General features: G+C 71.7%; 48 protein-coding genes and 1 tRNA gene (2 of these 49 cut by a window edge). 28 read left to right on the top strand and 21 right to left on the bottom strand.

The window, feature by feature from the left end:
- The 5 genes from JOC24_RS12200 to JOC24_RS12220 form a co-directional block, all read right to left on the bottom strand.
- Positions 1-776: the 5' portion of an AfsR/SARP family transcriptional regulator gene (locus JOC24_RS12200; protein ID WP_205020241.1), read on the bottom strand. 1,132 nt of this gene lie to the left of the window's left edge; the window shows 776 of its 1,908 coding nt (coding positions 1-776); it begins with the start codon at positions 774-776; its stop codon lies off the left edge, out of view.
- Between the two features lie 278 nt (positions 777-1,054).
- Positions 1,055-3,970: a helix-turn-helix transcriptional regulator gene (locus JOC24_RS12205; RefSeq protein ID WP_205020242.1), complete on the bottom strand. Its 2,916-nt coding sequence runs from the start codon at positions 3,968-3,970 to the stop codon at positions 1,055-1,057.
- 79 nt (positions 3,971-4,049) lie between these two features.
- Entirely contained in the window at positions 4,050-4,244 is a 195-nt protein-coding gene (locus tag JOC24_RS12210) for a hypothetical protein (RefSeq protein WP_205020243.1), read from the bottom strand.
- An 11-nt stretch (positions 4,245-4,255) separates the two neighbouring features.
- Positions 4,256-7,339, bottom strand: coding sequence for a type 2 lanthipeptide synthetase LanM family protein (locus tag JOC24_RS12215; protein WP_374104494.1), 3,084 nt, complete (start codon positions 7,337-7,339; stop codon positions 4,256-4,258).
- A gap of 124 nt (positions 7,340-7,463) precedes the next feature.
- Entirely contained in the window at positions 7,464-8,528 is a 1,065-nt protein-coding gene (locus JOC24_RS12220) for a LacI family DNA-binding transcriptional regulator (RefSeq protein WP_205020244.1), read from the bottom strand.
- Positions 8,529-8,638: 110 nt separating this feature from the next.
- On the opposite strand from JOC24_RS12220, the gene JOC24_RS12225 reads away from it, so the two are divergent.
- From JOC24_RS12225 to JOC24_RS12240, 4 genes are all read left to right on the top strand, one after another.
- Positions 8,639-9,790, top strand: a complete 1,152-nt coding sequence (locus tag JOC24_RS12225) for a Gfo/Idh/MocA family protein (protein ID WP_205020245.1) — start codon at positions 8,639-8,641, stop codon at positions 9,788-9,790.
- Complete coding sequence (locus JOC24_RS12230) at positions 9,787-10,929, top strand: dihydrodipicolinate synthase family protein (protein WP_205020246.1); 1,143 nt, start codon at positions 9,787-9,789, stop codon at positions 10,927-10,929. Before JOC24_RS12225 ends, JOC24_RS12230 begins: the two co-directional genes overlap by 4 nt.
- Positions 10,926-11,759, top strand: a complete 834-nt coding sequence (locus JOC24_RS12235; RefSeq protein ID WP_205020247.1) for a sugar phosphate isomerase/epimerase family protein — start codon at positions 10,926-10,928, stop codon at positions 11,757-11,759. Before JOC24_RS12230 ends, JOC24_RS12235 begins: the two co-directional genes overlap by 4 nt.
- A gap of 304 nt (positions 11,760-12,063) precedes the next feature.
- On the top strand, positions 12,064-12,630 hold the full coding sequence (locus JOC24_RS12240; protein WP_205020248.1) for a hypothetical protein: 567 nt from the start codon (positions 12,064-12,066) through the stop codon (positions 12,628-12,630).
- Positions 12,631-12,690: 60 nt separating this feature from the next.
- Here JOC24_RS12240 and JOC24_RS12245 read toward each other — a convergent pair whose 3' ends face one another.
- Complete coding sequence (locus JOC24_RS12245; protein WP_205020249.1) at positions 12,691-13,074, bottom strand: winged helix-turn-helix transcriptional regulator; 384 nt, start codon at positions 13,072-13,074, stop codon at positions 12,691-12,693.
- Positions 13,075-13,201: 127 nt separating this feature from the next.
- Here JOC24_RS12245 and JOC24_RS12250 point away from each other — a divergent pair, with 127 nt between their 5' ends.
- Positions 13,202-13,609, top strand: a complete 408-nt coding sequence (locus tag JOC24_RS12250) for a RidA family protein (protein WP_205020250.1) — start codon at positions 13,202-13,204, stop codon at positions 13,607-13,609.
- A 73-nt stretch (positions 13,610-13,682) separates the two neighbouring features.
- Complete coding sequence (locus JOC24_RS12255) at positions 13,683-14,024, top strand: hypothetical protein (protein WP_239580315.1); 342 nt, start codon at positions 13,683-13,685, stop codon at positions 14,022-14,024.
- A 308-nt stretch (positions 14,025-14,332) separates the two neighbouring features.
- Here the strand turns inward: JOC24_RS12255 and JOC24_RS12260 are convergent, their stop codons facing one another.
- Positions 14,333-14,968 carry an SMI1/KNR4 family protein gene (locus tag JOC24_RS12260; RefSeq protein ID WP_205020251.1) on the bottom strand — a complete coding sequence of 212 codons (636 nt, stop codon included), beginning with the start codon at positions 14,966-14,968 and terminating at the stop codon, positions 14,333-14,335.
- A gap of 71 nt (positions 14,969-15,039) precedes the next feature.
- Here JOC24_RS12260 and JOC24_RS12265 point away from each other — a divergent pair, with 71 nt between their 5' ends.
- Complete coding sequence (locus JOC24_RS12265; RefSeq protein ID WP_205020252.1) at positions 15,040-15,288, top strand: hypothetical protein; 249 nt, start codon at positions 15,040-15,042, stop codon at positions 15,286-15,288.
- Between the two features lie 315 nt (positions 15,289-15,603).
- Here JOC24_RS12265 and JOC24_RS12270 read toward each other — a convergent pair whose 3' ends face one another.
- Positions 15,604-15,861 (bottom strand): Txe/YoeB family addiction module toxin, encoded by a 258-nt coding sequence (locus JOC24_RS12270; RefSeq protein ID WP_205020253.1) that lies wholly within the window; start codon positions 15,859-15,861, stop codon positions 15,604-15,606.
- Positions 15,858-16,127, bottom strand: coding sequence for a type II toxin-antitoxin system Phd/YefM family antitoxin (locus tag JOC24_RS12275; RefSeq protein WP_205020254.1), 270 nt, complete (start codon positions 16,125-16,127; stop codon positions 15,858-15,860). Before JOC24_RS12275 ends, JOC24_RS12270 begins: the two co-directional genes overlap by 4 nt.
- A gap of 102 nt (positions 16,128-16,229) precedes the next feature.
- On the opposite strand from JOC24_RS12275, the gene JOC24_RS12280 reads away from it, so the two are divergent.
- Positions 16,230-18,461, top strand: a complete 2,232-nt coding sequence (locus tag JOC24_RS12280; RefSeq protein WP_205020255.1) for an SF1B family DNA helicase RecD2 — start codon at positions 16,230-16,232, stop codon at positions 18,459-18,461.
- A 197-nt stretch (positions 18,462-18,658) separates the two neighbouring features.
- Positions 18,659-19,957: a citrate synthase gene (locus JOC24_RS12285; protein ID WP_073746777.1), complete on the top strand. Its 1,299-nt coding sequence runs from the start codon at positions 18,659-18,661 to the stop codon at positions 19,955-19,957.
- Between the two features lie 530 nt (positions 19,958-20,487).
- On the opposite strand, the gene JOC24_RS12290 is transcribed toward JOC24_RS12285, so the two are convergent.
- Positions 20,488-22,935 (bottom strand): heavy metal translocating P-type ATPase, encoded by a 2,448-nt coding sequence (locus JOC24_RS12290; protein ID WP_205020256.1) that lies wholly within the window; start codon positions 22,933-22,935, stop codon positions 20,488-20,490.
- 106 nt (positions 22,936-23,041) lie between these two features.
- The gene (locus tag JOC24_RS12295; protein ID WP_205020257.1) at positions 23,042-23,347 is read right to left on the bottom strand and encodes a heavy-metal-associated domain-containing protein; all 306 of its coding nucleotides are present in this window, start codon (positions 23,345-23,347) and stop codon (positions 23,042-23,044) included.
- A 316-nt stretch (positions 23,348-23,663) separates the two neighbouring features.
- Here JOC24_RS12295 and JOC24_RS12300 point away from each other — a divergent pair, with 316 nt between their 5' ends.
- Entirely contained in the window at positions 23,664-24,716 is a 1,053-nt protein-coding gene (locus JOC24_RS12300; protein ID WP_205020258.1) for a zinc-dependent alcohol dehydrogenase family protein, read from the top strand.
- 166 nt (positions 24,717-24,882) lie between these two features.
- On the opposite strand, the gene JOC24_RS12305 is transcribed toward JOC24_RS12300, so the two are convergent.
- Positions 24,883-25,809: a sugar phosphate isomerase/epimerase family protein gene (locus JOC24_RS12305; RefSeq protein ID WP_205020259.1), complete on the bottom strand. Its 927-nt coding sequence runs from the start codon at positions 25,807-25,809 to the stop codon at positions 24,883-24,885.
- 204 nt (positions 25,810-26,013) lie between these two features.
- Here JOC24_RS12305 and iolC point away from each other — a divergent pair, with 204 nt between their 5' ends.
- The 5 genes from iolC to JOC24_RS12330 are packed head-to-tail and all read left to right on the top strand — an operon-like array spanning position 26,014 to position 32,250.
- Positions 26,014-27,024 carry a 5-dehydro-2-deoxygluconokinase gene (iolC, locus tag JOC24_RS12310; RefSeq protein WP_205020260.1) on the top strand — a complete coding sequence of 337 codons (1,011 nt, stop codon included), beginning with the start codon at positions 26,014-26,016 and terminating at the stop codon, positions 27,022-27,024.
- A complete protein-coding gene (locus JOC24_RS12315) occupies positions 27,021-27,911 on the top strand; it encodes a Cgl0159 family (beta/alpha)8-fold protein (protein WP_205020261.1) in 891 nt (296 codons plus the stop codon). Before iolC ends, JOC24_RS12315 begins: the two co-directional genes overlap by 4 nt.
- A gap of 30 nt (positions 27,912-27,941) precedes the next feature.
- A complete protein-coding gene (gene iolB / locus JOC24_RS12320; RefSeq protein WP_205020262.1) occupies positions 27,942-28,826 on the top strand; it encodes a 5-deoxy-glucuronate isomerase in 885 nt (294 codons plus the stop codon).
- The gene (gene iolD / locus JOC24_RS12325) at positions 28,823-30,736 is read left to right on the top strand and encodes a 3D-(3,5/4)-trihydroxycyclohexane-1,2-dione acylhydrolase (decyclizing) (protein ID WP_205020263.1); all 1,914 of its coding nucleotides are present in this window, start codon (positions 28,823-28,825) and stop codon (positions 30,734-30,736) included. Before iolB ends, iolD begins: the two co-directional genes overlap by 4 nt.
- A 14-nt stretch (positions 30,737-30,750) precedes the next feature.
- Positions 30,751-32,250 carry a CoA-acylating methylmalonate-semialdehyde dehydrogenase gene (locus JOC24_RS12330; protein WP_205020264.1) on the top strand — a complete coding sequence of 500 codons (1,500 nt, stop codon included), beginning with the start codon at positions 30,751-30,753 and terminating at the stop codon, positions 32,248-32,250.
- A gap of 72 nt (positions 32,251-32,322) precedes the next feature.
- On the opposite strand, the gene JOC24_RS12335 is transcribed toward JOC24_RS12330, so the two are convergent.
- Entirely contained in the window at positions 32,323-33,342 is a 1,020-nt protein-coding gene (locus tag JOC24_RS12335) for a C40 family peptidase (RefSeq protein WP_307792676.1), read from the bottom strand.
- A gap of 342 nt (positions 33,343-33,684) precedes the next feature.
- Between JOC24_RS12335 and JOC24_RS12340 the strand changes: the two genes are divergently transcribed.
- Both JOC24_RS12340 and JOC24_RS12345 read left to right on the top strand, forming a co-directional pair.
- Positions 33,685-34,725, top strand: a complete 1,041-nt coding sequence (locus JOC24_RS12340) for an aminoglycoside phosphotransferase family protein (protein WP_205020265.1) — start codon at positions 33,685-33,687, stop codon at positions 34,723-34,725.
- Positions 34,726-34,800: 75 nt separating this feature from the next.
- On the top strand, positions 34,801-35,391 hold the full coding sequence (locus JOC24_RS12345) for a DUF4291 domain-containing protein (RefSeq protein WP_205020266.1): 591 nt from the start codon (positions 34,801-34,803) through the stop codon (positions 35,389-35,391).
- A gap of 36 nt (positions 35,392-35,427) precedes the next feature.
- On the opposite strand, the gene JOC24_RS33985 is transcribed toward JOC24_RS12345, so the two are convergent.
- Positions 35,428-35,556 (bottom strand): hypothetical protein, encoded by a 129-nt coding sequence (locus JOC24_RS33985; RefSeq protein ID WP_307792677.1) that lies wholly within the window; start codon positions 35,554-35,556, stop codon positions 35,428-35,430.
- 256 nt (positions 35,557-35,812) lie between these two features.
- Between JOC24_RS33985 and JOC24_RS12355 the strand changes: the two genes are divergently transcribed.
- The 3 genes from JOC24_RS12355 (at position 35,813) to JOC24_RS12365 (ending at position 41,181) form a co-directional block, all read left to right on the top strand.
- Positions 35,813-38,587: an alpha/beta fold hydrolase gene (locus tag JOC24_RS12355; RefSeq protein ID WP_239580317.1), complete on the top strand. Its 2,775-nt coding sequence runs from the start codon at positions 35,813-35,815 to the stop codon at positions 38,585-38,587.
- A complete protein-coding gene (locus JOC24_RS12360; protein WP_205020267.1) occupies positions 38,584-39,474 on the top strand; it encodes an ABC transporter permease in 891 nt (296 codons plus the stop codon). Before JOC24_RS12355 ends, JOC24_RS12360 begins: the two co-directional genes overlap by 4 nt.
- A gap of 126 nt (positions 39,475-39,600) precedes the next feature.
- Positions 39,601-41,181: a vWA domain-containing protein gene (locus tag JOC24_RS12365; protein WP_205020268.1), complete on the top strand. Its 1,581-nt coding sequence runs from the start codon at positions 39,601-39,603 to the stop codon at positions 41,179-41,181.
- Positions 41,182-41,362: 181 nt separating this feature from the next.
- Here the strand turns inward: JOC24_RS12365 and JOC24_RS12370 are convergent, their stop codons facing one another.
- The 6 genes from JOC24_RS12370 to JOC24_RS12395 form a co-directional block, all read right to left on the bottom strand.
- Entirely contained in the window at positions 41,363-41,677 is a 315-nt protein-coding gene (locus JOC24_RS12370) for an L-rhamnose mutarotase (RefSeq protein WP_205020269.1), read from the bottom strand.
- A gap of 17 nt (positions 41,678-41,694) precedes the next feature.
- The gene (gene rhaS, locus JOC24_RS12375; RefSeq protein WP_205020270.1) at positions 41,695-42,780 is read right to left on the bottom strand and encodes a rhamnose ABC transporter substrate-binding protein; all 1,086 of its coding nucleotides are present in this window, start codon (positions 42,778-42,780) and stop codon (positions 41,695-41,697) included.
- A 40-nt stretch (positions 42,781-42,820) separates the two neighbouring features.
- Positions 42,821-43,876: an ABC transporter permease gene (locus JOC24_RS12380; RefSeq protein WP_205020271.1), complete on the bottom strand. Its 1,056-nt coding sequence runs from the start codon at positions 43,874-43,876 to the stop codon at positions 42,821-42,823.
- Entirely contained in the window at positions 43,860-44,912 is a 1,053-nt protein-coding gene (locus JOC24_RS12385; protein ID WP_205020272.1) for an ABC transporter permease, read from the bottom strand. The genes JOC24_RS12380 and JOC24_RS12385 overlap by 17 nt, the downstream gene beginning before the upstream one ends.
- Entirely contained in the window at positions 44,909-46,432 is a 1,524-nt protein-coding gene (locus JOC24_RS12390) for a sugar ABC transporter ATP-binding protein (RefSeq protein ID WP_205020273.1), read from the bottom strand. The genes JOC24_RS12385 and JOC24_RS12390 overlap by 4 nt, the downstream gene beginning before the upstream one ends.
- Positions 46,433-46,802: 370 nt before the next feature.
- Positions 46,803-48,077: a phosphoribosyltransferase family protein gene (locus JOC24_RS12395; RefSeq protein ID WP_205020274.1), complete on the bottom strand. Its 1,275-nt coding sequence runs from the start codon at positions 48,075-48,077 to the stop codon at positions 46,803-46,805.
- Between the two features lie 118 nt (positions 48,078-48,195).
- Between JOC24_RS12395 and JOC24_RS12400 the strand changes: the two genes are divergently transcribed.
- Positions 48,196-48,996, top strand: coding sequence for a TIGR01458 family HAD-type hydrolase (locus JOC24_RS12400; protein ID WP_205020275.1), 801 nt, complete (start codon positions 48,196-48,198; stop codon positions 48,994-48,996).
- 130 nt (positions 48,997-49,126) lie between these two features.
- Here JOC24_RS12400 and JOC24_RS12405 read toward each other — a convergent pair.
- A tRNA-Arg gene (locus JOC24_RS12405) sits at positions 49,127-49,199 on the bottom strand.
- Between the two features lie 318 nt (positions 49,200-49,517).
- On the opposite strand from JOC24_RS12405, the gene JOC24_RS12410 reads away from it, so the two are divergent.
- From JOC24_RS12410 to JOC24_RS12440, 7 genes are all read left to right on the top strand, one after another.
- Complete coding sequence (locus tag JOC24_RS12410; RefSeq protein WP_205020276.1) at positions 49,518-51,161, top strand: ATP-binding protein; 1,644 nt, start codon at positions 49,518-49,520, stop codon at positions 51,159-51,161.
- Positions 51,158-53,131: a GTPase gene (locus JOC24_RS12415; RefSeq protein WP_205020277.1), complete on the top strand. Its 1,974-nt coding sequence runs from the start codon at positions 51,158-51,160 to the stop codon at positions 53,129-53,131. Before JOC24_RS12410 ends, JOC24_RS12415 begins: the two co-directional genes overlap by 4 nt.
- A 162-nt stretch (positions 53,132-53,293) precedes the next feature.
- The gene (locus JOC24_RS12420) at positions 53,294-53,719 is read left to right on the top strand and encodes a single-stranded DNA-binding protein (protein WP_205020278.1); all 426 of its coding nucleotides are present in this window, start codon (positions 53,294-53,296) and stop codon (positions 53,717-53,719) included.
- 293 nt (positions 53,720-54,012) lie between these two features.
- A complete protein-coding gene (locus JOC24_RS12425; protein ID WP_239580318.1) occupies positions 54,013-55,380 on the top strand; it encodes a Cys-Gln thioester bond-forming surface protein in 1,368 nt (455 codons plus the stop codon).
- Between the two features lie 178 nt (positions 55,381-55,558).
- Positions 55,559-57,223: an energy-dependent translational throttle protein EttA gene (gene ettA / locus JOC24_RS12430; protein ID WP_205020280.1), complete on the top strand. Its 1,665-nt coding sequence runs from the start codon at positions 55,559-55,561 to the stop codon at positions 57,221-57,223.
- Between the two features lie 5 nt (positions 57,224-57,228).
- Positions 57,229-57,651, top strand: coding sequence for an acyl-CoA thioesterase (locus JOC24_RS12435; protein ID WP_205020281.1), 423 nt, complete (start codon positions 57,229-57,231; stop codon positions 57,649-57,651).
- Positions 57,648-57,671, top strand: partial view of a hypothetical protein gene (locus JOC24_RS12440; protein WP_205020282.1) — the 5' portion only. The gene runs 672 nt beyond the window's last position; 24 of the gene's 696 nt are visible here — the first part of the coding sequence; its start codon is at positions 57,648-57,650; its stop codon lies off the right edge, out of view. Before JOC24_RS12435 ends, JOC24_RS12440 begins: the two co-directional genes overlap by 4 nt.

The following is a 57,671-nucleotide window of genomic DNA, read 5'->3' on the forward strand; positions in this document are numbered from 1 at the left end:
AGCATCGCCCGGTAGAGAGCCGCCATCGCCGGGCTGGGCTCCAGACCGAGCTCCCTGGCCAGCAGCTGCCGGTAGTCGTCGTACACCGCGAGTGCCTCCGCCTGCCGCCCCGTCTGGTGCAGGGAGTTCATCCACGCGGCCCGGAGCCGCTCCCGGAACGGGTGCCGCTCCACCAGGTCCGGCAGGCCGTCCAGGGCCACGCCCGCCCGGCCCGTCTCGATCTCGGCCTCGGCCCAGTCCTCGTAGACCGCGAGGCAGCGGGCCTCCAGGCGTTCGGCCTCCTCGGCCACCCCCGCCGAGTCCCGCAGGTCGTGCAGGGGCGGGCGCTCTCCCCACAGGTCCAGTGCCTCCCGCAGCAGCCGGGCGGCGGTACGCAGGTCCCCGCGCTCCCCGGCCGTCCGGCCCGCACGGGCCAGTGTCCGGAAGCGCAGGGTGTCGAGCTCGCCCTCCTCCACCCGCAGCCGGTAGCCGCCGCAGTCGTGCACCACCCGGCCCCGGCCGTCGCCGTCCACGGACCCGAACAGCGCACGGGCGGCGCTGACATAGACCTGCAGGTTCTTGCGCGCGGTCCGAGGCGGCCCCTCCGGCCACACCACGTCGGTCAGCACATCGACCGGCACGGGAGTGTTGGGCCGGGACAGCAGAGTGGCCAGCACCAGCCGCTGCTTGCGCGGTCCGAGCGGCAGCGGCCTGCCGTCGATCACCGCCGAGAGCGGCCCGAGCAGTGAGAAGTACACCGTGGCCGGGGTGCCGGGTCCGGTGGCGGTTCGGGTCATCAGCGGGCCTCCTGGTCGGGGGAGGGGTGACAAGCTGCCGTGCTCCGGCCGATCCTGCCGCGACGCCCGAGGGGGCACATCGGTACGCGACCCGCATCTTCCGCGGCCCGTGCCCGACCTCCGCCGCCGAAGTCCCCCATGCCGGGGCCACGTTCCCCCACCCGCAGGGCCGGCACCCCGTATCCGGGCGGCCGGCCACCCGTACCGGGGCGCCCTGCGCCCGCGCCCCGTGGGGAGGCCCCGCCCCGTCGTACCTCCGTGAGGGGCGGCCCACGTGCTCAGGGCTGGTCGACGACGCACTCCGCGGCGAACTCGCACAGGGCCGTGCGGTTCGCCCGGCCCGTCTTGCTGAGCAGACTGGCCAGGTGCTTCTCCACCGTGCGGGGCGAGATGGACAGCCGCTGGGCTATCTGCTGGTTTCCCGGCCGTTCCGCCAGCAGCACGAACACCTCGTACTCGCGCGGGGTCACCCCGTTCGTCCGCAGGGGCGAGGGAATCCGGTCCCGTCCGCCGCGGTGCTGCGTGACGCTCACCCCGGCCTGTCGCAGAGCGGCCCGGCACGCCGCAGCCGCGGGCTGCACCCCGGCGCCGTGGAAGAACTCCTCCGCGGTGCGCAGCCACACGACCGGCTCGCCCCAGCGGTCGGCGAACGCCGCGTCGGCGACCAGCCGCAGACCCAGATGCCGGGCCACCGGAAAGGCCGAGGACCGGGCCTGGAAGGCGGTCATCCGCCGGGCGGCCCCCGCGGAGTCCCCCTCCCGGCCGAGCAGCACCGCCTCAGCCAACGCCAGGAACTGCCCGTTCCAGGCCAGGGCGGCCCCGGGCGTACCCGCCGCCACCTCGTACTCGCCGCGCGTCGCCTCACCCTCCAGCACCCGCAGCAGCGGGCGCAGTCCGTAGCGGCCGCTCAGGTAGTAGTAGCTCGGGTGGTCGCGTTCCCAGACCAGCGCGGCGTCCAGGTCGGCCAGGGCCCGTACACGGTCCTCCTCCAGGAGCGCGCCGATGGCACCGCAGAATCCCAGCCGCAGGGGCACCAGCGCGGACTCGTCGCCCCCGGCCCTGCGGAACGCCGCGAGGGACCGTTCCGTCTCCCGGCGACGGCCGCGGTGCGCCGCCGTCGCGGCCCTGGCCAGCAGGAGGTACCGGTGGGCACCGTGATTGCCGGTCCTGGCACTGGCCTCCACCGACCGTCCGGTGATCTCCTCCGCCTCGTCCCACCGGGCGCACATCACCGCGTTCATCGCGAGGAGCCCGTCGACCGTCTGGGCCAGCAGAAGTGAACCGAGCGCCGCGGCCGCCCCCCGCGCGGAGTGCAGACGGGCCGCGTCACCGGTCCGCATGAAGCCGTTCACCCCCAGGCGCACCAGCGCCTCGACCCGCCACAGCGGCAGGGAGTGCTCGGTCGACAGCGCGAGCATCCGCTCCAGACACGCGTCGGCGGCGTCGAAACCCCGCTCCCGCGACAGCAGCGCCAGTAACTGCCAGGCCTGGCAGGCCACGACCGGGAGTCCCTGCGCCTCGGCTGTCTCCGCGGCCGAGCGGGCGGCCCGCTCGGCCGTCGCCGTCTCCCGCCGCTCCCCACCGGGAAGCAGCGAGAGGTGGCCCTCGACGACCCCGAGCGACGCGCGTCGCGCCGGGGACGGTGACGGGCCGAACAGCTTCTTCGCCAGGTCGATCTGACGTGCCGTGTCGGCGGCCCGCTCCGCCATGACCGCCACCCAGGCGATCTTGATGTGGGTGTCCCCGCGCCGCTCGGCCGCCTCGGAGAGGGCGGGCACGGGGGGCAGGGAGTCGGCGAGCACGAGGGCGCCGTCCAGGTCGCCGCCTTCGGCCCGTGCCACCGCCAGGGACTCGGTGACGGCGGCCAGGTCGCTCTCGTCGGCAAGGGAGCGGGAGCGTTCCAGCAGCACCACGGCCGAACCGTGCGAGCCCGAGGCGAGCATCCGCCGCCCCGCTTCCGCGAACTGGAGGGCCGCGCCCGCGCGATTGCCCGCCGCGAGCTCCAGAGAGGCCACCAGTTGGCGCCGGTCCTCGTCGAGCGGCTCCCCGGAGCGTTCGACGGCCGCGGCGGCACGCCGGGCGAGTGCCGCCCGCTCCGCCGGCGCGAGGGAGGAGACGAGCGCCTCCGCGGTGAGTGTGTGCCGGAAGGCGTAGCGGTCGGGCGCCGCCCCGTGGGGGGCGATCACCCCGGTCTCGACCGCGGATCTCAGATGGGTGAACAGGGCCCGGTCCTCCAGGCCCGTGACGGTCTGCAGCACCGCCACGGAGAACTGGCTGCCCAGGGTGGCCGCCGTCAGCAGAAGGTCCCGCACCGGCTCGTCCATCCGGTCGAGCCGGAGGGACCAGCTCCGGAGGATGCGCGAAGGCAGGGCCCGGTCCGGCTGCTCCGCGGCCTCCCAGCCGTCCTCGGTACGCCGCAGCCTGCCCGTCTCCAGCAGATCGTCCAGGAGCACCTCGACCAGGTACGGGTTGCCCGCGGCGCGTTCGACCAGCCGCTGCTGGACAGCCGTGGGTATCCGCTCGGGCGGGGTCTCCAGGCAGGCACCGGTCAGGGCCCGCACCTGGGCGTCGTCGAGTCCCCGCAGCTCCACCACGGTCGCCGTGTGACGCTGCTCGGCGGAGCGCACGAGGTCCAGTGCCGTGCCCGGCTCGGGGCGCAGGGTGCCCAGCAGCAGGACCGGGAGGTCCGCCAGGTTGTCGATGACGTACTCGACGACCGCGACGGTCTCCGTGTCGCAGTCGTGCAGGTCCTCGAGCAGCATCACGCAGCCGGTGTCCCGGCCCAGGACCGACAGCAGGCGCAGCAGGGCCTCGGCCAGTTCGACCACGGTCTCCGTGTACCCGGAGGACGCCGCGCTCCGCCACTCCGGCACCAGCCTGGCCAACGCCGGGTGGTACGGCACCAGTTCCGGGTCGGTCGGGGTGCCGGCCGCCCGGAAGTGGGACGAGAGCGCCTCCATCAGGGGGCGGAACGGAACGACCAGCCCGGTGGAGCCCGCCCGCCCGCGCAGCACCGGCATGCCGAGCCCGTAGGCCCGTACGGCGCATTCGCCGACCAGCCTGGACTTGCCGATCCCCGCCTCGCCGGCCAGGAACACGGCGCGCCCCGAACGCCGCCGTGCGGCGTCCAGGGCGCTGCTCAGCAGGCCGATCTCCTCGTCACGTCCGACGGTGACCGGCGAATTCGCACGCATGGCCGCAGGCTACTGGAGCCGTACGGAGTGCGGCAGTAGGCAACATTCCTCGACGGCGGCGCGCCGAGGCGGGAAAGGGTTACAGCGGGACCGTGAAGGTGGTGTACGGCAGGTCGGGGCCGCCCGGGTCCCCGTCCGACGCGCTGAGAAGCCTGCTGCGCAGTCCCAGCCCGCCGCTGTTGCCGAGAGCTATCCGGCCGGCGGGGTGCTCGAAGGCCGCTTCGTGCGCCGTGGCGACGTCCGCGTATCCGGCCGATTCTCTGATCTGCGTCATCTCTGCCTCATCTACTGGTCGTTGGTCGACAACATCATGGGCGCGGGGGACCGGTCGCCCCCCACGGAACGGCGCATGAGCAGTGCCGAGCCGATCCGGTCGGGGAACCCCGCCCGCAGCAGCCCGTGTCCGATGCCCGACAGGCCGGTGAGCAGCCCGGGGTGAGGTACGTGTGCGGGCGTTCCGCAATGCGGTTGCGCCCGGTCGGCGGCGGCCAGCAGGGTGCCGGTCCGGCGCAGCCAGTGGGGGCGGAGGCGGGGCAGGGCTCCGTGTCCGAGCAGTTCCAGCACGCCCAGCTCGCCGTGGCAGAGACTGTCGTCGCCCGGGGGCGTCGCCCGCGCCAGGTCGCCCGCCCGCGCCGTCAGCCAGTCGCGGAGCTCCGGATCGGCCAAGGCCCCGGGACTGTCGGCGACCGCGAGCGCGACCCCCGCGGTGCCCTCGCACCAGGCCGGCCCGCCGTGCTCGCCGAGCACGGCACGACGCAGGGCCTCCAGCCCGGCGTCCCGGTAACGCGGGCCGCCGCCCGCGGCGGCGAACCGCAGCAGGGCCCAGCCGACGCCCGCGGCCCCGTCCGCGAAGCCCGGCGACGCGGGGAGCGCCGCCGTCACGATCCGTTCGGCGCAGCGCTCGGCGCCACGCCATGCCTCCGCCCGGCCCGTGGTCCGGTGCACGGCCAGGAGCGACACCAGGCCGCCCGCCGCCCCGCCGCGCACCCCCAGCCCCGTTTCGGCCGAACCCGCCGCGCAGCTCAGCCGGGTGGCGGGGCCCGCCCAGTCCGACACCCGGCGGTCGTCGAGAAGACTCCCGACCTCGGCCAGGGCGTAGGCGATGCCGCCGAGGCCCGAGAAGGCGCCGGAGCCGAGCAGCCCGAGGTCGTCACCGCGCTGGTGCAGGGTGTCCAGGAGGCCGGGTACGGGCGCCAGCGCCGCACGCGCCGCGTCGGCGTACCTGGCCGCACCGGTCAGTGAGGCCAACTGCGCGAGGAACAGGGCGGGTCCGGTGTAGCCGCCCGCGAGATCCGCCGCCAGCGGTGTGAGACGCCAGTAGCGTTCACCGAGCAGCTCCAGGCCGATCCAGTTGGTCCGGCCCCCTCCGTGGTAGGCGAGCGAGACGAGCTGGTCACCCACCGAGCGCGCGGCGGAGAGCAGGTGCTCCGGTTCCGGTGCCGTCGCCTCGGCTTGGGGCCTGCCGCCACCGGCCGCGCGGTGCGGTGGCTCGGTGGAGGTGCTCACCATGGCGGTACGGATGATCCGCTCCTGGTCCTGGCGGTCCACCGTGTCCAGGGCGCGGATCTTCGACTCCACCCTCGCCAGCCCGGTCGCCCCGGCGGGACCCGGCAGCCTGTGTCCGCCACCGCTCCACACGTACGCGGAGTCCGGGCGTGTGGTGAACACCGGGACGTCGCCCTGCCACAGCTCCTCGATCTCCTCGTCCTCCAGGCCGGGCAGAGCGGGCGTGCCCAGGGCTCCGGTGCGCAGCAGCCCGAACACCTGCTGCCGTTCGGTGGCGTCCCGCATCAGGTCGGGATGGGTCGACTCGTGCAGCAGCGTGGCGTACGTCCAGGTCGGCCGCGGTACGAAGCGGATCTCGTCCCGCGCGAAGACGCGCAGGAGGCCCTTCTCGCCCAGCAGTTCGTCACGCGAGTCGCTGACAGCCGTGTACGCGGCGCGGAAGCCGTCGCACAGCACGTCGGTGAACCGGAACGGATCGGCCCGCACACCGTCGAGCGTCGGGCGGTTGGCCGATTCGGTGAACCGGCCGGCGCTACGCGTCAGATGCATGGTGTCGGTGCCCGCCCCCGCCCAGGCCGCCGTCTCCAGCGGAGACCGGTCCGCCCCGCCGCCGCCGACGGCGGACATGTCGAGCGCGGTCGTGTCCCCCACGAGCAACTGCGGGAGCAGCCCGACGCGGTGGACCGACGCGTGCAGGGCACGGGCGGCCGGATCGGAGGGCGGCGCCTGTGTCAGGGGCGGATGGAAGAGTGTCTCCACGTCGACCAGGACGGGATGCGGGCCGCAGGCGATGAGGTTCTCGTGGTGCAGGTCCGTGCCGTCCAGGACGTGCAGCAGGGCCAGCAGCGCGCCCAGACGCCGGTAGAAGAGCGTGGTCTCGGCCGCCGAGCGGCAGGGAGCCTCCTCGACGAACTCCGCCCAGCCGTACGCGCCCCGGTCCAGGACCCGGGGGGCACGCAGATCGGGCGTCCTGGCATGGGAGTTGAACCACTCGACCAGTGTGCCGAAGTGCCGGTGAGCGGCGAGCGGACGCGGCTTGTAGACCAGCCGGGCGCCGTCGGCGAACCGCAGCAGCATCACCGACCGGCCCCCGCGATGGCTGTCGCCCGTGCCGGAGGTGACCCCGGTCAGGGCATGAGGCCCGTGCCCGGCGGAACCGCCCGCGCCCGTGCCGCGCAGTACGGCGGACGACTCCAGGAGGTCCCGGTCCGCCGCGAGTCTGCGGAGCATCTCGGCGAAGGCGTCGGCCGCGTTCATCGCCGCCTGGGCGAGGATTCTGGCGAGGACGGGATAACCGGTGACCAGGGAGGTGAGGCCGGCCCGGCCGGCGGTCAGCCGCAGGAAGTCCCGGAAGCGCTCCTGAGGCGTGTCCCCGCTCAGCCCGCCGCCGAGCCGTACCCCGTGCAGCTCGGAGACGAGGGTCCGGGCGGCAAGCAGGGCCAGGCGGCGCGCTACGTCCTGCCGGAAGCCCTCCAGCACGGCCGCGGGGCAGGTGGCCGTCCCCGGCCGTGTGCCGTCCCCGGCCGCCGCGTCCGCCAGCCGGTCGGCGGCGCGGACCGCGAACGGCGCGACGACCACCTCGAAGCCGGTCAGATCCGGATAGGCGCGGTCCGCGACCCATGCCTCGCGCGGTGCGCCCGCCAAGGCCTCCCGGACGAACCTCACCCAGGCGGGCTCCGTACCGGGGTGCGGTCCCACGACGCCCGCGACCCACCACGGGTCGCCGGGCGTCCGCGTGCCGAGGAGGGGGGCCTCGTCCGGCACCGGTGTGCGCTCGGGGCGGTCGGGGGCCGCAGTCAGGACCCCCGGCCGGGCCGTCCCGCCCGCACCGACACCCGCAATCCGTTCCACCACCGCGTTCACCTCCCCGGCCGCGGGAGCCCCGGTTGTTCTCCCGCACCCATCCTGGAGGGCGGCCTGGCCGGGCACATGGGGGAGCGGCCCCCATCTTTGTGCCCCCGGCGCCGAAGCGGTGGGGGGAGCCACTTCAGCGCGTGGGCGCCGCCGTGGAGCCACGCACCATCAGTTCGGCCTCGATCGTCGAGACGCCCCCCGGCGGTGGTGTCTCCTTGCCCATCGCCAGCCGGCCGGCCCTGGCCCCCGCCTCGAAGAGCGGCAGCCGAACGGTCGTCAGGGCGGGTACGGCGTCCACCGAGAACGGCAGGTCGTCGAAGCCGGCCACCGACACGTCCTCGGGGATGCGGAGCCCGCGGTCCCGGACCGCGGCGCAGGCACCCAGTGCCACGGTGTCGTTGGCTGCGACGACGGCCGTCACCTCGGGCTCGCGGCGCAGGAGTTCGAGCGTGGCGTCGTAACCGGAGCTCCGGTCGTACGGGCCGTGCACGGTGACGCTCTCCTCGTCGCCGTACAGCCCCGCCGCCTTCATCGCCTCGCGGTGGCCCTCCAGCCGGTGCCGGGTCGTGGTGCGTTCCAGGGGCCCGGCGACGTAACCGATCCGGCGGTGCCCCAGGGCGATCAGGTGCTCGGTGAGCCGCCGGGCGCCGCCCCGGTTGTCGAAGGCCAGCGCGGCGGTGACCGCGTCGGTGTCCGGCAGCGGGGGGCGTCCGCAGAGGACGATGCGGGTACCGGCGTCCGCGAGCTTGGCCAGCTTCGCGGCCATCGCGGCCTGGTGGGCCGGGTCCTCCAGTGCGCCGCCGGTCAGCACGACCGCCGCGGCACGCTGGCGCTGGAGCAGGGTGAGATAGGTGAGCTCCCGCTCGGGGGAGCCGCCGGTGTTGCAGACGACGGCGAGCTTCTCGCCGCCCGCGCGGCCGGAGCCGTCGCCCGGGCCGCCGATCTCGCTCTGCGCGGCGCCGGCCATGATCCCGAAGAACGGGTCGGCGATGTCGTTGACCAGGATCCCCACCAGGTCGGACGTGGCGGCGGCGAGCGAGCTGGCCGGGCCGTTCAGCACATAGTCCAGTTCGTCCACCGCGCGCAGGACCCGCTCCCGGGTGGAGGAGGCCACCGGGTAGTTGCCGTTCAGGACACGGGACACGGTGGCCGGGGACACCCGGGCGCGGGCCGCGACGTCCGCCAGGGTGACTGTCATCGCTCTCCTCCGAGGAGTTGTGGAGCGCCCCCCTTGTCCGGGCCGCTGTCGGCAGGCTAGCGTCATACTGCATAGAAAGCGCTTGCTACGGCTGTATGGAGGGAACTTTCGTGACACGCAGGACAGTGCGCATCGCCATGAACGGCGTCACGGGACGCATGGGATACCGGCAGCACCTGGTGCGCTCGATCCTCGCGATCCGCGAGCAGGGCGGTCTCGACCTCGGTGACGGCGACATGCTGTGGCCGGAACCCGTCCTCGTCGGCCGCCGCGCCCACGCGCTGGAGGCACTCGCCGAACGGCACGGCCTGACCGAGTGGTCGACCGACCTGGACGCGGTGCTCGCCGACGAGTCGATCGACATCTACTTCGACGCACAGGTCACCTCCGCCCGCGTCGACGCGATCAAGAAGGCGATCGCCGCGGGCAAGCACGTCTACACCGAGAAGCCCACCGCCACCGACGTCGAGGGCGCGCTCGAACTCGCCCGCCTCGCCCGGGACGCCGGCATCAAGCACGGCGTGGTCCAGGACAAGATCTTCCTCCCGGGCCTGCTGAAGCTGAAGCGCCTCATCGACGGCGGCTTCTTCGGCGAGATCCTCTCCGTACGCGGCGAGTTCGGCTACTGGGTCTTCGAGGGCGACTGGCAGGACGCCCAGCGCCCCTCCTGGAACTACCGTGCGGAGGACGGCGGCGGCATCGTCGTCGACATGTTCCCGCACTGGGAGTACGTCCTGCACGAGCTCTTCGGTCAGGTCACCAGCGTCTCCGCGCACGTCCAGACGCACATCCCGCAGCGCTGGGACGAGCACGGCAAGCCCTACGCCGCCACCGCCGACGACGCCGCGTACGGCATCTTCCAGCTGGCGGGCGGCGCCGTCGCCCAGATCAACTCCTCCTGGGCCGTCCGCGTCAACCGCGACGAGCTCGTCGAGTTCCAGGTCGACGGAACCCACGGATCCGCCGTCGCCGGCCTGCGCAACTGCCGTGTGCAGCACCGTTCGGCCACCCCCAAGCCGGTCTGGAACCCCGACCTCCCGGTCACCGAGCCGTTCCGCGACCAGTGGCAGGAAGTCCCCGACAACGCCGAGTTCGACAACGGCTTCAAGGCCCAGTGGGAGCTCTTCCTGCGCCACATCGTCCTCGACGAGCCCTACACCTGGGACCTGATGGCCGGCGCCCGCGGCGTCCAGCTCGCCGAGCTCGGCCTCAAGTCCTCGGCCGAGGGCCGCCGCTTCGACGTCCCGGAGCTGAGCCTGTGACCATCCAGCTCCCGCAGGGCCCGTACGAACCCCGCGCCACCCCGCTCGACCTGGCACCGTCCGGGGCGCCTCTCGCCTCCCGTACGGTCTTCTCCGCCGCCCACGTCGTCGCCGATCCGTACGCCGACGTCAGCCCCGACGACCCCGCCGCCGTCGACTGGGACGCCACCCTCGCCTTCCGCCGCCACCTCTGGTCGCACGGCCTGGGCGTCGCCGAGGCCATGGACACCGCGCAGCGCGGCATGGGCCTGGACTGGGCCGGCGCGGCGGAGCTGATCCGCCGCTCCGCCGCCGAGGCGAAGTCCGTGGGCGGCGCGATCGCCTGCGGCGTCGGCACCGACCAGCTCACCGGCCCCGCCACCCTGTCCGAGGTGCGTGCCGCGTACGAGGAGCAGCTCGCGCTGGTCGAGGGGAGCGGCGCCCAGGCCATCCTCATGGCCTCCCGCGCCCTGGCAGCCGCGGCGAACGGTCCCGAGGACTACCTGGAGCTGTACGCCCACCTCCTGCGCCAGGCCACCGAGCCGGTCGTCCTGCACTGGCTCGGCCCGATGTTCGACCCGGCGCTGGAGGGCTACTGGGGCAGCGCGGACCTCGACGCCGCCACGGACACCTTCCTGAAGGTCATCGCCGAACACCCGGACAAGGTCGACGGCATCAAGATCTCGCTCCTGGACGCCGCTCGCGAGATCGACGTACGGCGCCGTCTCCCGAGCGGGGTGCGCTGCTACACCGGCGACGACTTCAACTACCCCGAGCTGATCGCCGGCGACGACCGGGGCTTCAGCCACGCCCTGCTCGGCATCTTCGACCCGCTCGGCCCGCTGGCCGCGCACGCGGTCAGGGTCCTGGACACCGGCGATGTCGCGGGGTTCCGCGCACTCCTGGACCCCACCGTCGAGCTGTCCCGCCATCTGTTCAAGGCCCCGACCCGCTTCTACAAGACGGGCGTGGTGTTCCTCGCCTGGCTGGCGGGCCACCAGGACCACTTCACGATGGTCGGCGGCCTGCAGTCCGCCCGGTCGCTGCCGCATCTGGCGAAGGCGTACGAACTGGCCGACCGGCTGGGCCTGTTCCCGGACCCCGAGCTGGCCGAGGCGCGCATGCGGGCGCTGCTGACCGTCCACGGAGGAAGCCGATGAGCACCGAACTGTCCCGTCTGTCCATCAACCAGGAGACGGTCCGGCAGCTCTCCCTGCCGGAACTCGTCGAGGGCTGCGCCAAGGCGGGCATCGGCCGGGTCGGCCTGTGGCGCGCCCCGGTGCAGGAGTACGGCGTCGAGCGCGCCGGGCAGCTGATGAAGGACGCGGGCCTGACCGTCACCAGCCTCTGCCGCGGTGGCTTCCTCACCGCGGCCGACGCCGCCGGGCGCGCCCGCGCCCTGGACGACAACCGTGCGGCGGTCGACGAGGCCGCGGGCGTGAACACCGACACCCTGGTCCTGGTCTCCGGCGGTCTGCCCGCGGGGGAGAAGGACCTGCACGCGGCACGTGAGCGGATCGCCGACGCGCTGGCCGAGCTCGCCCCGTACGCACAGGAACGGGGCGTCCGGCTCGCGATCGAGCCGCTGCACCCGATGTTCGCCTCGGACCGCTGCGTCGTCTCCACCCTCTCCCAGGCCCTGGACCTCGCGGAGCGCTTCCCTGCCGAGCAGGTCGGGGTGGTCGTCGACGCGTACCACCTCTGGTGGGACGACCAGGTGCCCGCGCAGATCGCCCGGGCGGGCGCGGGCGGGCGGATCCACTCCTTCCAGCTGGCCGACTGGATCACCCCGCTCCCGGCGGGCGTTCTGGTGGGGCGGGGCCAACTCGGTGACGGCTGCGTGGACTTCCGTGCGATGCGCCGTCAGGTCGAGGCGACCGGCTTCGACGGACCGATCGAGGTCGAGATCTTCAACGAGGAGCTCTGGGCGCGTGACGGCGCCGAAGTGATCGGTGAAGTGGCTGCCCGGTACCTGGAACATGCCTGCTGAGAGCCGGTCGACGGCACAAAGGTAAAGAGATCGTCAAGGCGTGCAACCTTTGTGCGCCTTGCCCGGTCGTACTTTGCGTCGGGACTTCCGGGGAGGGGTCCGGGGGGATTCGGGAAGCCCGACGGAGGGGGAAAGCGAGGGGGGTCCGGCCTTATGGCCGGGCCCCATTCCGCTTCCCGGGCCGTGCTCCCGCTGGACCGCCCGAGGCTGACCGCCGCGCCGGTGTCCCGCGCCGTCCCCGTCGAGGGCCCAGGTGCACGACGCCCCGGAGCGGCCCGGTCGTCGGTCTGGAAGGATCTCCGGAATGACCAGAGATCTCCCGACCACCTACCGGCGCATGGGCGCGCTCCTCCACGAGACCGGAATGGTGTCCGAGGAGAAGATGCGCGGCGTTCTCGATGACGCCGCCACCTACGCGGACGCCGAGCTGGACCAGTACGCGGCTGCTCATGCCCTGGAGAGCTTCGGCGTGGCGGTCTCGGTCCACGCCGACGACATCGACTCCATCCACGAGGGCTACAGGGGCCTGCTGGCGGACGCCGTCGAGGCCGCCGGTGGCGAGGTGGCCATCACCGACGTCCGGATCGTCGAGGGGGAGGGCGGGTTCGAGGGCGGCCGCCTCGATGCCGTCGAGTTCGAGAGGGACGGCAGGGTCGTGTCCATCCCGGCCGAGCACTTCGCGGCGGACTACTACGACCACGATGCGGCCTGCCGGGCCATCGCCGAGACCGCCCACGGCGACGACCCTCGCTCATGGCGCAATGCCGGCTTCGCACGGGAGCCGGGCGTCGGATACGACAGCATCATGGTTCTCGCCACCCCCGAGCAGAGGGAAGCGCTCCACCAGCACCTGGGGCTGACGTTTCCCTGAGCGGAGGGTGACCGGGGTCCCGAGGCCGCCGCGGGAATCCGCGCGCCCCCGTCCGTGTCCTCAGCCGCCGTCGAAACCGCTCCGGGCCGCCTCGATGTGGCCGATGTTCCGGTGGGTCCACTCGCACATCACGTCAACCGTCCTCCGCAGCCCCTGACCCGGCTCGGTGAGCGTGTACTCGACCTTCGGCGGGACCGTCGGATACACGGTCCGCCCGACGAGGCCGTTGCGCTCCAGCATGCGCAGGTTCTGGGTGAGCATCTTGTGGCTGATCCCCTCGACGGCGCTCCGCAGCTCACTGAAGCGCAGGGTGCGGTCACCGAGAGCCTCGATGATCAGGAGCGCCCACTTGTTGGCGACGTCGGAGAAGATCTCCCGCGCCAGCGAATCCGCGCGCCTCAGGTCGGCCTGCTCCTCGGGCGAACCGCTGAACTGCTTGGTCACCTTCTGGTTCCCCTGTCACTGAAAAGTGCGTTCTTCCACGTCAGCGCTCACTCTCCTACGGTTCCTGAGTAACCACAAGAGAGCACGCGTCGACCCGTCCGGGCTGCGCGGCAAGGAGGCGGACAGCATGGCCATCACTCTGACCAACCCCACGGGACTGCCGGAGATCGACGTCTACCGGCAGGTGTCCGTCGCGACCGGATCGAAGCTGGTCTTCGTGGCCGGACAGGTCGCCTGGGGCGCCGACGGCGTCACGGTCGGCGAGGGCGACCTGTCGGCCCAGGTCGAGCAGTGCTACGTCAACGTCGCCACCGCGCTGGCGGGCGTCGGCGCCTCCTTCGACGACGTCGCGAAACTGAACGTCCACGTCGTCGACTGGACGCCCGACAAGATGCCCCTCCTCCTGGAGGGGATCTCCCGGGCGTCCGCCCGGCTGGGGACGACCACGGCACCGCCGGCAACGCTGCTCGGCGTCGCCGCGCTGGACGTCCCCGAGCACCTGGTCGAGATCGAGGCCACGGCGGTCATCGACTGAGGCGGCGGGGAATCCGCCCCCACCCGCCGGGGACGAGGGGCCGCTCCGCCAACTCCGTCCGACTGCCGGGCCGGTGGGGCGGGCCCGCAACATCGCGGTGTGGAACGTCGGCGGGTCCTCCGCCAACGCCCCACTGCACGACGGGGGTTCGACGAGCGGCAACGCCAAGTGGGCCCCGAGCTGGACGGCTCTCGCCGCAGACGGCAAGAACAACTACATAGGCAGTTCGAAGCAGGGCGCCCCGTACATGACGGGCTTCGCCATGAACGTCGGTAAGGGCGGCGTCTGCCACACGGCCAAAATGGGCAACGGCGGCTGGGGCAGGCAGTACTGCAAGAACAGCCGACCCGAGTACATGTTCGTCGGTACCACCGACAACAAGGGCTGGTTCGAGGCCGTGAAGCTCACGGTGTGACCCACCGGGCTTCGGCCCACGAGGCGGAGCCGCCTGGAATTCGCTGGCACCAGGGGGCTCCGCCGCGTCCGGCCCCGAAGGACGCGGGCCGGGCCGGAGTGACCGCCAGGAGCGCGCCGTCGCTCGCACCGCTGTCGTTTCGCGTGCTGAACACCCGGACACATCGCCCACCTCCCACAGAGGAAGTCCGCGTCAGGCAGTGGTGAACCCATCGTGGCGGTGGGGCGGTGTTTCTCGACCACTCCGCAGGCGAAGGGCCTGAGGGGAGGAGCGGTCTCCCGGTCGCCGGGGTGCCGGGGCGCCGGTGGTCAGGCTTCGATCTCCCACTCGACGCAGTGGTGGCCCGACTCGTGTTCGTAGGTCGACGGCCGGTAGTACAGGAAGGGGGAACCCGTCTCCAGGGAGTCGGCCAGGGACCGGAAGAGCTCTGCCGGACCGGTGGCCCAGAGCGTGCCGTCGAGGTCTCCCGACCCGATGCCCATCTCGTACACGTGCCCGTACGAAGGTCCCCGGCGGTGATCGACGAAGGCGACGCCCCCGTCGTTGGGCAGGGCGATCGGCACGCACAGGTGCAGATTCACAGCCAGTTCCTCGTCCTCCCACAGATCGGCTTCGATGTTGCTCTCGCCGACGCCCACGAGGATCTCGTGCATCATCACCATGTCCTCCACACCGCTCAGGCGGTGCCCCAACGGCAGAAACGATCCGGCGGGCAGGGGGGACGAACCCGGCTCGGCAACAGGCGGTGCCGCGCCGTCGTGAAGCTCCAGAAGTCTCCTCAGCTCCGGGTGCAGGGCGAAGCCCAGCCGCGATTCCAGCCCGGCTATCGCCTCGGGGGCCGCCGGCCCTCTCAAGGCCGCTCGATCGGCGGGTGAATGCGCCGAAAGCCATGACTCGAAGCGAGCCCACTCGTGATCGAACGCAGCGGTGTCCATCTGTGTCATGCGCCGAAGGTAGACGCCGGCACTGACAGTCCCACGCCTTGCCCTCGGCTCGCTGCTGGGCGCACAGTCCTGTGAGGACGGCCTACGGAACAGCCAAGCAGTCCGTCGAGCTCTGGCGCATCGCCACGGACCGGGGACAGCACGACAAGGCGGCCGAAGTCGTGCGGGTCGCGTGGAACCGGCCTCTACCCGACGTGCTGGTCGGGATGTTCTACCAGCCGGACCACCCGGCAGCCGCCCTGCTCTTCGATGGCGAGGAAGAGACCCTCGACCTGCTGCGGGACCCGGCTCTGCGCGAGGCATTCCTCTCGCAAGCCTGAATGCAGCTGGGAGGCCCGTGCCCTCGGTCAGGGGGCCTTCATCAGGTTACGGAGGCTGCCGACGAGCGCGTGTACGTCCCGTTCGGCTGGCAATTCGGCGGACGAGGCGGGTGCGGTGTCTGGGGAGGGTGCCCGGCAGGGGCGGCAGAGACCGTACGTCACCATCACGGACCGGCGCAACAAGATCACCCATGACGATCTGCTGGACGGGGACCGGAAGCAGCGGCGCCCCTCACGGAGCACGACTCACGGACGCCATCGACTGGATCGACCGCATCGCCCTTGCCGTGGCCCACGTGCTCGACGCCTGAGAGATCAGCTGTAGTGGTAGCGGGCTTGCACGACGATCAGCTCGGACTCCGTCGCCTTGTAGACCAGGCGGTGCTCGTCGTCGATGCGCCGTGACCAGTAACCCCTGAGGTCACCTCTGAGAGGTTCCGGCTTGCCGATGCCGTCGAACGGGTCTCGCAACGTGTCGCTGATCAGCTTGTTGATGCGCCGAGTCATTCGCCGGTCGCCGTTGGACCAGAAGGTGTAATCGGACCAGCCGCCCGAGGTGAACGCGAGTTTCACTCGTCGTCCTCGGCGTCCGGGAGATCCACGAGTTCGCGGTACTCCGTCTTGCCGGCCTCGACCTCTGCGATGGACTCCAAGAGCCGACGTGCGTTGGCCGGCGAGCGCATCAGGTAGATGGTCTCCTGCCAGGATGCGAAGTCCTCCTCGGACATGAGGACAGCATTCCCCTTGCGAGAGGTGATGTGTACGGGAGCGTGATCCTCGTTGACTTTTTCGATCAGAGGGAAGAGGTGCTTTCTGGCTTCGCTGGCCGTTATCGACATGACAGATCTCTTCCTGCGCGACCTACTGGTACCACGCATGGTACCAGTAGGTCCTTGCGGGCGCGGTCCCGCGATGTCAGCCCTGCCCGGTACCGTCGACCCATGTCCAACACGGCCGTGCTCGAAGGCGTCCTGGAGCGCATCACCTACGCCAACGAGGAGAACGGGTACACCGTCGCCCGCGTCGACACCGGCCGTGGTGCGGGTGATCTGCTCACCGTCGTCGGCTCGCTGCTCGGTGCGCAGCCCGGCGAGTCACTGCGCATGGAAGGCCGTTGGGGCTCCCACCCGCAGTTCGGGAGGCAGTTCACCGTCGAGAACTACACGACGATCCTCCCGGCCACGATCCAGGGCATCCGCCGCTACCTCGGCTCCGGCCTGATCAAGGGCATCGGCCCCGTGATGGCCGACCGCATCACCACTCACTTCGGCGTCGACACCCTGGACATCATCGAGCAGCAGCCCAAGAGGCTCGTCGAGGTGCCCGGGCTCGGCCCGAAGCGGACGAAGATGATCGCCGCGGCCTGGGAGGAACAGAAGGCGATCAAGGAGGTGATGGTCTTCCTGCAGACCGTCGGCGTCTCCACCTCCATCGCCGTCCGCATCTACAAGAAGTACGAGGACGCCTCGATCTCCGTCGTGAAGAACCAGCCGTACCGGCTGGCGGCCGACGTCTGGGGCATCGGGTTCCTCACCGCAGACCGGATCGCCCAGGCCGTCGGAATCCCGCACGACAGTCCTGAGCGGGTCAAGGCCGGGCTCCAGTACGCCCTGTCGCAGTCCACCGACCAGGGGCACTGCTTCCTGCCCGAGGAGCGGCTGATCGCCGACGGGGTGAAGCTGCTCCAGGTCGACACCGGGCTCGTCATCGACTGCCTGGCCGAGCTCGCGCAGGACCCGGAGGGCGTCGTCCGGGAGAAGGTGCCGGGCCCCGAGGACGGGCAGCCCGTCACCGCCGTGTACCTGGTGCCCTTCCATCGCGCCGAGATCTCCCTCGCCGCCCAGGTGCAGCGTCTGTTGCGTACGCCGGAGGACCGGATGCCGGCCTTCCAGGACGTCGACTGGGACAAGGCGCTGGCCTGGCTCGCGCGGCGTACGGGCGCCACGCTGGCCCCCGAGCAGGAGGCGGCCGTCCGGCTCGCGCTCAGCAAGAAGGTCGCCGTCCTCACCGGCGGTCCCGGCTGCGGGAAGTCGTTCACCGTCCGCTCCGTGGTCGAGCTGGCCCGTGCCCGGAACGCGAAGGTGGTGCTGGCCGCCCCCACCGGACGGGCCGCTAAACGGCTCTCGGAGCTGACCGGGGCCGAGGCGTCGACCGTGCACCGGCTGCTGGAACTCAAGCCCGGCGGGGACGCCGCGTACGACCGTGACCGGCCGCTGGACGCCGATCTGGTCGTCGTCGACGAGGCCTCGATGCTCGATCTGCTCCTCGCCAACAAGCTGGTCAAGGCGGTGGCACCGGGTGCACACCTGCTGCTGGTCGGGGATGTGGACCAGCTGCCCTCGGTCGGCGCGGGGGAGGTGCTGCGCGATCTGCTCGCCGAGGGGGGCCCGGTTCCCGCGGTCCGGCTGACCACGATCTTCCGGCAGGCCCAGAAGTCCGGCGTCGTCACGAACGCCCACCGCATCAACTCCGGGGTACCGCCGCTGACCCAGGGGCTGGACGACTTCTTCCTGTTCGTGGAGGACGAGACGGAGGACGCCGGAGTGCTCGCCGTGGACGTGGCGGCCCGTCGCATCCCGGCCAAGTTCGGTCTCAACCCCCGCCGGGACGTGCAGGTCCTCGCCCCGATGCACCGAGGCCCGGCCGGTGCCGGTCATCTCAACGGACTGCTCCAGCAGGCCATCACCCCCGGGCGCCCGGGTCTGCCCGAGAAGCGGTTCGGAGGCCGGGTCTTCCGGGTAGGCGACAAGGTGACTCAGATCAGGAACAACTATGACAAGGGGGAGAACGGAGTCTTCAACGGCACGGTCGGGGTCGTCACCTCACTCGACGCGGACGAACAGACGCTGACCGTCCTCACGGACGAGGACGAGGAGATCTCGTACGAATTCGACGAACTGGACGAACTGGCCCATGCCTACGCGATGACCATCCACCGCTCGCAGGGCAGCGAGTATCCGGCGGTCGTCATCCCCGTCACCACCAGCGCCTGGATGATGCTCCAGCGGAACCTGTTGTACACCGCGGTGACCAGGGCCAAGAAGCTCGTCGTGCTGGTCGGTTCACGTAAGGCCATCGGGCAGGCCGTCCGCACCGTTTCCGCTGGCAGGCGCTGCACGGCGCTGGATTTCCGGCTGCGGGGCGTGATGATCGAAGACTTCCCGGAAAAATGATCGATCAAAACGGTGGGAAACATCACTGAGCCCTTCCGGAACCGGAGGGGAGGGGGCAGGATGAGAAAGTTGGCGGCACTCAGTGCCGTCGGTAGGTCCAATGGACGACCCCGAGTGCACTCTCCTGCGCCAAATGGGGGAGGGTGGAGACAGTCAGGGCACCTCGAAGAAGAGGCACTACGTCGGTGAGGGATGACGTGAGCGAGCACACCAACAACGCTGTAGTACTGCGGTACGGCGATGACGAGTACACCTACCCGGTGATCGACAGCACCGTCGGCGACAAGGGCTTCGATATCGGGAAGCTCCGGGCCAATACGGGCCTGGTCACGCTGGACAGCGGATACGGCAACACAGCCGCGTATAAATCCGCCATCACCTACCTCGACGGCGAGCAGGGCATCCTGCGGTACCGCGGATACCCGATCGAGCAGCTCGCCGAGAGCTCGACGTTCCTCGAGGTCGCGTACACGCTGATCAACGGTGACCTCCCGAAGGTCGACGAGCTGTCGGCCTTCAAGAACGAGATCACCCAGCACACGCTGCTGCACGAGGACGTCAAGCGCTTCTTCGACGGCTTCCCGCGCGACGCCCACCCGATGGCCATGCTGTCCTCGGTCGTCAGCGCGCTGTCCACCTTCTACCAGGACAGCCACAACCCGTTCGACGAGGAGCAGCGCCACCTCTCGACGATCCGGCTGCTGGCCAAGCTTCCGACGATCGCGGCGTACGCGTACAAGAAGTCGATCGGTCACCCGTTCGTCTACCCGCGTAACGACCTCGGCTACGTCGAGAACTTCCTGCGCATGACCTTCTCCGTGCCGGCCCAGGAGTACGTGCCGGACCCGGTCGTCGTCTCGGCGCTGGAGAAGCTGCTCATCCTGCACGCGGACCACGAGCAGAACTGTTCGACCTCCACCGTGCGCCTGGTCGGTTCCTCGCAGGCGAACATGTTCGCCTCGATCTCCGCCGGCATCTCGGCCCTGTGGGGCCCGCTGCACGGTGGCGCCAACCAGTCGGTCCTGGAGATGCTCGAAGGCATCCAGGCCAACGGTGGCGACGTCGACTCCTTCATCCAGAAGGTGAAGAACAAGGAGGACGGCGTCCGCCTGATGGGCTTCGGCCACCGGGTGTACAAGTCCTTCGACCCCCGCGCCAAGATCATCAAGGCTGCCGCGCACGACGTGCTGTCCTCGCTCGGCAAGTCCGACGAGCTGCTCGACATCGCGCTCAAGCTGGAGGAGCACGCGCTGTCCGACGAGTACTTCGTCTCGCGCAACCTCTACCCCAACGTGGACTTCTACACGGGCCTGATCTACCGCGCCATGGGCTTCCCGACCGAGATGTTCACCGTGCTGTTCGCGCTCGGCCGGCTCCCCGGCTGGATCGCGCAGTGGCACGAGATGATCAAGGAGCCGGGATCCCGCATCGGCCGCCCGCGCCAGATCTACACCGGCGAGGTCCTGCGCGACTTCGTCCCGGTCGAGGGCCGCTGAAGCTCAGGCGCCTCTGCCGCACCCCGGCCGCCGGGCCGGGCATCCTTCGCCCCGCGTACCGCGCTCACGCAGTCAGAGCGCGGTGTCCGGGGCGATTCGGCGTTCCGGACGCCTTGTCCCGGTGCGACCTTGCCTCCGTGAGGCCGTGTGCCGTGGTCGTGCGGCGCGTGTCGAAAGCGAGAAACGCCCCGCCGTCGATCCCCCCACGGGTCGACGGACAGGGCGTTTCCCATATCCCGGAGCGGATTCCCCCCACGGGATCCGGCCGGGCGTCTGAAGGGAGCCTGAACTCCCGTTGTCATACAGGTGGTGCGTATTCGGTTCGGTCCTGCTGTGCGACTGCCGGGGTACGTACGGGAGGGCCGCTCAAGCTCCCCGGTGCACGTGCCCCGGCCTGCGTGTGCCAGGAGCGTCCCCCAAGACACTCCATCGGACGTCCCCCAAGACATCCTTTGCATCGCACTCTTAGACTCACCAACCCATCAGATGGTTACCCTCGAATCGGTGTGATCTAAGTCTCTTTGTAGAAATTATGTGAAGGAGCGCAACCTCAGGCTGTTCGCGACGACGAAGACCGACGAGAACGCCATTGCCGCACCCGCGATCATGGGGCTGAGCAGCCCGAACGCAGCGAGAGGCAGGGCGGCCACGTTGTAGCCGAAGGCCCAGAAGAGGTTGCTTCTGATGGTGCACAGAGTACGCCTCGACAGGCGGATGGCGGCAGGGGCAACCTTGAGATCTCCACGAACCAGCGTGAGGTCGCCCGCCTCGATCGCCGCATCGGCTCCGGTCCCCATCGACAGGCCCAGATCGGCCACGGCGAGGGCGGCCGCGTCGTTGACGCCGTCGCCGACCATCGCGACGGCCCGGCCCTCGGCCTGAAGACGCCGTACGACCTCGGCCTTGTCCTGCGGCAGGACCTCCGCGTGGACCGCGTCGATCCCGACCTCGCGGGCCACGGCCTGCGCCGCGGCCAGGTTGTCGCCGGTCAGCAGAATCGGCTCGAGCCCCAGGGCGCGGAGCTCCGCGACGGCCTCCGCGCTGGTCTCCTTCACCGTGTCCGAGACCTCCAGCACACCTCTGGCCTCCCCGTCCCAGGCCACGACGACGGTCGTACACCCCTCGGTCGCGGCCCGGGCCAGGGCGGCGACCAGGGAGGGCGGGAGCGTGATCCGCGCATCCGTGAGGAGCTGTGGCCGTCCGGCCAGCACGCGGTGTCCCTCGACGGTGCCGCGCACCCCGAGGCCGGGGACGTCGGTGAAGTCCGCCGGTGCGGACGGCGCCGCGCCGGTGCGGGCGGCCGCCCCGGCGGCGACCGCGCGGGCCACGGGGTGCCCGGAGGCGTGCTCGACGGCCCCGGCGAGACGGAGCAGGTCCGCCTCGGCCGTGCCGGGCGCGGTGTGGACGCGTCCGAGGGCCATACGGCCGGTGGTGACCGTGCCGGTCTTGTCGAGGACGACCGTGTCGATCCTCCGGGCGGTCTCCAGCACCTCGGGGCCCTTGATGAGGATGCCGAGCTGCGCGCCGCGTCCTGTGCCGGCCATGAGGGCCGTGGGTGTGGCGAGGCCCAGGGCGCAGGGGCAGGCGATGATCAGCACGGCCACGGCGGCGGTGAACGAGGCGGTGATGTCGTCGGTGGCGAGCAGCCGCACGACCAGTGTCACCAGGGCGATCAGAAGCACCACGGGCACGAAGACCGCGGAGATCCGGTCCGCGAGACGTTGCGCGGCGGCCTTGCCGCTCTGTGCGTCCTCGACGAGCCTCGACATCCGGGCCAGCTGTGTGTCGGCCCCGACACGGGTGGCCTCGACGACCAGCCGTCCGGACATGTTGAGGGTGGCGCCGGTGACGGAGTCGCCGGGTGCGGCGTCCACCGGGAGCGACTCCCCGGTGAGCATGGAGACGTCGACGGCCGAAGATCCCTCGACGACCGTGCCGTCGGTGGCGATCTTCTCGCCGGGCCGCACGACGAAGCGGTCGCCGACGAGGAGCCGGCCGACGGGCATGCGCACCTCCGAGAGGGAGCGCTGCCCACCGCCTCCCGCTTCCGTCGCGGTTCCCGCTTCGGTGCGCAGGACCGTGACGTCCTTCGCGCCGAGGTGCAGCAGCGCACGCAGGGCGGAGCCGGCCTTCCGCTTCGACCGGGCCTCCAGGTAGCGGCCGAGCAGGATGAAGCCGATGACTCCGGCCGCGACCTCCAGGTAGACGGTCGAGGAGGGGGTTGACCCGGACGCGGTGACGTCGAAGCCGTGCCGCATCTCCGGCATGCCCGCGTCGCCGAGGAACAGGGCCCACAGCGACCAGCCGAAGGCCGCGAGCGTGCCGATCGACACCAGGGTGTCCATCGTCGCCGCGCCGTGCCTCAGGTTGGCCCAGGCGGCGCGGTGGAAGGGCAGGCCGCCCCAGACGACGACGGGGGATGCGAGGGTGAGGGAGAGCCACTGCCAGTTGTCGAACTGCAGGGCGGGGATCATCGCCAGCAGGACGACCGGTGCGGCCAGGACCGCCGAGACCCGCAGGCGCTGCCGGAGCGCGGAGAGGCCGTCATCGGCCGTCCGCCCGTACGCGTCGTGGGGGCCGCCGTCCGTGTGTCCGGTGGCGTGGCCGGAGTTCCCCGGCGTGTGCCCGGTGGCGTCGCGGGAGTCCTCGGCTCCGCCGTCCCGGTCGGCGGGCCCGGTGCGTGACCGGGCCGTGTCCCCCTGCCCCCGGGGGTGTGGCGCGGGTGCGGGGCGGATGACGTGGCGAGCCGTGTATCCGGTCTTCTCCACGGTCGCGACCAAATCCTCGAGGGTGGTTCCGGCGCCGTGGGAGACGCGGGCCTTCTCGGTCGCGTAGTTGACGGTGGCGGTGACGCCGTCCATCCGGTTGAGCTTCTTCTCGACGCGGGCCGCGCACGAGGCGCAGGTCATTCCGCCGATGGTGAGCTCGGTGTCGGAGGTTTCCGGCGCCGGGGCCTCGGCTGCCGTGGTGCTGGCCATGTGTGCGGACTCCTGGGTCGGGCAGTCGGGCCGTTTCCCCTCCAGTATCCGCTTCCCCCCGGGGACGGAACCGGCCCGACGGGAAGCGCGGGGCCGCTGCCGGCTCTCAGGCGCGGCCCACGAGCTCGTAGCCGGCCTCGTCGACGGCGGCGCGTACGGCGTCGTCGGCCAGCGGGGCCGCGGAGTCGATGGTCACCCGGCCGGTGGCTGCATCCGCCTTCACGGAGGTGACTCCCTCGATGCCGGAGACCTCCTCGGAGACCGCCCCTTCGCAGTGGCCGCAGGTCATGCCCTTCACCTCGTAGACCGTGGTGACGCCCGAGGCCCGGCCGTCGGCCGCACCGTCGTCGCAGGAACCGGTGGACGAGCAGCAGGAGCCGGAGGTCCGGGGCGTGTCGGTCTCGGCGGTCATGACGTTCTCCTCTTCGCAGACACATGCAGACGTGACGGGCGGGGCACGAGAGCGCACCGTGGGACCCGGTGCGCCGTCCGCCTCGGCCCACTATACCCCTAGGGGGTATTAATGCGCTCTCTGCCGTCACTCCATCGGGCGTGTCGCGCATCGAAGGGCCGGGGGCGCGGTGCGTCGTCGTTCCAACTCCACGGTGTGGGCATCCTGTTCGGTCCGGGGGAGCGGGCCGGGAGACGGGACGAGATCACCGCCGGGGCGTAGATTCGCCGGATCGAAGGGCCGGACGGTGAGAGCCGGACCACGGGAGGCGGGGCCGATGCGGGCAGTGGTGTTCGAGGGGTTCGGACAGGAGGCCAGGGTCCGCGACCTGCCGGATCCCACTCCCCCGGCCGGTGGAGTGGTGGTCCGGGTGGAGGCCACGGGGCTGTGCCGAAGCGACTGGCACGGCTGGATGGGCCACGACCCCGACATCGTCCTCCCGCACGTACCCGGGCACGAACTGGCCGGCGTGGTCGAGGAAACGGGCCCCGGCGTGCACAACTGGCGCCCCGGTGACCGGGTCACCGTGCCCTTCGTCTGTGCGTGCGGCCGGTGCTCCGCCTGCGCCGCCGGCGCCCAGCAGGTCTGTGAGCGGCAGACTCAGCCGGGCTTCACCCACTGGGGCTCCTTCGCCCAGTACGTGGCGCTGGAGCATGCCGACGTCAATCTCGTCGCCTTGCCGGAGGGGCTGTCGTACGCCACGGCGGCCGGACTCGGATGCCGGTTCGCCACGGCGTTCAGGGCCGTGGTCGGGCAGGGGCGGGTGGCGCCGGGCGAGTGGGTCGCCGTGCACGGCTGCGGCGGGGTCGGGCTGTCGGCCGTGATGATCGCGGTGGCGTGCGGAGCCCGGGTCGTCGCGGTCGACGTGTCGCAGCGGGCCCTGGAGCTGGCGCGGGCATTCGGCGCGTCCGTCTGCGTGGATGCCTCCGCACACCCTGCCGGGGCGGACGGGGCCGTACGCGAACTCACCGGCGGGGGCGCTGCTCTGTCGCTCGACGCGCTGGGCTCCCCGGTGACCTGCGCCGCCTCGGTGCGGAGCCTGCGCAGGCAGGGCCGCCACGTCCAGGTCGGACTGCTGCCGTCGGCGGCCGGTGACCCCGTCGTCCCCATGGCGCGGGTGATCGCGCTCGAGCTGGAGATCCTCGGCAGCCACGGGATGGCCGCCCACGACTACCCGCCGATGATGGACATGGTCCTGGTCGGCACCCTGCGGCCGGATCTGCTGGTGACCTCCACCATCGCGCTGGACGCCGCACCGGCGGCCCTCGCCGCCATGGGCACCGCGCCCGGAGCGGGCGTCACGATCATCGAACCATCGGGGAAGACGTGAGCGCGCGGACGGCGCCGACGTACCGGCAGGGCCTTCCGAGCCGGACCTCGTCGGGAGGCGTCAGCGGCCCGTGTTCGCGGTACGAGCGGATCGTGTCCGGCTCGACCTGGATGCGCGCCGGCAGGCGTGACGGGGAAGTGGCCGCTGCGGCGGAAGAGGGCCGGGCTCAGGAGGAGGGCCGCGCGGGCCCGCAGATGCGTAGGAACTCGCGGGTACGTCGCGCGATGGGCAGCGGCTTGTCGGGCGGGCAGGGGTACATGTCCTGCTCGACGATGGCGAACAGGTCGGTGCCCAGGGCGCGCGCCGCGTCCAGTACGGGTTCCAGCGCGGGTACGCCGCCCGGTGGCTCGCACATCACACCGCGCGCCACGGCCGGACCGAACGGCACCTCGTTCGCCACCACGTCGGCGAGCACCGCGGGGTCGACCTGCTTGAGGTGCAGATAGCCGATCCGCTCGCCGTACGTCCTGATGAGCTTCACGCTGTCCCCGCCGCAGTAGGCGTAGTGGCCGGTGTCGAGACAGAGCGAGACGAGGTCGGGGTCGGTGGCGTCGAGGAAGCGGTTGACGTTCTCCTCGCTGTCGATGTGCGTGTCCGCGTGCGGGTGCACCACGACGCGCAGTCCGTAGTGATCCCGGACCTCGCGGGCCAGGCGTTCCGTCTGGGTGGTGAGCTCACGCCACTGCGCGGCGGTGAGCGTGCGGTCCTCCAGCACCTCACCCGTCTTGTCGTCCCGCCAGAACGACGGGATGACCACCAGGTGTCCGGCACCCATCGCCCGGGTGAGTGCCGCGATGCCGGCGACATGCTCCCAGGTCCGGTCCCAGACCGCCGGGCCGTGGTGCAATCCGGTGAAGACCGTGCCCGCGGAGACGGCCAGGTTCCGGCGGGCGGTCTCGTCCGCGAGCCGGGCGGGATCGGTCGGCAGGTAGCCGTACGGGCCGAGTTCGATCCACTCGTAGCCCGCCTCGGAGACCTCGTCGAGGAATCGCTCCCAGGGCACCTGCTGCGGATCGTCGGGGAACCACACCCCCCACGAATCGGGTGCCGAGCCGATGCGGATGCGGGCCGGAGAGGGCACGGAGGAGGTCATATCGCCCACCCTCCAGCGCCCCGGAGAGAGTGTCAAGAGTTCGTCCGAATGTCCGGACAAAGTGTTGACAGGGTTCCGGGTGGGGGTTAGACCTGGGAACGGTCCGGGCCGCGGCCGACCCCCGGGGCGACGGGCCGGGACGACTGGCGGGGACGACCGGCGGGACCACGGGCCTGGCCTGAGCGCCGGGTCGAAGGGATGCGTATGCCTGAGCCGTACGACGTGATCACCATGGGGCGGATCGGGGTGGACATCTACCCGCTGCAGACCGGCGTTCCACTGGCCCGGGTGGAGACCTTCGGGAAGTTCCTCGGCGGCTCACCGTCCAACGTGGCGGTGGCCGCCGCCCGGCTGGGACGGCGCACGGCTGTGATCACGCGGACCGGTCAGGACGCCTTCGGCGACTACCTCCACCAGGCGCTGGGGGAGTTCGGGGTGGACGACCGGTGGGTGAGCGCCGTGGCGGAGTACCCGACGCCGGTCACCTTCTGCGAGATCTTCCCTCCCGACCACTTCCCGCTCTACTTCTACCGGCAGCCCAAGGCGCCCGACCTGGAGATCCACGGCGGGGAGCTCGACCTGGACGCGGTGCGGGCGGCCCGCGTCTTCTGGATGACCGGCACCGGCCTGTGCGCCGAACCCAGTCGCACCGCGACCCTCACCGCACTCCGGGCCCGCGGCGCCGCACAGGCACCGGACCGGTCCGGCCTCCCGCGCGTCACCGTCTTCGACCTCGACTGGCGCCCCATGTTCTGGGGCGAAGGCGACGACGGAGCCGCCCGCGCCCACTACCGCGAGGCGCTCGCCCACGCCACGGTCGCCGTCGGCAACCTCGACGAGTGCGAGGTCGCCACGGGAGAGCGCGAACCCCACGCAGCCGCGCGTGCCCTGCTCGCCGCCGGTCCCGAACTCGCCGTCGTCAAGCAGGGGCCGGCCGGCGTCCTCGCCGTCCACCGCGACGGGACCACCGCCGAGATCCCGCCCCTCCCCGTCGACGTCGTCAACGGGCTGGGTGCCGGGGACGCCTTCGGCGGCGCCCTCTGCCACGGGCTCCTCGCCGGCTGGGACACCGCACGCGTCATGCGCTACGCCAACGCGGCCGGGGCCATCGTCGCCTCCCGCCTCGCGTGTTCGTCCGCGATGCCGTACCCGCACGAGGTCGAACAGGCCCTCGTCGACGGCGTGGCCGGCGCAACCCCGGGCCCGACCCCGTGACCCCGCCCGCCGCGGCCGGCGTCGCCGACCTCGTCCGGCTCCGAGCCCACCGCCCCGAGGCCGTCGCCGAGGCGGCCGCAGCCCGCCGCAGGCGGCCCCTCGTCGGCCCCACCGGACGTCTGATGATCATCGCCGCGGACCACCCGGCCCGCGGCGCCCTCGCCGTCGGTGACGACGACCTGGCCATGGCCGACCGTTTCGTCCTGCTCGAACGCCTCTGCACAGCCCTCTCCCGCCCCGGCGTCGACGGCGTGCTCGCGGGCGCCGACGTCCTGGAGGACCTGCTGCTCCTCGGCGCGCTGGAGGACAAGGTCGTCATGGGTTCCATGAACCGCGGCGGGCTCGCGGGAGCCGCCTTCGAACTCGACGACCGGTTCACCGGCCACCGCCCGGTGGACCTCTCCCGGCAGGGCTTCGACGCGGGCAAGCTGCTGCTGCGGATCGACCACGGCGACCCCGGCTCCCTGGACACCCTGCACACCGCCGCCCGCACCGTGACCGCCATGGCCGCCCACCGGCTGCCCGTCTTCATCGAACCGTTCCTCTGCCGGCGCACCCCGGAGGGGATCCGCACCGACCTGGGGGCCGCCGCCGTCACCACCTCCATCGCCATCGCCTCGGGCCTGGGCGGCACGTCCGCGTACACCTGGCTCAAGGTCCCCGTGACCGACGATCCCGGCGACATGGACCGGGTGATGCGTGCCTCGACCCTCCCCGCCGTCCTGCTCGGCGGTGAGGTCACGGGAGACCCGGACGCGACGTACGAGAAGTGGCGCGGCGCGCTGCGGCTCCCGACCGTCCGGGGGCTGGTGGTCGGGCGTTCGCTGCTCTACCCCGCCGACGGCGACGTGGCGGGCGCGGTCGACACGGCCGTAGGGCTCCTGTGAACGGGCGGGACGACGGGTAGGGATCGAGCCATGACGACGAGCGACGAGCAGCAGCGGTACCACCTCAAGGCCGGTGAGGCCGCGCACGGCCCCTACGCCCTCGACATCGACCCGGAGCGGGCCGGGTGGGAGCGGTCGGGTCTGCGCGTCCTGGAGCTCGGGCCAGGAGGTGTTCATACCCTCGTAACCGGGGAAAGTGAATGGATCATCCTGCCGTTGTCCGGTGGCTGTACGGTGCAGGCAGCAGGTGAGATCTTCGAACTGCTGGGCAGGAAAGACGTGTTCAGCGCGGTGACCGATTTCGCCTATGTCCCACGCGACACCACCGCCCAGATCGCCTCCGGCGCAGGAGGCCGCTTCGCCCTGGCAGGAGCGAAGTGCGAGCGACGACTCCCCGCTCGCTACGGCCCCGCGCCGGAGGTACCGGTCGAGATCCGCGGCGCCGGCACCTGCTCGCGCCAGGTGAACAACTTCGCCGCCGCCGACACCTTCGACTGCGACCGGCTCATCGCCGTCGAGGTGCTCACCCCCGGCGGCAACTGGTCCTCGTACCCGCCGCACAAGCACGACGAGCACCACCCCGGCACCGAGTCCGTGCTCGAGGAGATCTACTACTTCGAGGTCGAGGGCGACGGCCTCGGCTACCACCGGGTGTCGCCCTCCCGCGAGGGCGGAACGGACGTACTCGCGGAAGTCGCCACGGGGGACGCCGTCCTCATCCCCGACGGCTGGCACGGCCCGTCCATCGCCCCGCCCGGCCGCACCCTGTACTACCTGAACGTCATGGCCGGCCCGGGCGAGCAGCGCGAGTGGCTCATCCGTGACCACCCCGACCACCGCTGGATCCGCGACACATGGCCCGGGCAGCCCGCGGACCCACGACTCCCCTTCCACGGTCCGGAGGCCGCCCGGTGACCACACCACGCCGCACCACCGACGAGGCCGCACCCACCCGCAGGCTCACCACGGCCCAGGCCCTCATCGCGTTCCTCGCCCGCCAGTACACCGAGCGCGACGGCCGCCGTCACCGTCTGATCAACGCCACCTGGGGCATCTTCGGCCACGGCAACGTCGCGGGCGTCGGGCAGGCGCTCGTCGAGGCGGGCCCCGCGATGCCGTACCTCCAGGGCCGCAGCGAACAGGCCATGGTGCACGCCGCCGTCGGGTACGCCCGCCAGTCGAACCGGCTCTCCGCCCACGCGGTCACCACCTCCATCGGCCCCGGTGCCACCAACCTCGTCACCGGAGCCGCGCTGGCGACCGTCAACCACCTGCCCGTGCTGCTGCTGCCAGGAGACACCTTCGCGACCCGGCCCGCCGACCCGGTGCTCCAGCAGCTCGAAGTGCCGCACACGGGCGACGTGTCGGTCAACGACTGCCTGCGCCCCGTGTCCCGCTACTTCGACCGGATCACCCGCCCCGAGGCGCTGATCCCGGCGGCCCTCCAGGCCATGCGCACCCTCGCCGACCCGGCGGACACCGGCGCCGTCACTCTCGCGCTGCCGCAGGACGTGCAGGCCGAGGCGTACGACTGGCCGGAGGAGTTCTTCGCGACGCGCGTCTGGAACGTACGCAGGCCGGGCCCCGACGCCCAGGAACTCGACCAGGCCGTCCGCGCGGTGCGTGCGGCCCGACGGCCCCTGATCGTCGCCGGCGGCGGCGTCCACCACAGCGCCGCCGAGGAGGCCCTCGCCGCGTTCGCCGCCGCCACCCGCATCCCCGTCGCCTCCACCCAGGCCGGCAAGGGGTCCCTGCGCCACGACCACCCCGCCGACGTGGGCGGCATCGGCCACACCGGCACCGCCACCGCCGACGCGCTCGCCCGCGAGGCGGACCTGGTCATCGGAATCGGCACCCGTTACACCGACTTCACGACCGCCTCCGGCACCCTCTTCGCCGACCCGGCCGTCCGCTTCCTCAACCTCAACATCACCGGATTCGACGCCCACAAGCTCGCCGCCCTCCCCCTCGTCGCGGACGCCCGCACCGCGATCGAGGCGCTCGGCGAGGCCCTCGGAGCACGCGGGCACCGAGTCGACCCCGCCTACGAGAGCGCGTACACCGACGCCAAGGACCGCTGGGAGCGGCGCGTCGACGCGGCCTACGCCACCGCCGACCCGGACGCCCGCCCCACCCAGACCCAGGTCCTCGGGCTGCTGGACGAGCTGGTCACGGAGGACGACGTCCTGATCAACGCCGCCGGCTCCCTCCCCGGCGACCTCCACAAGCTGTGGCGGGCCCGCTCCCCCCGTCAGTACCACGTCGAATACGGCTACTCCTGCATGGGATACGAGATCCCCGCCGCCCTCGGGGTCCAGCTCGCGGCGCCGGACCGGCCCGTCTGGGCCCTCGTCGGCGACGGCACGTACCTGATGAACCCGACCGAGATCGTCACCGCCGTGCAGGAGGGCCTGCCCGTCAAGCTCGTCATCCTGCAGAACCACGGCTACGCGTCCATCGGCGGCCTCTCCGAGTCCGTCGGCGCCGAACGCTTCGGCACCGCCTACCGGCACCGCACCGCCGAGGGCTCGTTCACCGGCCCCCCGCTGCCCGTCGACCTCGCCGCCAACGCGGCCTCGCTCGGCATGCGGGTGCTGCGTGCCGGGACGGTGGGCGAGCTGCGCCGCGCCCTGGCCGAGGCACGCGACGCGGACCGCCCTACTTGTGTCTACGTCGAGACCGAAACGGCAGACACAGTGTCGGGGCCCCCTGCGGCACAGGCGTGGTGGGATGTTCCCGTAGCCGAAACCGCGACCCGCCCGTCGGCGGTCGAGGCCAGGGAAGAGTACGACCGGCAGACCGCAGCCCGACGCCGCCACCTGTGAAGGAGACACCCGTCATGAAGACCGTCAACCACTGGATCGGTGGCAGGACCGTCGAGGGCACGTCGGGCAACCACGGGCCGGTCACCGACCCGGCGACCGGCGCGGTCACGACCCGGGTGGCGCTCGCCTCCACCGAGGAGGTCGACGCCGCGGTCTCCGCCGCGAGGACGGCGTACGAGACGTGGGGCACCTCCTCGCTCTCCGCCCGCACCGCGGTCCTCTTCCGCTACCGCGCCCTGCTCGACGCCCACCGGGACGAGATCGCCGCGCTGATCACCGCCGAACACGGCAAGGTGCACTCCGACGCGCTCGGCGAGGTCGCCCGCGGTCTGGAGATCGTGGAGCTGGCCTGCGGCATCACCACGCAGCTCAAGGGCGAGCTGTCGACCGAGGTCTCCAGCCGGGTCGACGTCTCCTCGATCCGGCAGCCGCTCGGCGTCGTCGCGGGCATCACACCGTTCAACTTCCCGGCCATGGTGCCGATGTGGATGTTCCCGCTGGCCATCGCCTGCGGTAACACCTTCGTCCTGAAGCCCAGCGAGAAGGACCCGTCGGCCGCCAACCTGCTGGCCGAGCTGGCAGCGGAGGCGGGGCTGCCCGACGGCGTGCTGAACGTCCTGCACGGTGACAAGGTCGCCGTGGACGGACTCCTCGCCCACCCCGACGTCGCCGCCGTCTCCTTCGTCGGCTCCACCCCCGTCGCCCGCTACATCCACGCCACCGCCTCAGCCAACGGCAAGCGCGTCCAGGCACTCGGCGGGGCGAAGAACCACATGCTGGTGCTCCCGGACGCAGACCTGGACGCCGCGGCCGACGCCGCGGTCTCGGCCGCGTACGGCTCCGCCGGTGAGCGCTGCATGGCCATCTCGGCGGTCGTCGCGGTGAGTTCCGTCGCGGACGAGCTCGTCGCGAAGATCCGCGAGCGCGCCGAGAAGATCACGATCGGCCCCGGCACGGACCCCACGTCCGAGATGGGCCCGCTGATCACCGCCGCCCACCGGGACAAGGTCGCCTCCTACGTCACCGGCGCCGCCGCGCAGGGCGCCGACGTCGTGCTCGACGGCACCGGCCACACGGTCGAGGGCTTCGAGGACGGCCACTGGATCGGCCTGTCCCTCCTGGACAACGTCTCCACCGACTCCGACGCCTACCGCGACGAGATCTTCGGCCCGGTCCTGTGTGTCCTTCGCGTAGACACGTACGAGGACGGCGTCGCCCTCATGAACGCCTCGCCCTTCGGCAACGGCACCGCGATCTTCACCCGCGACGGCGGCGCCGCCCGCCGTTTCCAGCTGGAGATCGAGGCCGGCATGGTCGGCGTCAACGTCCCGATCCCGGTGCCCGTGGGCTACCACTCCTTCGGCGGCTGGAAGGACTCCCTCTTCGGCGACCACCACATCTACGGCAACGACGGCGTGCACTTCTACACCCGCGGCAAGGTCGTCACCACCCGCTGGCCCGACCCCGCCGACGCCCCCGCGGGCGTGGACCTCGGCTTCCCCCGCAACCACTGAGGTCTCTTCCGCCTCGCACATGCGAACGGCCCACACAGGGTGGGCCGTTCGCACGCGCGGGGCGGAAACCGTTCAGCTGCCCAGCAGGGCCTTCCAGGTCTTCGGGCCGACCACCCCGTCCGCGACCAGCCCCTTCTTCTGCTGGAAGGCCCGGGCCGCCGAGTCGGTGAGCCCACCGAACTCGCCGTCGACCACGAGCGAGTGTCCACGCGCGTTCAGCGCGGTCTGGGCGGCGCGTACGGACGCGCCGGAGGAACCCTCCTGGACGGTCCTGACCAGTGCCGACCAGGTCAGCGGGCCCACCACCCCGTCCGCCACCAGACCCTTGGACTGCTGGAACGCCCTCACCCGGGAGTCGGTGACCGAACCGAAGACACCGTCGGCGGTGGTCGCGTGGCCGTGGCTGGTGAGCAGGTACTGCGCGGCCTTGACCCGGGCGCCGCTGCTGCCCTGCGAGAGCGTGGACCAGCCCGACGACGGCGGAGCGGGCGTGGTACCGCCGCCACCGAGCTTCACCGGACGGTACGGCTTGTACTCACTGTTCGCGCCGAGCCCGTAGGTCAGCACGCGGTGGTCCGTGCCGTGCCCGCCGCGCTGCTCGTACGCCTGGTAGGCGGTGCGGGCGGAACTCGTCCAGCCCGCGAATATCACGACGTGGCGGGTGACGTTGCTGCCGTCCGCGTCGATCAGCAGGTCGCCCGGCAGGAGCTGGCTCAGCTGGATCGGGGTCGTCACAGCCCGGTTGCCCGCCAGTTCGACGGTGTTGGGGCCGGACTTCCACAGGCCGAGGGTCATCGAGACGTAGCCCGAGCAGTCCTGCCGGTACCCGTCCTTCCAGACCGATGTCTGGCTGTAGGGCACCTGGGAGCCGTTGTCGGCGGTGAGCCAGGTCTTCGCGCGGCGCAGGACCTCGTCCCGGGTGAGGTCGGCCGTCTCGGCACCGGCCGAGGCGGACCGGGTCGCCGCGGTCTGTTCCGGCGCGGCCATGGCGCCGGACGGGAAGACCAGGAGACCGCCGGCCGTCAGGACACCGGCGACCGCCGTGGCCAGGGCCGTGCGTGCGGAACGATTCGATCGGGACAGGTGGGACACGGTGACTCCTGCGTGTGGGGGGTCATGTGGGACGGGCGGGCCGGTGTGCCGGCTCGGGCGTTCCGTGACGGCCCGTCGGGTTCATGGTGCAGGGTGCGGGACAGCCGAACCACCGCCGCAGCCACACGTACACAAGTGGCAAGGGCGATTCAGTGGGCTTTGTGGCCGGAACGGTGCTTCGGTGCACCGCATCCGTTCAACTGCGCGCGCTGGTACGGATGTTGGCTTCTCGTCCGGTGGACGTACCCACGCTGAGGCGGTTCGGCGCCGTGCGCCGCCGGCGCACCGCCCCGGTCACCGGAACCGCCCGCGAGGCCGGCCGCTGGCTGCGAGACTGGCCGCATGGTGCCGGCATCGCAGCTTCCGTTCTCCGAGGTCCTGAGAGCCCGACTGGGCCCGCCCGCACATCCCGCCGAGCTGGCGAGCAGCCCCCGCTCACGGGTCTGGCGCATCGAGCTCGACGGGCGGCCGGCCGTGCTCAAGCAGTTGGTGGCGGGTCCCGAGGCCGACGAGCGGTACGAGCGCGAGGTCGCCGCCCTGCGCATCGCCGGCCGGGCGCAGGGCGCCCCGGTGGTGCCCGCGCTCCTCGGTACCGACCCCGCCGAGCGGGTCCTCGTCCTCGAACACCTCGACGAGCGGCGGCCGTCCGCCGACTGGATCGTCGACTACGCGGAGGCCCTCGCCAGGCTGCACGCCACCGCCCGCCCCGCCGACGCGGGCGCCCTGCCCCGCTGGCAGGGCCCGACCGCTTCCGACGTCACCTCCTTCCTCGCCCTGGCCGAGGCGCTCGGGGTGCCCGAACGGCCGGGGGTGCGCGACGAGCTCCACACGCTCGTGGACCGCCTCGGCCGGGCCGAAGGCTCCGCCCTCCTCCACGGCGACCCGTGCCCCGGCAACGACCTGCACACGGCGGACGGCGTCAGGTTCGTCGACTTCGAGCAGGCGTCCCTGGGCAGCGGCCTGATGGAACTCGCCTACCTGCGGATCGGGTTCCCGACCTGCTGGTGTGTCACCAGGGCGGAGGGACCCCTGCTGGAACGGGCGGAGGCCGCCTACCGCACGGCCTGGCACACCGGGACCGGGACCCCGCTCCCGGACGCCGGTCTCGCCGACGCCTGCGCGGGCTGGCTGATCCGGGGCGACGCACTGGTCCAGCGCGCCCAACGGGGCAGCGCCGACCATCTGGCCCGCATCCCGGGCGAGGACTGGAAATGGGGCACGGCCACCGCCCGCCAACGCCTCGTCCACCGGCTCACGGTGGTCGCCGGAACGACGACGGACGACGGGGAGCTGAGGCGGCTCCGGCTACTCGCGGCGGACCTGCGCCGTGCGCTCCTCGACCGCCTGCCGGCGGTCGGCCCGGTGCCGACGCGGCGCCCGTAGGCCTCTCGTACGGCCGACGGCGCCCTGCCGGAAAACCCGTGGCAGCCAGCACGACACCCGGCCATCCTGGGGGCCATGTCCACACCGCAACACGAGATCCGCGCCCGGCACACAGCCACCACGGTCACCGTCTACCAGGCGTACTCGCCGTCCATCGGACTGCCCACCGCCCGTGACGGGCGTTTCCCGGACACCTGGAAGCGCGACCGCATGACGTGGATCAAACCGAGCTTCCTGTGGATGATGTACCGCTGCGGCTGGGGCACGAAGGAGGGCCAGGAGACCGTGCTCGCCGTCGAGATCACCCGCGAGGGCTTCGCATGGGCCCTGGAGCACGCCGAACTCTCCCACTACGTCCGGGGCGTGCACCCCGACCGGGCCACCTGGCAGCGCGATCTGCGCCGCAGCCCCACCCGTGTCCAGTGGGACCCGGAACGCGACCTCCACCTGAACACGCTGCCGCACCGCTCCCTCCAGCTCGGACTGAGCGGCGAGGCCGCACGGCGTTACGCGGACGAGTGGCTGGTCTCCGTCACCGACGTCACGCCCCTCGCCCACGAGATCCACGCACTCGTCAGGGCGGGCGAGACGGACAGGGCATCCGCCCTCCTGCCTGCCGAGGAGCCACTCACGGGCCTCGCCGCTCCGGTGCCGGCCGGCCGCTGAGGGCCGGCACGTCCCGGTGCGAGCCCTGCGGACCCCTCACGCCCCGCTTGGTGGACCGGTTCCCGGAGCGATGCCGAACTCCCAGGTCAGCATGGCGAACCTTCCGTCGTCCGTCGCCCCCGCCGAGCGGTAGGTGGCGAGCGCGGCCTCGTCGTCGGGCTCCACGCATCAGATGGCCCTCCGCCGCGAGGAAACGGTCAGCCCACTCGGGGAGCGGCTCGGCGTCGTAGAGGTGCGCGGCTGCGAGGAGCTCCGCGGTGGTGGTGGCGGGGCGGATACGGATGTCCACGTAAGGGCCCTTTCGTGACGTCGCCGTACCGCAGGCGGAGTACGGGAGGAGCCGACCGTACCTCCCAGGGATGCCGTGGACCTCCCCCTGGGGGCACGCGGGGCGTGGGACCGTTCCGTTTAGGGTCGAGTCATGGAGAACCCGACTTCCCGGTGGCGGCACCGGCTGCCCCGTACCCGAGGCCGGTGGGCCGCGGTCGTCGCCGCCCTCGCCGTGCTCGCGGGTGCCGGTACCTGGACCGCTACCGCCGACGACAGCGCGCCACCCGTGCACCGGCAGGACCGGATGATGAAGATGAACGGGGTGTCGGTCGACACCTCGTACTTCACGTCCAGGGGCACCCAGCCCCGGCCCGCCGTACTCATCGGGCACGGCTTCGGCGGCAGCAAGGACGACGTGCGCGCCCAGGCCGAGAAGCTGGCCGCCGACGGGTACGCCGTCATGACCTGGTCCGCCCGGGGATTCGGCAGGACGACGGGGGAGATCACGCTCAACGCCCCCGACGGCGAGGTCAAGGACGTGTCTGCGCTCATCGACTGGCTCGCGGACCGTCCCGAGGTGGAGCTCGACGCGAAGGGCGACCCGCGCGTCGGTGTCACCGGCGCCTCGTACGGCGGCGCCGTGTCGCTGCTCGCCGCCGGGCACGACGACCGGGTCGACGCCATCGCACCGGTGATCAGCTACTGGAACCTCGCCGACGCGCTCTTCCCCGACGGGGTGTTCAAGAAGCTCTGGTCCGGGATCTTCGTCAGCTCAGGCGGTGGCTGCGAGAGGTTCCAGAAGGAGCTGTGCGAGATGTACGAGCGGGTCGCGGTCAGCGGCAAGCCGGACGCCGCAGCGCGTGAACTCCTGACGGAACGTTCCCCCGAGGCCGTGGCCGACCGGATCGACGTACCCGCGCTGATCCTCCAGGGACAGAGCGACTCCCTCTTCCCGCTCGGTCACGCCGACGCCATGGCCAAGGCCATCAAGGCCAACGGCGCACCCGTGTCCGTCGACTGGATCGCGGGCGGGCACGACGGAGGGGACGACGAGGGCGACCGCGTGGAGAGCCGGATCGGCGACTGGTTCGACCGGTATCTGAAGGAGGACAAGGGCGCCGACACCGGGCCGGGCTTCCGCGTGACCCGGACCGGAGGCGTCGACTCCACCGACGGTGCCGCCCTGAAGCGCGGTGCGAGCAGCGCCACGTACCCGGGGCTGACCAGCGGCGGGCGGAAGATCACGCTGACCGGCGGCGGGCAGCCCCCGGCAGACGGCGGGCAGGGCGGCACGATGACGGGCGGCGGACAGCGGCCCGGGACGGACGAAGGCCGGGGCGCCTCGGCCGGAGGAGGGCGGAGTGCCCCCACCGGCGGCCAGACCCAGACCTTCCGCAACCCCGCCGGAGCCAACCCGCCCTCCATCTCCGCGGTCCCCGGCATCGGAGGCGGGCTCTCCCAGCTGTCCTCGCTCGGAGTCGGGCTCTCCCTCGACTTCCCCGGGCAGTACGCCCGCTTCGAGTCCGCCCCGCTGGACCGTGCCGTGCACATCACCGGATCGCCCACGGTCCGTGTGGACGTGAAGGCGGACCAGGGCGACGCGGTGCTCTTCGGCAAGGTCTACGACGTCTCGCCGGACGGGAAGCAGCAGGTGCTGCCCTCCCAGCTCGTCGCGCCGTACCGCATCACCCCCGAGGAACAGGGCAAGCCGGTCGAGCTGACCCTGCCCGCCGTCGACCACGAGGTCGAGGCCGGGCACAGCCTCCGCGTCGTCCTCTCCGCGACCGACCTCGCCTACGCCTCACCGGCCGAGCCCGCGACGTACACCGTCTCCCTCGACGGACCGCTGACCGTCCCCACGGCACCCGCCGTGAAGACCGCCGCGGCCACCATGCCCTGGTGGACCTGGGGACTCCCGGCGGCCGGGCTCGTCATCGCCGCCGCCCTCCTGCTCACCGCCCGCCGGCGCACCGCGACGCCCGCCCCCGACCCGGCGCTGGCCGACGTGCCGCTGCAGATCACGGACCTGTCCAAGAAGTACGCGAAGTCCTCGGACCGGTACGCCGTACGCGACCTCGGTTTCCGCGTGGAGAAGGGTCAGGTGCTCGGCCTCCTCGGGCCGAACGGCGCCGGCAAGACCACCACCCTGCGCATGCTGATGGGGCTCATCACCCCCGACGCCGGTGAGATCCGTGTCTTCGGGCACGCGATCCGCCCCGGGGCGCCCGTGCTGTCCCGCGTCGGGTCCTTCGTCGAGGGCGCCGGTTTCCTCCCGCACCTGTCGGGCCGCTCCAACCTGGAGCTGTACTGGCAGGCCACCGGGCGCCCCGCCGAGGACGCCCACATCGACGAGGCCCTGGAGATCGCCGGACTCGGCGACGCCCTGGCCCGCGCCGTACGCACCTACTCCCAGGGCATGCGGCAGCGGCTCGCCATCGCCCAGGCCATGCTCGGCATGCCGGACCTCCTCATCCTCGACGAACCCACCAACGGGCTCGACCCGCCCCAGATCCGCGAGATGCGGGACGTGATGATCCGGTACGCGGCCGGCGGCCGGACCGTGATCGTCTCCAGCCACCTCCTCTCCGAGGTCGAACAGTCCTGCACCCACCTGGTGGTCATGGACCGGGGGCAGCTCGTCCAGGCCGGTCCGGTCGCCGAGATCACCGGCTCCGGCGACATGCTGCTCGTCACCACGGGCACCGAGGTGGCCGAACCGCTCGTGGACAAGGTGGCCGCCCTCCCGGGCATCGGCTCCGCCGCCCGCCTTGACGACGGCCACGGCCTGCTGGTCCGGCTCGACGGTGCCACCGCGTCCCAGCTGATCGCCGAACTGGTCCGCCTCGACGTGCCGGTGACGGGCGTCGGGCCGCACCGCCGCCTGGAGGACGCGTTCCTCACCCTCATCTCCCAAGGATCCGCATGAGCTCCGCACCAGAGATCCAGGCACCGGCCGAAGCCCCCGGCTACCGTCCCCACCGCACCCTGCCGCTGCGCGTGGAGGCCATGAGGCAGCTGCGCAGGCGGCGCACCGTGCTGATGTTCGGGGTGCTGGCGGCACTGCCGTTCGTCCTGATCATCGCCTTCGCGGTCGGCGGCACCCCCGGCGGTGGTGAAGGGGGAGGCGGGGGCGGCGGTTCGCGGATCAACCTCATGGACGTCGCGACGGAGTCCGCGGCGAACTTCGCGGCGACCTGCCTCTTCGTCTCCGCCGGCTTCCTGCTCGTCGTCCCGGTCGCCCTGTTCTGCGGGGACACCGTGGCCTCCGAGGCCAGCTGGTCCTCGCTGCGCTACCTGCTCGCGGCGCCCGTACCGCGCTCCAGGCTGCTGTGGAGCAAGCTCGTCGTGGCGCTCGGCTTCAGCCTCGCCGCCATGGTGCTGCTGCCGCTCGTCGCACTGGGAGCGGGGGCCGTCGCGTACGGCTGGGGGCCGCTCAAGCTGCCCACCGGGGGCGCGCTCGCCACCTCGGACACGGTGCCACGTCTCGCGCTGGTCGTCGCGTTCGTCTTCGTCTCCCAACTCGTCACCGCCGGGCTGGCGTTCTGGTTGTCGACGAAGACGGACGCTCCGCTCGGCGCGGTGGGCGGCGCGGTCGGACTGACCATCGTCGGCAATGTCCTCGACGCGGTCACGGCCCTCGGGACGTGGCGCGAGTTCCTGCCCGCGCACTGGCAGTTCGCCTGGGCGGACGCGCTCCAGCCCGACCTCGAATGGGGCGGGATGGTGAAGGGGGCGGCCGTGTCGGTGACCTATGCCCTGATCCTGTTCGCGCTGGCCTTCCGCGGGTTCAGCCGTAAGGACATCGTGTCCTGAAGCCGGCGTTCCGCCGGATCGGGCCCGGTTGTTGCCCCATCGAGACTGTTCCGCAACGCCTTCGACGACTCCGCCGGGCCGCCTCGCACGTCACATTGGCAGATGTCGACGACGTGGGGGGTACCGATGGCACACAGGCCGAGAACGTACAGGGGAGCGCTCGCCCTGTTCCTGGGCGCAGTCCTGATCACCGGATGCGGCGCTTCGGATTCGGGCGGCGCCAGGTCGTCCGACGACCGAGGCACCGGTGGCCGGCCGGCCGGGGGCGAACAGCCCCCGGCCGCCACGCCGGGGCAGCGGGAGGACGCGGACGGGGCGGCGAAGGACGGCGGCCGACGGGAGAGCGTGGCGCCCGACTACCTGTCGACCTTCGCCCTCGACGTGGACACCGCCAGTTACGGATACGCGCGCCGCACCCTGGGTGACGGGCGCCTCCCGGCGGCGGACACGGTGCGCCCCGAGGAGTTCGTCAACAGCTTCCGCCAGGGCTACGAGCGGCCGGAGGGCAACGGCTTCGCGGTGAGCGTCGACGGCGCCCGTTCCGACGCCGCCGACTGGTCGCTCGTGCGGGTCGGGCTGGCCACCAAGGCCGCCTCGGACACCGGTGCACGTCCGCCCGCCGCACTGACTTTCGTCGTCGACATCTCCGGATCGATGTCCGAACCGGGCCGCCTGGACCTGGCGAAGACCTCGCTGGGCATCCTCGCCGACGAACTGCGCGACGACGACTCCGTCTCCCTGGTCACCTTCAGCGACGAGGCCGAGACCCGGCTGCCGATGACCCGCCTCCAGGGCAACCGCACCAGACTCCGCGACGCCATCGGGAAGATGGAGCCCGCCGACTCCACGAATGTGGCGGCCGGCGTCGAACGGGGCTACGAGGAGGCTGTCGAGGGCCACCGCAAGGGCGCCACCAACCGGGTCGTCCTGCTCTCCGACGCCCTCGCCAACACCGGTGAGACCGAGGCCGACGCCATCCTCGAACGCGTCGGGGACGCCCGCGAGGAGCACGGCATCACCCTGTTCGGCGTCGGGGTCGGCAGCGACTACGGGGACGCGCTGATGGAACGCCTCACCAACAAGGGCGACGGCAACACCACGTACATCGCCGACGAGACCCAGGCCAGGAAGGTCTTCGTCGACCAGCTGCCCGCCCACGTCGAACTGCGGGCCCGCGACGCCAAGGCCCAGGTGGCCTTCGACCGCAGCACCGTCCAGCAGTTCCGGCTGATCGGTTACGAGAACCGCAAGGTCGCCGACGAGGACTTCCGGGACGACAGCGTCGACGGCGGCGAGGTGGGCCCCGGCCACACGGTGACCGCGCTCTACGCCGTACGCCTCCGCGAGGGTGCCTCCGGCCACGTGGCCACGGCGACCGTGCGCTGGCTGGACCCGAAGACACGGAAGGCGCACGAGGAGACCGGGTCGGTGGAGACCGGCGCGGTCGGCGGGAAACTCTGGGACGGCGCCACGGCTCGGCTCCAGGTGACCGCGGTGGCCGCGTACTTCGCGGACACGCTGCGTGGCGGCGACCTGCCGGGGACACCCGCACTCGGCGAACTGGCAGCCCGGGCGAGGAAGCTGGCCTCCGCCACCGAGGACAGCTCGGTGGAGAAGCTCGCGACGATGATCGAGCGGGCCGACAGGATCAAGAACGGCGCCGGGGACGCACCGCCGGGCGACGAGGGCGAGGGCGAGCTCGGCTGACACGGCCGACCGCGGCCCGGCAGGGAGCCGTCCCTGCCGGCCACGGTCCGGCGGACGCCCCCGCGCGGCCACTCGCGCCCCGACGAGGCGGACCACCCGGAGGCACGGGGCTCTCGCCGCCTCCTGAACGCGGGCCGTCCCGTCCGCCCGCGGCAGCCGGAGCGGACGGGACGGGCACCGGCTAGGCCAGGTGGAACACCTCGGTCAGCGGGACCATGGCCTCGTCCGCGGCCTCCGCCTGCTCGAAGAACCCGGCCATGTCCCGCTGCCACCGTGCGTTGACCTCCGTCGCCGCCATCGCCTCCCGGGCCGCGTCGAAGTCCTCCGTCTCCAGGTAGCCCACCAGCAGGCCGTCCTCGCGGAGGAACAGCGAGTAGTTGTGCCAGCCCGCCTCGGACAGCGCGGCGAGCATGTCCGGCCACACCGCGGCATGGCGCTCGCGGTACTCGTCCTTGCGGTCCTCACGGACCTTCAGCAGAAAGCAGACGCGCTGCATGGAGCCGCCTCCCCCGATCAGAAGTCGAACGTGTCGATGTTCTCGGAGTCGAAGACGGTCGGATCGCCGAGAATGACCTCGCCGTCCTTGCCGATCGTGTACTCACCGAGCTTGCCCGCCTTGAACTTCTCGCCCTCCGCACCGGTGATCTGCCCCGACGCCAGCGCCGCGGCCGCGTACGAACCGAGGTAGCCGAGCTCCTGCGGGTTCCAGAGCGAGAACTGCTCGACGGTGCCGTCCTTGACGTACTTGCGCATCTGATTCGGCGTGCCGAGCCCGTTGAGCACGACCTTGCCCTTGTACGAGGAGTCGCTCAGATAGCGGGCGGCGGCCGCGATACCGACCGTCGTGGGGGAGATGATGCCCTTGAGGTCCGGGTAGGCCTGCATGAGGCCCTGCGTCTGCTGGAAGGACTTCTGGTCCGCGTCGTCGCCGTACGCGACCTTCACCAGTTCCATGTCCTTGTACGCGGGGAGCTTCAGCTCCTCCTTCATGAACTCGATCCAGGTGTTCTGGTTCGTCGCGTTCTGCGTGGCCGACAGGATCGCGATCTTGCCCTTGTGGCCGATCTGCTCGCCGAGGTGCTGCACCAGGCTGCGGCCGATCTCCTCGGAGCCGGCCTGGTTGATGAAGAGCTGGCGGCAGTCCTTCGCGGTGTCGGAGTCGTACGCGACGACCTTGATGTCCTTCTTCATGGCCTGCTTGAGCGGGCCGCACACCGCGTTCGGGTCGTTCGCCGCGATGAGGATCGCGTCCTGGCGCTGCTGGATCAGCGTGTTGATGTAGCTGACCTGCGAGGAGGCGTTGGCGTCGGACGGGCCGACCTCCTTGCCCGTGCCGCCGTACTCCTTCGCCGCCGCGATGCCCGCCTCGTCGACGATCTTCTCGTACGGGTTGTTGATCTGCTTGGGCAGGAAGGCGAGCTTCAGGCCCTTCTTCAGCGGTGCGTCCGGGTCGGCCTTCGCCGAGCTGCCGGCCTTCCCGCTCCCGCTCTCCTCGCTGTTCTTCGTGGTGCCGGAACAGGCGGTGAGGGCGAGGGCGAGGGAGACGGCGGTCGCGGCGGTCGCGACGGCGCGGCGCCCAGCGGCATTGCGGAGCATCATGACGGCGTGTGCCTTTCGGAGAGGTACGGCGGAAGGGTGGTTATGAGGACGGGGGTGCGGGGGTGCGCGCGGCCCGCCTGTGCCGTCGTTCGACGACCGTCGCGATGACCCGTGGGGTCAGGACGGACGCCACCAGGAGCAGTCCGGTCACGATGACCTGCACCTCGTTGGCGATGTCGTTGAGCGTGAGCAGGTTCTTCAGGAGGCCGATCAGCAGCACACCGGCGACCGCGCCGAAGAGCGTGCCCTTCCCGCCGTCGAAGTCGATGCCGCCGAGCAGCACCGACGCGATGACGAGCATCTCGAAGCCGAGCCCGTTGTCCGCACGGGCACTTCCGTACCGGAGGGTGAAGACGATCCCCGCGAAGGCGGAGAACAGCCCGGTCGCGACGAAGAGCAGCAGCTTGATCCGCTTGACCCGGATCCCGGCGAAGTAGGCGGCCTCCTCCTGGGCGCCGATCGCGAAGAGCGAACGGCCGAGCCCGGTGGCGTGCAGCACCACCGCCGTGACCGCGGCCAGGACGACGAAGAGCAGCACGGGGTAGGTGAGGAAGGTGCCGGGGACGGTCGTGGTGTCGACGGCCCAGTCCGCGTAGACCCGCGGGAAGTCCGTCACGGCGTCGCTGCCGAGGGCCACCGAGGCCAGACCCCGGTAGAGCGCCAGGGTGCCGATCGTGACGGCCAGGGACGGCAGGCCCACCTTGGTGACCAGCCAGCCGTTGAGGAGGCCTCCGGCGACGCCCACCAGCAGTACGGCCGGCACGATCGTCTCGAAGGCCCAGCCCGCCTCCCACAGCGCACCCGTCAGCGCGCTGCCCAGGCCCAGCATGGAGGCGACGGACAGGTCGACCTGCCCGGCGACCACCAGGAGGGTCATCGGCAGTGCGATGAGGGCGACTTCGGCGATGTCGTTGAAGGCGAACGCGAGGTTCTCGCTCGACCCGAAGCCCTCGGTGCTCCCGAGCCCGACGACCAGCACGGCCACCAGCAGGACACCGACCGCGGTGTCCCAGCGCAGCGCCAGGCCGCGCAGGGGAGAGGGTTTCGTTCCGGCCCGCGGCCCGGGAGCCGTCTTCGTGTCAGGCGCCGTGGTCATGACGGGCGTTCCTCTTCCTCAGTGCGGCGGTCATCCGCAGGTTCACGATCCGGTCGACGCTGATGGCCAGCAGGAGGAGCGCACCGGTGATGGCGCCCTGCCAGAAGGAGTCCACCTTCAGCACCACCAGCACGCTGCCGATGGTGGTGAGCAGCAGGGCGCCGAGCGCGGCGCCCCACACGGTGCCGGTCCCGCCGGTGATGGCGACACCGCCGACGACGACGGCGCTGACGACGGTCAGCTCCCAGCCGTGCGCGTTGTCCGCGACGACCGTGCCGAAGCGGGCCAGCCACAGGGCCCCGGCGAAGCCGGCGACGGCTCCGGAGAAGGCGTACGCGGCGAGCACCCGGCGGCGGATCGGGACACCGGCGAGCCGGGCGGCATCGGGGCTCGACCCGATGGCGTACAGCTCACGCCCCGAGCGGTAGCTGCGCAGGAAGTACGCCGTCGCCGCGAGCAGGACGAGCGCGATCAGCGGCAGGTACGGGACGCCCAGAACGCTTCCGCTGCCGAGGCCCAGGACCGCCTCCGGCACGTCGGAGGCACTGATCTGCTCGCCCTGCGCCCACCAGTAGTCGATGCCCTGGATGACGTAGAGCATGCCCAGGGTCACGACGAGCGCCGGGACCCTGCCGAAGCTGACGAGGGCTCCGGAGACCAGGCCGCAGACGACGCCGATGGCGATGCCCAGCACCGTCACCGTGAGCACGCCGTGGTCGCTCCCCGCGACGAACTTGCCGCACGCGAAGGCGGACAGGCCGACGACGGAGCCCACGGACAGGTCGATGTTGCGGGTGATCACGACCGCTGACTGGCCGACCGCGAGCAGCACCAGGATCGACGCGTTGAGCAGCAGGTCCTTGACGCCCTGGTCGGACAGGAAGAGCGGGTTGGCGAGGTAGGTGCCGAGGACCAGCAGGGCCAGCGCCCCGGCGATGGAGATCTCACGCGCCCGGAAGACGGCGTCCACGAGCGAGGAGGCCCTCCGCTCCGGCGCTTTCGCGGTGTCCGGAGGGCCCTCGATGGTGGTGGTCATGCCACTGCCCTTTCATAGCGTCCGGTGGCCGCGGCCATGACCGACTCCTCGGTGGCGCTCTCGCGCGGGATCTCGGCGACGAGCCGGCCCTCGTGCATCACGAGCACCCGGTCCGCCATGCCGAGGACCTCGGGGAGATCGGAGGAGATCATCAGAACGGCGAGGCCGTCCGCCGCGAGCGAGGAGAGCAACCGGTGGACCTCAGCCTTGGTGCCGACGTCGATCCCTCGGGTCGGTTCGTCGACGATCAGCACGTCGGGGCCGGTCGCCAGCCACTTCGCCAGCACGACCTTCTGCTGGTTGCCGCCGGACAGCACGCCCACGGTGTCGGCGAGCCGGTTGTACTTGAGCTGGAGGCGCACCGCCCAGTCGGCGGCCCGGTCGTGTTCCAGCGCCCGGCTGACGAGACCCCGCTTGCGGACCTCGCCCAGGCCGGTGAGGCCGATGTTGCGCTCGATCGACATATCCATGACCAGCCCGCGCTGGCGCCGGTCCTCGGGCACGAGGGCGAGTCCGGCGTCCATCGCGGCGGTCGGTGAACCGGGGCGCAGCACCGTGCCCGCGATCCTGACCTCGCCCGCGTCGGCGCGGTCGACACCGAAGACCGCCTGGGCGACCTCCGTGCGCCCGGCGCCGACCAGTCCGGCGAGCGCGACGATCTCGCCGCGGCGCACGTCGAAGGACACGTCGCGGAAGACACCCTCGCGGGTCAGCCGGCGCACCGACAGGGCGACTTCGCCGACCTCGGCGTCCTGCTTGGGATAGAGGTCGCCGAGGTCACGGCCGACCATCCTGCGCACCAGGTCGTCCTCGGTGAGCCCGTCCAGCGGTTCGGAGGAGATCCACCGGCCGTCGCGCAGGGTCGTGACGCGCCGGCACAACGCGAAGATCTCGTCCAGGCGGTGCGAGATGAACAGCACCGCCGCCCCCTCGGCGCGCAGCGCGCGCACGACGGAGAAGAGCCGGGCGGTCTCGCTGCCGGTCAGGGCCGCCGTGGGTTCGTCCATGATCAGGACGCGGGCGTCGAAGGAGAGCGCCTTGGCGATCTCGACGATCTGCTGGTCGGCGATCGACAGCCCGCGGGCGGGCCGGTCCGGTGCCAGGTCGACCCCGAGCCTCCGCATCAGCCCGGCGGTCGTCTCGTGCACAGCCCGGCGGTCGATCCGTCCCAGGGACCGCCGGGGCTGACGGCCCATGAAGATGTTCTCGGCGATGGAGAGATCAGGGAAGAGCGTCGGCTCCTGGTAGATGACGGCGATACCGGCGTCACGGGCGTCCGCCGGGCCGTGGAAGACGACGGACCGGCCGTCGAGGAGCACCTCGCCGCTGTCCGGGCGGTGCACACCGGCGAGCGCCTTGATCAGGGTCGACTTGCCCGCGCCGTTCTCACCCGCGAGTGCGTGGGCCTCACCGGGGAGCAACTGCAGGGACACGTCCTGAAGGGCCCGTACGGCACCGAAGGACTTGCTCACGCCCTTCAGAGCCAGGACCGGGGCCGGGTCCGGAGCGGACTGGTTCATGGGAGCTCCTCAGCGGTGGGACTGCTCCGCACCACCCGCCGTGAAAGGTTTCAATGAAGTTGCTCGGAAGCTAAACGGGGATTGCGGGCGCAGTCAATGGGTTGATGGCGAGTAGTTCCAGGAAGAGGGGTGATGTGTGGCCTGAGTGCGTAGAGCGGGTGGGGCGCCCTTGACAGCCGTCGTGGCGGGCCACTATCTTCACGCCGCTTGAATCGATTCACGCGATTTCGATCATGTGTCACTCCATGCGTCTGTGCGCGTGGGCCGGGCCCGGATCACTCGGCCGCCGGGCGATGTGCCCGGAGGGGGCGGCGAGTTGCCGCCCGCGGGGGAGGCGTCCCGTCCCGAGATCCGGGATGCGCCCCGTGCCTCAGCCGGACGGCGGCGTCAGGTGAGAGGTGAACCAGTCCCGGGCCAGGTCCGCGACCTGGTCCAGGGCGCCCGGCTCCTCGAAGAGGTGGGTCGCACCCGGGACGATCTCCAGCCGGTTCTCGCAGTACAACGCTGCCTGTGCCTGCCGGTTGAGGTCGATCACCGTGCTGTCGTCGCCGCCCACGATGAGCAGGGTGGGTGCGCGCACCCCGGAAAGATCGGCCCCGGCCAGATCGGGGCGGCCGCCGCGGGAGACCACGGCACCGACACCCGAGTCCGCCGCGGCGGCGGCCCGCAGCGCCGCCGCCGCCCCCGTACTCGCCCCGAAGGAGCCGACGGGGAGGGAGGTGCGGCGCCTCAGCCAGGAGGTGGCACCCGCCAGCCGCCCGGCCAGCAGGCCGATGTCGAAGACGTTGGCGCGGTAGACCTCCTCACCGGGTGTGAGCAGGTCGAAGAGCAGGGTGCCAAGGCCGGCCCGGTTCAGCACCGTGGCCACGGCGCGGTTGCGCGGGCTGTGGCGGCTGCTGCCCGAGCCGTGGGCGAACACCACGACAGCCCCGGTGCCCGCGGGAAGTACCAGATCTCCCGGGAGAGGAACCCCGCCGGCGTCCACCTCGACCCCCTCGGCCGTGACGACACCCGCGAACGCCCGCGCGAGCAGGGAGACGACCTCCTCGTCGGAGGTCTGGGAGAAGTCCCGGTACCACTCGCCCACGGCGGAGAAGAGGCTCGGGGTGGAGAGGCACACGACCTCGTCGACGTCCTCGCGCAGCCTGGCGGCGACATCCGGCGACGCGACCGGCACGGCCAGTACGACATGGGCCGCACCCTGCGCGCGCACCACCTGGCAGGCGGCCTTCGCGGTGGCTCCGGTGGCGACACCGTCGTCCACCACGACCGCCGTGCGCCCTTCCAGCGGCAGGCGCGGCCGGCCTTCCCGGTAGGTCCGCGCACGGCGCAGGAGCTCTGCCTCCTCGGCGCGCTCGACGGCCAGGAGATCCGTCTCCCGGACCCCGGCATGGCGCACGATCTCGTCACTGATGACCCGCACCCCGCCCTCGCCGATGGCGCCGAAACCCAGTTCGGGGCGGTACGGGACCCCCAGCTTGCGGACCACGATCACATCGAGCGGTGCCCGGAGTGCCTGTGCCACCTCGTAGGCCACCGGCACCCCGCCACGCGGCAGCCCGAGGACGACGGGGTCACGCCGCTCCAGGTGCCGCAGCGCCACGGCGAGCCTCCGCCCGGCATCCGTGCGGTCGGTGAACAGCACGGTGGTTCACCTCCAAGAGAGGTTCTCGACCGAGGGGAAGCGCGGAACGCACACGCACCCCCCACCTTCGAAACAAACCCATTTGCGCCGGTTCGGCAAGTCGGGGACGGTCGGTTGTATGGAGCGAATCGGCGCGGTCCTGATCGACATCGACGGTGTGCTCACGGTGTCCTGGGAGCCGCTGCCCGGTGCCGTGGAGGCCATGGAGCGGCTGCGGGCCGCGCGCATGCCGCTGGCGTTGGTCACCAACACCACGTCCCGTACGCGTGACTCGATCGCGCGGCGGCTCGCGGATTCGGGCTTCCCCGTCGGTCCCGGCGACATCCTCACGGCACCCGCCGTCACGGCCGCACACCTGCGCGAGCACCATCCCGAAGCCCGCTGTCTGCTGATCAACACCGGTGACGTACGGGGTGACCTGTCCGGGGTGCCCCTGGTCGAGGAGGAGGACGCCGAGGGTGCCGTGCCCGACGTCGTCGTCCTGGGCGGCGCGGGAGCCGCCTTCACCTACGCCGCCCTCAACCGCGCCTTCCGCCTCGTCCGACAGGGCGCCTCCCTCGTCGCCATGCACCGCAACCTGTACTGGCGCACCGCCGACGGGCTCGACCTCGACACGGGTGCCTTCCTCCTCGGCCTGGAGCGCGCCGCGCGCACCGAGGCCGTCGTCACCGGCAAGCCGTCCGGAGCGTTCTTCGCCGCCGCGCTGGCGCACCTCGGCGCCGACCCCGCGCGGACGCTGATGGTGGGCGACGACGTCGAGACGGACGTGCTGGCCGCCCAGCGCCACGGCATCACCGGCGTACTGGTCAGGACCGGCAAGTACCGGCCGGAGACCCATGAGGCCGCCGACGGCACCCCGGACCACGTGGTGGACTCCTTCGCGGACGTACCCGCCCTGCTGGACCGGCCCGGGCCCTGACGCCGGCCGGAGCGGAACCCGAACGGGCGGGCGGGCGGCGGTACTTACGTGCACGCTACGCCGCGCTCGCTACGGTGCTGTGGCGACAGGGAGGCCCTCCCGAAGGAGGGCCCGGTGCTGTGCGGCTGTGCGCCCCCGGCAGGACTCGAACCTGCGGCCAAGCGCTTAGAAGGCGCCTGCTCTATCCACTGAGCTACGGGGGCCGGGTGTCGGCCTGATGCCCCGGAGGGCGCTGGTTCAAGCCATCCGTGGCCTTGCCGGGACAAGGATAGGGCTCAGATCGCCTGGTCCCGGTTGCTTCACCTGCGTGGCACGATGTGGAGGTTCGGTGAAGCGAACCGATAATCGCAGGTAGGTGCGATTCATGCACCGCTTTTGGCGCCTCGCGTCACGGGTGTTGTGCACTCGTTATGCCCGCGCCCCACTCATCCCCTCTGTCCCCCGGGGTGGATTCGCCGCGCAGAGGGGCCTATACGCTTCAAAAAGGCGTCAAAATTGGGCATTCTTCACATGTGGTAACCATGGATGTACGGCCCCAGCTCATCGACGCACTTTCCGCCCTGCGCGACCGTGTCGCTGCCGTGCGTCTTCCACTTCCGCTGCCGGGGGCCCCACGCGCCCGGCAGACGCGGACCGAACTGCTCGCCCAGCTCGACGACTACCTCGTACCCCGGCTCAAGGACCCCGAGGCACCGCTGCTCGCGGTGATCGGGGGATCCACCGGCGCGGGCAAGTCGACGCTCGTCAACTCCCTGGTGGGGTGCCGGGTCAGCGAGGCCGGTGTGCTGCGCCCGACGACACGGACGCCCGTACTCGTGTGCCACCCGGACGACCACCACTGGTTCGCCGGGGTGCGGGTGCTGCCGCAGCTGACCCGGATCTGGCTGCCCCCGGGTCAGGTCCCTGACCCGGACGGGCTCGACCACCTCGGGATCGAGGGCGACCGCGACGACACCGTGCTGCGTGTCGAGACCGCGGCCACCCTGCCCCGGGGGCTCGCGCTCCTGGACGCCCCCGACATCGACTCGCTCGTCGTGCGGAACCGGGTCCTGGCCGCCGAGCTCATCTGCGCCGCCGACGTGTGGGTCATGGTGACCACCGCGTCCAGGTACGCGGACGCCGTGCCGTGGCATCTGCTGCGTACCGCGAAGGAGTACGACTCCTCCCTGGTCACCGTCCTGGACCGGGTGCCGCACCAGGTGATCGGCGAGGTATCCCGGCAGTACGCCGCGCTGCTCACCCGGGCCGGCCTGGGCGAGGTGCCACGCTTCACCATTCCGGAGCTGCCCGAGTCCGCGGGCGGCGGCAGCGGGCTGCTGCCCACCACCGCCGTAGCCCCCCTGCGTGACTGGCTCACCCACCGGGCGCAGGACCCGGCGGCCCGTCAGCAGGCCGTGGGGCGTACGGCGTCCGGGGTCATCGACTCGCTCAACGTACGGATGCCCGAGCTGGCCGGGGCGGTGGCCGCGCAGTACGCGGCGGCCGTGCGGCTGACCGGCGTGGTCGAGGAGGCGTACGGGAAGGAACTGTCGCGTGTGCGGCGGCGGCTCCGGAACGGCGCGGTGCTCGCCGGTGGCGCACGCACCCGCTGGCGCGGATACCCGCTCTACAGCAGCGCGGCGGAGCTGCTGGACGCACTGGTGGAGAGCTTGATCGCCCTGCTGCAGTGCGCCGTGGCGGCATCCGACGAGCAGATCCGCGCGACCTGGCAGCGCGAGCCGGCCGCCGGGATCTTCCGGTTCGAGGACGCGGGCAGGGAGGCCGGGGGGTGGGGGCCCGCCGAGGACATCCAGGGCCGCATCGGGATGGCCGTACGGCGCTGGCGCCGGGTCCTGGAAGAACTGGCCGAGGAAGAGGCGCGGCTGCTCGAACGCAACGCCGCGCCCGACGCCGAGACGGTGGCGGCGCTGCTGGCCGCCGCCCTCCTCGGCGGCCGCCGAGCCAGGGGCGCGGGAGAGCAGCTCGCCGAACGGATCGGCGCCCAGGGGGCGCTGCGGCTCCGCGACAAGGGCGGGGCGCTGCTCACCGAGTGCCTGGACCAGGTGATGCACGGCGAGCGTGACCGGCGGCTCGCCCCGCTGGACGCCCTCGAGGTCGCCCCCGAACCGCAGGCCGAACTCATTGCCGCTCTGTCCGTACTGCAGAAGGAGAGGTGGAAGCGATGACTGCCGTCACCGACCAGGGACCTGACCACGGGCACGGGCACGGACCGGATCACGGAGCGGAGGACGAGGCCGCGGGGGCCCGGGGGAACGACGGACAGCGCTGGGACGACGGCCTCATCGCCCGCCGAGCCGAGGCCGCCGAAGCCGCTCAGGAGCACGCGGAGGACCTGCGGACCGCCCAGGAGGACGACGCCGCGGAGACCCAGGTCGAGGCGTACGGACTGCCCGGCGGCCCCCTGCGGCCCCGGCTGGACGCGCTGCGTGAACTGGTCGGGCTCTCCCGTGCCCGGCTCGACGGTGACACGCTCGCCGAGGCGGGGCGGGTGCTCGACGAGGCGTCGGCCCGACAGCGGCTCTCCTCCCGCCACACGGTCGTCGCCGTCGCGGGCGCCACCGGCAGCGGGAAGTCGACCCTCTTCAACGCGCTCGCGGGCGTCCAGATCTCCGACACCGGACTGCGCAGGCCGACCACCTCGGCGCCCATCGCCTGCAGCTGGACCGACGGCGCTGCCGGACTGCTCGACCGGCTCGCCATCCCGGGACGGCTCCGGCGCAGGCCGGTGCAGGGCGGCACGGCCGTCGACGAGGCGCTGCAGGGGCTCGTCCTGGTGGACCTGCCCGACCACGACTCGGCGGCCACCGGCCACCGGGAGCAGGTGGACCGGGTGCTGGCCCTGGTCGACGCGGTGATCTGGGTGGTCGATCCGGAGAAGTACGCCGATGCCGCCCTGCACGAACGCTATCTGCGACCGCTCGCCGGGCACGCCGAGATCTCCTTCGTCGTGCTCAACCAGATCGACCGGCTCTCCGGCGAGGCGGCCGACCTGGTCCTGGACGACCTGCGCCGACTGCTGGACGAGGACGGCATCGCTGTGGGGGAGCACGGCGATCCGGGCGCCACGGTCATGTCCTTGTCCGCGCTCACCGGCGCCGGGGTGGGCGATCTGCGCGAACTGCTCGGCAGGTTCGTCCAGTCCCGCACGGCTGCGGCCCGCAGGCTTTCCGCCGACGTGGACGCGGCCGCCGCGCGGCTCCGCCCGGTGTACGTGGCCGAGGGGCGGCCGGGGCTCGGGGAGCGGGCCCGTGAGCAGTTCACCGACCGGCTCGCGGAAGCCGTCGGCGCCGCGGCGGCCGGGCAGGCGGCCGAGCGGGAGTGGCGCAGGAACGCGGGGCGGGCCTGCGGGACGCCCTGGCTGCGGCTCTGGCGCTGGTACGAGTCCACCCGGCAGCTCGGCGGCCTGGACCTGATGGCGCAGGCGCTCGCGCCGCCGGAGGAGGAGCTCACCGCCAGGCAGCGGGTGGAGCAGGCCGTGCGGACCCTGGCGGACGACGCCGTGGGCGGGCTTCCCGCGCCCTGGGCGCAGGCCGTGCGCGAGGCGGCCGTGAACGGGGCGCAGGGGCTGCCGGAGGCACTGGACGAGCTGTCACGGACCGCGGCGGCGGGAGGCGGCGGCCGGAGCCGTGGAGGGAGCACGGACACCGGGTCCGCTTCCGCGGGCCCTGGCGGACCCACCACGGCGGCCGGGCAGGGCAAGCGTGGTTCCGCGTCGGGGGGCAGGTCGTCCGCACCCGTCGCCGGCGCCCTGACGAGCCGTGGCACCAGGCCGCCGCGCCCTGCGTGGTGGCCGGCTGCGGTACTCGCCCAGGCATCGATGACGCTGCTCCAGATCTTCGGGGGCCTGTGGCTGCTCGGCCAGATCGTGGGCGTGCTCGAACCCGGACTGCTGACCCCGGCGCTGCTCATGCTGGCGGGAGTGGTCGGCGGTCCGCTCGTGGAGTGGTCGTGCGCGGCCGCGGCGCGGGGCCCGGCACGCCGCTACGGGCAGGAGGCGGAGCGGCGGCTCCGCGAGGCTGCGGCCGGCTGCGGCAGGGCCAGGGTCCTCGATCCGGTGGCGGCGGAACTGGCGCGCTACCGCGAGGTGCGGGAGCGCTATGTGGCGGTGACGGAGTTTTCCACAACCGGCGGGTAATCCACAGGCCCGGCGGGATTTCACGTTTCCGTCCAGCATGGTTCCAAGCGGATCGGACGGACGCGCCGGGCGCACGTCGTCGCACCGCACCGCATCCCATCGGTGCAGGGCGGACAGCGGACGGAAAGCGTACGGAAGCGGCAGGGAATCGGGGGACGGGAAATGAACGAGACCATGGTGACGCTGGTGGGGAACGCGGCGACCCCGGTGGACTTCCGGGAGACGGCGACAGGGCCGACGGCGCGATTCCGGCTGGCGGTGACACCCCGGCGGTGGGACCGGGAACAGCAGGCCTGGACCGACGGCAGCACCGGCTTCTACACGGTCTGGGCACGACGGACACTGGCGGCGAATCTGTCCGGCTCGGTCTCGGTCGGAGAGCCGCTCGTCGTCCACGGGCGTCTGAAGGTGCGTGAGGAGGAGCGGGAAGGGGTGTGGAGGACCTCCGTGGACATCGACGCCGTGGCGGTGGGGCACGACTTGACCAGAGGGACGGCCGCGTTCCGGCGCGTGGTCAGAGCGGATCCCTCGCTCACAGCACCCACGCATCGTCAGAAACCGGCCACGGAAATGGCATCGGTGTCCTGAAGGGGAGGGGGCGCGCCGAACAGGGCTATAACGATTACGAGTCGGAATGCTTATCTGACGGCATGAAGGGGGATTCGCCTTCGCTCCATCCTTACGATTCCCCCGTACTCATGCGGCACTTGAGTTTGCTGGCGAGGCACCTCCCACACGCGTCACAAGCGTGAAGGTCTCGCCCGGAGGGGAATTCTGTGTTTTCTGTGTCTTCTGCGTCCACTTCGTCGTCGACGGCGGCGACGGAGGGCTCCCCAGGGAGCCGGAGTAAGGGCCGCGGTCTCGTCAGGGCGGCCGCCGCGATGCTGGCCACCGGGCTGGTCGCTGCGGGAACGATCGTCGGAGCGACGGCCGCCTCGGCCGCGCCGACGGACGAGACGGGCCAGCACCAGGGTGGTGCGGTCGCCGTACTGGACGGTCTGAAGACCTACGGCACCGCCCAGCTCGACACCGGCAAGGGCAACGAGCCCCAGGAGCTGCCCGCCGGCCTGTTCGAGATGAAGGTCGACGGCGGCGGCACGATCCAGACGTACTGCATCGACTTCCACACGCCCACCAAGGACGGCGCGAAGTACCTGGAGACCCCCTGGGGCCAGTCTTCGCTCGGCGCCAACGACGACGCCGGCAAGGTGCGCTGGATCCTGCAGCACTCCTACCCGCAGGTCGACGACTTCGCGGCGCTCGCCAAGACGGCCGGTACCGGCCAGCTCGACGCGAAGACCGCCGCCGCCGGCACCCAGGTCGCCATCTGGCGCTTCTCGGACAAGGCCGACGTGACGGCCAAGGACGAGAACGCCGAGAAGCTCGCCGACTGGCTGGAGGCGAACGCGCAGAACGTCGCGGAGCCCAAGGCGTCCGTGGGGCTGTCTCCGGCCGCGGTCTCCGGCAAGGCCGGTGAGAAGCTGGGTCCGATCACCGTCCACACCGACGCCGGCCAGGTCTCGGTGGCACCGCCCGCCGACGCCGCCGCCAGCGGGGTCCAGGTCACCGACAAGACCGGCAAGCCCGTCACCGAGGCCGCCGACGGCACCGACCTCTACTTCTCGGTCCCCGACGACGCCACCGACGGCTCCGCCTCGTTCTCCGTCCAGGCCTCCACCTCCGTGCCCGTGGGCCGGGTCTTCGCCGGGCTGATCAAGAGCCAGACGATGATCCTCGCCGGCTCCAGCGAGTCGACCGTCTCCGCGACGGCGAGCGCCACCTGGGCCGAGAAGGGTGCCGTCCCGGCGGTGACCGCCCAGAAGAACTGCGCCAAGGGCGGCGTCGACATCACCGCGAGCAACACCGGTGACGAGGCGTTCACCTTCGAGCTCGCCGGTACCGAGCACACCATCCCGGCCGGTGAGACCCGCACGGTGACCGTCCCGGTCGGCGAGGACGAGGCCTACGACTTCACGATCACCGGTCCCGGCGGCTTCAGCAAGAACTTCAAGGGCGTCCTGGACTGCGAGACCGCCGGCACCCCCGCCCCGGGTGACGACGTGACCACCCAGACCGGCACCGAGCCCACGCCGGCCCAGAGCGCCCCGAGCACCGAGGGTGACCTCGCGGCGACCGGCGGTTCCAGCGCCACCCCCGTCATCGCGGGTGTCGCCATCGCCCTCGTCGTCCTCGGCGGCGGCGCGGTCTTCATGCTCCGCAGGAAGAAGCCGCAGGGCAGCGGTGAGTGACTGAGCACAGGCGCTGCCGGTGGTACGAGCGCCGGTGAAGTGTCGTGAAGAGCCCGGTACGGACCTCCGTGCCGGGCTCTTCACGTGCCCGGGGACCGGACGGGTTTCCGTCCGGGTGCGGGCGTCAGGCAAGATGGGTGTATCTACCCACACCTCTATTGCTGCCGGACGGTTTCTCTTGGCTGAGTACATCTACACCATGCGCAAGACGCGCAAGGCGCACGGCGACAAGGTGATTCTCGATGACGTCAATCTGAACTTCCTGCCCGGCGCGAAGATCGGTGTCGTGGGCCCCAACGGCGCCGGTAAGTCCACGGTGCTGAAGATCATGGCGGGCCTCGAGCAGCCGTCCAACGGTGACGCGTTCATCTCGCCCGGCTTCAGCGTCGGCATCCTCATGCAGGAGCCGAAGCTCGACGAGTCGAAGACCGTCCTCGAGAACGTCCAGGACGGCGCCGCCGAGATCATGGGCAAGCTCAAGCGCTTCAACGAGGTCGCCGAGCTCATGGCGACCGACTACTCCGACGCGCTCATGGACGAGATGGGCAAGCTCCAGGAGGACCTGGACCACGCGAACGCCTGGGACCTCGACGCCCAGCTGGAGCAGGCCATGGACGCCCTGGGCTGCCCGCCCGGCGACTGGCCCGTGACCACCCTCTCCGGTGGCGAGAAGCGCCGTGTGGCGCTCTGCAAGCTGCTCATCGAGGCCCCGGACCTGCTGCTCCTCGACGAGCCCACCAACCACCTCGACGCCGAGTCGGTGAACTGGCTGGAGCAGCACCTCTCGAAGTACGCGGGCGCAGTCGTCGCCGTCACGCACGACCGGTACTTCCTGAACAACGTCGCCGAGTGGATCCTCGAGCTCGACCGCGGCCGCGCACTGCCCTACGAGGGCAACTACTCCACGTACCTGGAGAAGAAGGCCACCCGCCTCAAGGTCGAGGGCCGCAAGGACGAGAAGCGTCAGAAGCGGCTCAAGGAAGAGCTGGAGTGGGTCCGCTCCAACGCCAAGGGCCGCCAGACCAAGTCCAAGGCACGTCTCGCCCGTTACGAGGAGATGGCGGCCGAGGCGGACAAGATGCGGAAGCTGGACTTCGAGGAGATCCAGATCCCGCCGGGCCCGCGGCTCGGTTCCATCGTCGTCGAGGTCGAGAACCTCTCGAAGGCCTTCGGCGACAAGGTCCTCATCGACGACCTGTCGTTCACGCTGCCGCGCAACGGCATCGTCGGCATCATCGGTCCGAACGGCGCGGGCAAGACCACGCTGTTCAAGATGATCCAGGGCCTGGAGACGCCGGACTCCGGCGCCATCAAGGTCGGCGACACGGTCAAGATCTCCTACGTCGACCAGTCCCGCGCCAACATCGACCCGAAGAAGACCCTCTGGGCCGTCGTGTCGGACGAGCTGGACTACATCAACGTCGGCCAGGTCGAGATGCCCTCGCGGGCGTACGTCTCCGCGTTCGGCTTCAAGGGCCCGGACCAGCAGAAGCCGGCCGGTGTCCTCTCCGGTGGTGAGCGCAACCGCCTCAACCTGGCGCTGACGCTCAAGGAGGGCGGCAACCTGCTGCTCCTCGACGAGCCCACCAACGACCTCGACGTCGAGACCCTGTCCTCGCTCGAGAACGCGCTGCTGGAGTTCCCCGGAGCAGCGGTGGTCATCTCCCACGACCGCTGGTTCCTGGACCGCGTCGCCACGCACATCCTGGCGTACGAGGGCGACTCCAAGTGGTACTGGTTCGAGGGCAACTTCGAGTCGTACGAGAAGAACAAGATCGAGCGCCTCGGTGCGGACGCGGCCCGCCCGCACCGTGCCACGTACAAGAAGCTCACGCGAGGCTGATCGAGTTGGCCCGTCACATCTACAGCTGCCCGTTGCGCTGGTCGGACATGGATGCCTTCGGCCACGTGAACAACGTGGTCTTCCTCCGCTACCTGGAGGAGGCGCGCATCGACTTCATGTTCCGGCTGGCGCCGGGGGACGGCTCGCCGTCCTTCTCGGGCGGTTCCGTCGTGGCCCGGCACGAGATCGACTACGTGCGCCCGCTGGTCCACCGGCACGCGCCGGTGACCGTCGAGTCCTGGGTCACGAAGATAACGGCCGCGTCCCTGACCATCGCCTACGAGGTCAAGGACCCCGAGCAGGTCTACGTACGGGCGTCGACGGTCGTCGTGCCCTACAACCTGGCCGAGGAGCGGCCCCGGCGGATCACCGCCGAGGAGAAGCTCTTCCTGCAGGAGTACCTCGACCAGGAGCCCGCCGCCGTATGACAGTGCCTGTACGGTCGCTG

The sequence above is a fragment of the Streptomyces sp. HB132 genome, from assembly GCF_016909575.1.
Classification (GTDB): Bacteria; Actinomycetota; Actinomycetes; order Streptomycetales; family Streptomycetaceae; genus Streptomyces.

Coding starts and splice junctions, on each gene's coding strand:
- iolC (WP_205020260.1), top strand. CDS start 26,014: ATGCCTGAGCCGTACGACGTGATCACCATGGGGCGGATCGGGGTGGAC.
- JOC24_RS12400 (WP_205020275.1), top strand. CDS start 48,196: ATGGAGCGAATCGGCGCGGTCCTGATCGACATCGACGGTGTGCTCACG.
- JOC24_RS12205 (WP_205020242.1), bottom strand. CDS start 3,970: ATGCGTGCGAATTCGCCGGTCACCGTCGGACGTGACGAGGAGATCGGC.
- JOC24_RS12300 (WP_205020258.1), top strand. CDS start 23,664: ATGCGGGCAGTGGTGTTCGAGGGGTTCGGACAGGAGGCCAGGGTCCGC.
- JOC24_RS12210 (WP_205020243.1), bottom strand. CDS start 4,244: ATGACGCAGATCAGAGAATCGGCCGGATACGCGGACGTCGCCACGGCG.
- JOC24_RS12280 (WP_205020255.1), top strand. CDS start 16,230: ATGTCCAACACGGCCGTGCTCGAAGGCGTCCTGGAGCGCATCACCTAC.
- JOC24_RS12340 (WP_205020265.1), top strand. CDS start 33,685: ATGGTGCCGGCATCGCAGCTTCCGTTCTCCGAGGTCCTGAGAGCCCGA.
- JOC24_RS12385 (WP_205020272.1), bottom strand. CDS start 44,912: ATGACCACCACCATCGAGGGCCCTCCGGACACCGCGAAAGCGCCGGAG.
- JOC24_RS12390 (WP_205020273.1), bottom strand. CDS start 46,432: ATGAACCAGTCCGCTCCGGACCCGGCCCCGGTCCTGGCTCTGAAGGGC.
- JOC24_RS12420 (WP_205020278.1), top strand. CDS start 53,294: ATGAACGAGACCATGGTGACGCTGGTGGGGAACGCGGCGACCCCGGTG.
- JOC24_RS12220 (WP_205020244.1), bottom strand. CDS start 8,528: ATGACAGTCACCCTGGCGGACGTCGCGGCCCGCGCCCGGGTGTCCCCG.
- JOC24_RS12360 (WP_205020267.1), top strand. CDS start 38,584: ATGAGCTCCGCACCAGAGATCCAGGCACCGGCCGAAGCCCCCGGCTAC.
- JOC24_RS12370 (WP_205020269.1), bottom strand. CDS start 41,677: ATGCAGCGCGTCTGCTTTCTGCTGAAGGTCCGTGAGGACCGCAAGGAC.
- JOC24_RS12275 (WP_205020254.1), bottom strand. CDS start 16,127: ATGTCGATAACGGCCAGCGAAGCCAGAAAGCACCTCTTCCCTCTGATC.
- rhaS (WP_205020270.1), bottom strand. CDS start 42,780: ATGATGCTCCGCAATGCCGCTGGGCGCCGCGCCGTCGCGACCGCCGCG.
- JOC24_RS12415 (WP_205020277.1), top strand. CDS start 51,158: ATGACTGCCGTCACCGACCAGGGACCTGACCACGGGCACGGGCACGGA.
- JOC24_RS12380 (WP_205020271.1), bottom strand. CDS start 43,876: ATGACCACGGCGCCTGACACGAAGACGGCTCCCGGGCCGCGGGCCGGA.
- JOC24_RS12305 (WP_205020259.1), bottom strand. CDS start 25,809: ATGACCTCCTCCGTGCCCTCTCCGGCCCGCATCCGCATCGGCTCGGCA.
- JOC24_RS12295 (WP_205020257.1), bottom strand. CDS start 23,347: ATGACCGCCGAGACCGACACGCCCCGGACCTCCGGCTCCTGCTGCTCG.
- JOC24_RS12290 (WP_205020256.1), bottom strand. CDS start 22,935: ATGGCCAGCACCACGGCAGCCGAGGCCCCGGCGCCGGAAACCTCCGAC.
- iolB (WP_205020262.1), top strand. CDS start 27,942: ATGACGACGAGCGACGAGCAGCAGCGGTACCACCTCAAGGCCGGTGAG.
- JOC24_RS12240 (WP_205020248.1), top strand. CDS start 12,064: ATGACCAGAGATCTCCCGACCACCTACCGGCGCATGGGCGCGCTCCTC.
- JOC24_RS12330 (WP_205020264.1), top strand. CDS start 30,751: ATGAAGACCGTCAACCACTGGATCGGTGGCAGGACCGTCGAGGGCACG.
- JOC24_RS12410 (WP_205020276.1), top strand. CDS start 49,518: ATGGATGTACGGCCCCAGCTCATCGACGCACTTTCCGCCCTGCGCGAC.
- JOC24_RS12365 (WP_205020268.1), top strand. CDS start 39,601: ATGGCACACAGGCCGAGAACGTACAGGGGAGCGCTCGCCCTGTTCCTG.
- JOC24_RS12425 (WP_239580318.1), top strand. CDS start 54,013: ATGCTGGCCACCGGGCTGGTCGCTGCGGGAACGATCGTCGGAGCGACG.
- JOC24_RS12355 (WP_239580317.1), top strand. CDS start 35,813: ATGGAGAACCCGACTTCCCGGTGGCGGCACCGGCTGCCCCGTACCCGA.
- JOC24_RS12260 (WP_205020251.1), bottom strand. CDS start 14,968: ATGACACAGATGGACACCGCTGCGTTCGATCACGAGTGGGCTCGCTTC.
- JOC24_RS12235 (WP_205020247.1), top strand. CDS start 10,926: ATGAGCACCGAACTGTCCCGTCTGTCCATCAACCAGGAGACGGTCCGG.
- JOC24_RS12250 (WP_205020250.1), top strand. CDS start 13,202: ATGGCCATCACTCTGACCAACCCCACGGGACTGCCGGAGATCGACGTC.
- JOC24_RS12345 (WP_205020266.1), top strand. CDS start 34,801: ATGTCCACACCGCAACACGAGATCCGCGCCCGGCACACAGCCACCACG.